General features: G+C 60.0%; 51 protein-coding genes and 2 pseudogenes (1 of these 53 running past the window's edge). 25 read left to right on the plus strand and 28 right to left on the minus strand.

Features of this window, described 5'->3' with window-relative positions; genetic code table 11:
- Nucleotides 1-113: 113 nt before the first annotated feature.
- Both E3W21_RS29685 and E3W21_RS32095 read left to right on the plus strand, forming a co-directional pair.
- Nucleotides 114-542: pseudogene (locus E3W21_RS29685) on the plus strand (restriction endonuclease); the annotation flags it as partial.
- Between the two features lie 35 nt (nt 543-577).
- Nucleotides 578-808, plus strand: a pseudogene (locus tag E3W21_RS32095) (hypothetical protein); the annotation flags it as partial.
- A gap of 1 nt (nt 809) precedes the next feature.
- Here the strand turns inward: E3W21_RS32095 and E3W21_RS29695 are convergent.
- From E3W21_RS29695 to E3W21_RS29705, 3 genes are read right to left on the minus strand one after another with little or no spacing between them, the layout of a single operon-like run.
- Nucleotides 810-2,186: a class I SAM-dependent DNA methyltransferase gene (locus E3W21_RS29695; protein WP_134423274.1), complete on the minus strand. Its 1,377-nt coding sequence runs from the start codon at nt 2,184-2,186 to the stop codon at nt 810-812.
- A gap of 1 nt (nt 2,187) precedes the next feature.
- Nucleotides 2,188-2,778: a restriction endonuclease subunit S gene (locus E3W21_RS29700; RefSeq protein WP_129440844.1), complete on the minus strand. Its 591-nt coding sequence runs from the start codon at nt 2,776-2,778 to the stop codon at nt 2,188-2,190.
- Entirely contained in the window at nt 2,775-2,966 is a 192-nt protein-coding gene (locus E3W21_RS29705) for a hypothetical protein (RefSeq protein WP_129440842.1), read from the minus strand. The genes E3W21_RS29700 and E3W21_RS29705 overlap by 4 nt, the downstream gene beginning before the upstream one ends.
- 450 nt (nt 2,967-3,416) lie before the next feature.
- On the opposite strand from E3W21_RS29705, the gene E3W21_RS29710 reads away from it, so the two are divergent.
- Complete coding sequence (locus E3W21_RS29710; protein ID WP_134423276.1) at nt 3,417-4,484, plus strand: YhcG family protein; 1,068 nt, start codon at nt 3,417-3,419, stop codon at nt 4,482-4,484.
- A 63-nt stretch (nt 4,485-4,547) separates the two neighbouring features.
- On the opposite strand, the gene E3W21_RS29715 is transcribed toward E3W21_RS29710, so the two are convergent.
- From E3W21_RS29715 to E3W21_RS29740, 6 genes are read right to left on the minus strand one after another with little or no spacing between them, the layout of a single operon-like run.
- A complete protein-coding gene (locus E3W21_RS29715) occupies nt 4,548-5,363 on the minus strand; it encodes a YfaP family protein (RefSeq protein ID WP_134423278.1) in 816 nt (271 codons plus the stop codon).
- 3 nt (nt 5,364-5,366) lie between these two features.
- Nucleotides 5,367-6,986 (minus strand): DUF2300 domain-containing protein, encoded by a 1,620-nt coding sequence (locus E3W21_RS29720; RefSeq protein ID WP_134423280.1) that lies wholly within the window; start codon nt 6,984-6,986, stop codon nt 5,367-5,369.
- A gap of 1 nt (nt 6,987) precedes the next feature.
- The gene (locus tag E3W21_RS29725; RefSeq protein ID WP_134423361.1) at nt 6,988-11,553 is read right to left on the minus strand and encodes an alpha-2-macroglobulin; all 4,566 of its coding nucleotides are present in this window, start codon (nt 11,551-11,553) and stop codon (nt 6,988-6,990) included.
- Nucleotides 11,550-12,200, minus strand: a complete 651-nt coding sequence (locus E3W21_RS29730) for a DUF1175 domain-containing protein (RefSeq protein WP_134423359.1) — start codon at nt 12,198-12,200, stop codon at nt 11,550-11,552. Before E3W21_RS29730 ends, E3W21_RS29725 begins: the two co-directional genes overlap by 4 nt.
- Nucleotides 12,185-13,897 (minus strand): DUF2138 domain-containing protein, encoded by a 1,713-nt coding sequence (locus E3W21_RS29735; RefSeq protein ID WP_134423282.1) that lies wholly within the window; start codon nt 13,895-13,897, stop codon nt 12,185-12,187. Before E3W21_RS29735 ends, E3W21_RS29730 begins: the two co-directional genes overlap by 16 nt.
- A 37-nt stretch (nt 13,898-13,934) precedes the next feature.
- Nucleotides 13,935-14,726, minus strand: a complete 792-nt coding sequence (locus tag E3W21_RS29740; RefSeq protein ID WP_046047362.1) for a YfaP family protein — start codon at nt 14,724-14,726, stop codon at nt 13,935-13,937.
- Between the two features lie 278 nt (nt 14,727-15,004).
- Between E3W21_RS29740 and E3W21_RS29745 the strand changes: the two genes are divergently transcribed.
- The 5 genes from E3W21_RS29745 (at nt 15,005) to E3W21_RS29770 (ending at nt 21,414) form a co-directional block, all read left to right on the plus strand.
- Nucleotides 15,005-16,150 carry a Fic family protein gene (locus E3W21_RS29745; RefSeq protein WP_134423284.1) on the plus strand — a complete coding sequence of 382 codons (1,146 nt, stop codon included), beginning with the start codon at nt 15,005-15,007 and terminating at the stop codon, nt 16,148-16,150.
- 109 nt (nt 16,151-16,259) lie between these two features.
- Nucleotides 16,260-16,502, plus strand: a complete 243-nt coding sequence (locus E3W21_RS29750) for an exodeoxyribonuclease VII small subunit (protein ID WP_056743654.1) — start codon at nt 16,260-16,262, stop codon at nt 16,500-16,502.
- Nucleotides 16,499-17,386: a (2E,6E)-farnesyl diphosphate synthase gene (gene ispA, locus E3W21_RS29755; protein WP_129440828.1), complete on the plus strand. Its 888-nt coding sequence runs from the start codon at nt 16,499-16,501 to the stop codon at nt 17,384-17,386. Before E3W21_RS29750 ends, ispA begins: the two co-directional genes overlap by 4 nt.
- A 91-nt stretch (nt 17,387-17,477) precedes the next feature.
- Nucleotides 17,478-19,376 carry a 1-deoxy-D-xylulose-5-phosphate synthase gene (gene dxs / locus E3W21_RS29760; protein WP_134423286.1) on the plus strand — a complete coding sequence of 633 codons (1,899 nt, stop codon included), beginning with the start codon at nt 17,478-17,480 and terminating at the stop codon, nt 19,374-19,376.
- Nucleotides 19,377-19,530: 154 nt separating this feature from the next.
- Nucleotides 19,531-21,414 (plus strand): TonB-dependent receptor domain-containing protein, encoded by a 1,884-nt coding sequence (locus E3W21_RS29770; RefSeq protein ID WP_134423288.1) that lies wholly within the window; start codon nt 19,531-19,533, stop codon nt 21,412-21,414.
- 120 nt (nt 21,415-21,534) lie between these two features.
- Here the strand turns inward: E3W21_RS29770 and E3W21_RS29775 are convergent, their stop codons facing one another.
- The 12 genes from E3W21_RS29775 to nrdR all read right to left on the minus strand — a co-directional run bounded on the left by E3W21_RS29775 (nt 21,535) and on the right by nrdR (nt 30,485).
- On the minus strand, nt 21,535-22,335 hold the full coding sequence (locus E3W21_RS29775) for a cobalamin-binding protein (RefSeq protein ID WP_134423290.1): 801 nt from the start codon (nt 22,333-22,335) through the stop codon (nt 21,535-21,537).
- Nucleotides 22,335-22,754: a hypothetical protein gene (locus E3W21_RS29780; protein ID WP_033059418.1), complete on the minus strand. Its 420-nt coding sequence runs from the start codon at nt 22,752-22,754 to the stop codon at nt 22,335-22,337. Before E3W21_RS29780 ends, E3W21_RS29775 begins: the two co-directional genes overlap by 1 nt.
- Nucleotides 22,751-23,368: a GTP cyclohydrolase II gene (gene ribA / locus E3W21_RS29785; RefSeq protein ID WP_033059420.1), complete on the minus strand. Its 618-nt coding sequence runs from the start codon at nt 23,366-23,368 to the stop codon at nt 22,751-22,753. The genes E3W21_RS29780 and ribA overlap by 4 nt, the downstream gene beginning before the upstream one ends.
- 239 nt (nt 23,369-23,607) lie before the next feature.
- Entirely contained in the window at nt 23,608-24,345 is a 738-nt protein-coding gene (locus E3W21_RS29790; protein WP_134423292.1) for an ABC transporter substrate-binding protein, read from the minus strand.
- Nucleotides 24,346-24,367: 22 nt separating this feature from the next.
- Nucleotides 24,368-24,871, minus strand: coding sequence for a phosphatidylglycerophosphatase A (locus E3W21_RS29795; protein WP_003228639.1), 504 nt, complete (start codon nt 24,869-24,871; stop codon nt 24,368-24,370).
- Nucleotides 24,868-25,833, minus strand: a complete 966-nt coding sequence (gene thiL, locus E3W21_RS29800) for a thiamine-phosphate kinase (RefSeq protein WP_134423294.1) — start codon at nt 25,831-25,833, stop codon at nt 24,868-24,870. Before thiL ends, E3W21_RS29795 begins: the two co-directional genes overlap by 4 nt.
- 175 nt (nt 25,834-26,008) lie before the next feature.
- The gene (gene nusB / locus E3W21_RS29805; protein WP_008153530.1) at nt 26,009-26,509 is read right to left on the minus strand and encodes a transcription antitermination factor NusB; all 501 of its coding nucleotides are present in this window, start codon (nt 26,507-26,509) and stop codon (nt 26,009-26,011) included.
- A complete protein-coding gene (ribE, locus tag E3W21_RS29810) occupies nt 26,506-26,982 on the minus strand; it encodes a 6,7-dimethyl-8-ribityllumazine synthase (RefSeq protein WP_003185938.1) in 477 nt (158 codons plus the stop codon). The genes nusB and ribE overlap by 4 nt, the downstream gene beginning before the upstream one ends.
- Nucleotides 26,983-27,073: 91 nt before the next feature.
- The gene (ribBA, locus tag E3W21_RS29815) at nt 27,074-28,165 is read right to left on the minus strand and encodes a bifunctional 3,4-dihydroxy-2-butanone-4-phosphate synthase/GTP cyclohydrolase II (RefSeq protein ID WP_033059428.1); all 1,092 of its coding nucleotides are present in this window, start codon (nt 28,163-28,165) and stop codon (nt 27,074-27,076) included.
- A gap of 16 nt (nt 28,166-28,181) precedes the next feature.
- Nucleotides 28,182-28,844, minus strand: coding sequence for a riboflavin synthase (locus E3W21_RS29820; RefSeq protein ID WP_134423297.1), 663 nt, complete (start codon nt 28,842-28,844; stop codon nt 28,182-28,184).
- Between the two features lie 46 nt (nt 28,845-28,890).
- Entirely contained in the window at nt 28,891-30,024 is a 1,134-nt protein-coding gene (gene ribD, locus E3W21_RS29825; RefSeq protein ID WP_134423299.1) for a bifunctional diaminohydroxyphosphoribosylaminopyrimidine deaminase/5-amino-6-(5-phosphoribosylamino)uracil reductase RibD, read from the minus strand.
- Nucleotides 30,021-30,485 carry a transcriptional regulator NrdR gene (gene nrdR / locus E3W21_RS29830; protein WP_003228656.1) on the minus strand — a complete coding sequence of 155 codons (465 nt, stop codon included), beginning with the start codon at nt 30,483-30,485 and terminating at the stop codon, nt 30,021-30,023. The genes ribD and nrdR overlap by 4 nt, the downstream gene beginning before the upstream one ends.
- A 128-nt stretch (nt 30,486-30,613) precedes the next feature.
- Here nrdR and E3W21_RS29835 point away from each other — a divergent pair, with 128 nt between their 5' ends.
- From E3W21_RS29835 to trxA, 3 genes are all read left to right on the plus strand, one after another.
- Nucleotides 30,614-31,078: a YbaY family lipoprotein gene (locus E3W21_RS29835; protein ID WP_134423301.1), complete on the plus strand. Its 465-nt coding sequence runs from the start codon at nt 30,614-30,616 to the stop codon at nt 31,076-31,078.
- Entirely contained in the window at nt 31,075-31,731 is a 657-nt protein-coding gene (locus E3W21_RS29840) for a methyltransferase (protein WP_134423303.1), read from the plus strand. The genes E3W21_RS29835 and E3W21_RS29840 overlap by 4 nt, the downstream gene beginning before the upstream one ends.
- Nucleotides 31,732-31,897: 166 nt before the next feature.
- On the plus strand, nt 31,898-32,770 hold the full coding sequence (trxA, locus tag E3W21_RS29845; RefSeq protein ID WP_129440809.1) for a thioredoxin: 873 nt from the start codon (nt 31,898-31,900) through the stop codon (nt 32,768-32,770).
- Between the two features lie 102 nt (nt 32,771-32,872).
- Here the strand turns inward: trxA and E3W21_RS29850 are convergent, their stop codons facing one another.
- Entirely contained in the window at nt 32,873-33,214 is a 342-nt protein-coding gene (locus tag E3W21_RS29850; RefSeq protein ID WP_134423305.1) for a hypothetical protein, read from the minus strand.
- 135 nt (nt 33,215-33,349) lie between these two features.
- On the opposite strand from E3W21_RS29850, the gene E3W21_RS29855 reads away from it, so the two are divergent.
- The 5 genes from E3W21_RS29855 to E3W21_RS29875 all read left to right on the plus strand — a co-directional run bounded on the left by E3W21_RS29855 (nt 33,350) and on the right by E3W21_RS29875 (nt 37,481).
- Entirely contained in the window at nt 33,350-33,928 is a 579-nt protein-coding gene (locus E3W21_RS29855) for a DUF2796 domain-containing protein (protein ID WP_134423307.1), read from the plus strand.
- Between the two features lie 136 nt (nt 33,929-34,064).
- Nucleotides 34,065-34,775 (plus strand): ABC transporter ATP-binding protein, encoded by a 711-nt coding sequence (locus E3W21_RS29860; protein WP_134423309.1) that lies wholly within the window; start codon nt 34,065-34,067, stop codon nt 34,773-34,775.
- A gap of 1 nt (nt 34,776) precedes the next feature.
- On the plus strand, nt 34,777-36,042 hold the full coding sequence (locus tag E3W21_RS29865) for an ABC transporter permease (protein ID WP_134423311.1): 1,266 nt from the start codon (nt 34,777-34,779) through the stop codon (nt 36,040-36,042).
- An 11-nt stretch (nt 36,043-36,053) separates the two neighbouring features.
- On the plus strand, nt 36,054-36,572 hold the full coding sequence (locus E3W21_RS29870) for a DUF3299 domain-containing protein (RefSeq protein WP_129440799.1): 519 nt from the start codon (nt 36,054-36,056) through the stop codon (nt 36,570-36,572).
- Between the two features lie 210 nt (nt 36,573-36,782).
- Entirely contained in the window at nt 36,783-37,481 is a 699-nt protein-coding gene (locus E3W21_RS29875; protein ID WP_129440797.1) for an OmpW family protein, read from the plus strand.
- A gap of 262 nt (nt 37,482-37,743) precedes the next feature.
- Here the strand turns inward: E3W21_RS29875 and E3W21_RS29880 are convergent, their stop codons facing one another.
- Nucleotides 37,744-38,673, minus strand: coding sequence for an NAD-dependent epimerase/dehydratase family protein (locus E3W21_RS29880; RefSeq protein WP_134423313.1), 930 nt, complete (start codon nt 38,671-38,673; stop codon nt 37,744-37,746).
- The gene (locus tag E3W21_RS29885) at nt 38,666-39,550 is read right to left on the minus strand and encodes a sugar nucleotide-binding protein (RefSeq protein ID WP_046053235.1); all 885 of its coding nucleotides are present in this window, start codon (nt 39,548-39,550) and stop codon (nt 38,666-38,668) included. Before E3W21_RS29885 ends, E3W21_RS29880 begins: the two co-directional genes overlap by 8 nt.
- 324 nt (nt 39,551-39,874) lie before the next feature.
- Here E3W21_RS29885 and E3W21_RS29895 point away from each other — a divergent pair, with 324 nt between their 5' ends.
- Nucleotides 39,875-44,191: a DNA glycosylase AlkZ-like family protein gene (locus E3W21_RS29895; protein WP_134423317.1), complete on the plus strand. Its 4,317-nt coding sequence runs from the start codon at nt 39,875-39,877 to the stop codon at nt 44,189-44,191.
- A 106-nt stretch (nt 44,192-44,297) separates the two neighbouring features.
- Here E3W21_RS29895 and E3W21_RS29900 read toward each other — a convergent pair whose 3' ends face one another.
- Nucleotides 44,298-46,427: a mechanosensitive ion channel family protein gene (locus E3W21_RS29900; protein ID WP_134423319.1), complete on the minus strand. Its 2,130-nt coding sequence runs from the start codon at nt 46,425-46,427 to the stop codon at nt 44,298-44,300.
- A 380-nt stretch (nt 46,428-46,807) separates the two neighbouring features.
- On the opposite strand from E3W21_RS29900, the gene E3W21_RS29905 reads away from it, so the two are divergent.
- The 5 genes from E3W21_RS29905 (at nt 46,808) to E3W21_RS29925 (ending at nt 52,203) form a co-directional block, all read left to right on the plus strand.
- Nucleotides 46,808-48,010: an MFS transporter gene (locus E3W21_RS29905; RefSeq protein WP_134423321.1), complete on the plus strand. Its 1,203-nt coding sequence runs from the start codon at nt 46,808-46,810 to the stop codon at nt 48,008-48,010.
- Between the two features lie 206 nt (nt 48,011-48,216).
- The gene (locus E3W21_RS29910) at nt 48,217-49,143 is read left to right on the plus strand and encodes a DUF72 domain-containing protein (protein WP_134423323.1); all 927 of its coding nucleotides are present in this window, start codon (nt 48,217-48,219) and stop codon (nt 49,141-49,143) included.
- Entirely contained in the window at nt 49,140-49,937 is a 798-nt protein-coding gene (locus E3W21_RS29915) for an endonuclease/exonuclease/phosphatase family protein (protein WP_129440786.1), read from the plus strand. Before E3W21_RS29910 ends, E3W21_RS29915 begins: the two co-directional genes overlap by 4 nt.
- Nucleotides 49,934-51,217 (plus strand): cardiolipin synthase ClsB, encoded by a 1,284-nt coding sequence (gene clsB, locus E3W21_RS29920; protein ID WP_134423325.1) that lies wholly within the window; start codon nt 49,934-49,936, stop codon nt 51,215-51,217. The genes E3W21_RS29915 and clsB overlap by 4 nt, the downstream gene beginning before the upstream one ends.
- The gene (locus E3W21_RS29925) at nt 51,217-52,203 is read left to right on the plus strand and encodes a lysylphosphatidylglycerol synthase domain-containing protein (RefSeq protein WP_134423327.1); all 987 of its coding nucleotides are present in this window, start codon (nt 51,217-51,219) and stop codon (nt 52,201-52,203) included. Before clsB ends, E3W21_RS29925 begins: the two co-directional genes overlap by 1 nt.
- 112 nt (nt 52,204-52,315) lie before the next feature.
- Here E3W21_RS29925 and E3W21_RS29930 read toward each other — a convergent pair whose 3' ends face one another.
- The 3 genes from E3W21_RS29930 to E3W21_RS29940 all read right to left on the minus strand — a co-directional run bounded on the left by E3W21_RS29930 (nt 52,316) and on the right by E3W21_RS29940 (nt 55,469).
- Nucleotides 52,316-53,074 carry a S9 family peptidase gene (locus E3W21_RS29930; RefSeq protein ID WP_129440780.1) on the minus strand — a complete coding sequence of 253 codons (759 nt, stop codon included), beginning with the start codon at nt 53,072-53,074 and terminating at the stop codon, nt 52,316-52,318.
- Complete coding sequence (locus tag E3W21_RS29935) at nt 53,064-54,173, minus strand: DUF3182 family protein (RefSeq protein WP_134423329.1); 1,110 nt, start codon at nt 54,171-54,173, stop codon at nt 53,064-53,066. The genes E3W21_RS29930 and E3W21_RS29935 overlap by 11 nt, the downstream gene beginning before the upstream one ends.
- Before the next feature lie 303 nt (nt 54,174-54,476).
- Entirely contained in the window at nt 54,477-55,469 is a 993-nt protein-coding gene (locus E3W21_RS29940; RefSeq protein WP_134423331.1) for a GlxA family transcriptional regulator, read from the minus strand.
- A gap of 102 nt (nt 55,470-55,571) precedes the next feature.
- On the opposite strand from E3W21_RS29940, the gene E3W21_RS29945 reads away from it, so the two are divergent.
- The 3 genes from E3W21_RS29945 to E3W21_RS29955 all read left to right on the plus strand — a co-directional run.
- A complete protein-coding gene (locus E3W21_RS29945) occupies nt 55,572-56,126 on the plus strand; it encodes a cysteine hydrolase family protein (RefSeq protein ID WP_134423333.1) in 555 nt (184 codons plus the stop codon).
- A gap of 282 nt (nt 56,127-56,408) precedes the next feature.
- A complete protein-coding gene (locus E3W21_RS29950; RefSeq protein WP_123365596.1) occupies nt 56,409-56,990 on the plus strand; it encodes a YjfI family protein in 582 nt (193 codons plus the stop codon).
- A gap of 24 nt (nt 56,991-57,014) precedes the next feature.
- Nucleotides 57,015-57,671 carry the 5' portion of a PspA/IM30 family protein gene (locus E3W21_RS29955; RefSeq protein WP_134423337.1) on the plus strand. It continues 42 nt past the right edge of the window, so 657 of the gene's 699 nt are visible here — the first part of the coding sequence; the start codon lies at nt 57,015-57,017; its stop codon lies off the right edge, out of view.

A 57,671-nucleotide genomic window follows, 5' to 3' on the forward strand; every position in this document is an offset into this window, starting at 1 on the left:
CTACCGCAGGCACAATCGGTTGGGGACTACGAAGCCTTGCTGCCATGGAACTGCTCGCCAGAGATGCCACGGTAAACGACTGCCTCATCTTGAGGTAGGTGTAGTTCGTGGATCGGTTACGCCCCAACCGTTTCGAAGTGATCGTACTGGATGTGCTTCATCGCCTGGGATACGGCGCCAGTCGCAACGATCTGCAGCGTGTCGGTGGGTCTGGGGATGCCGGCATTGATGGCATCATTTCGCTCGATAAGCTGGGGCTAGAGAAGGTTTACGTTCAAGCCAAGCGCTGGCAGAACACCGTCGGCCGCCCTGAGCTGCAGGCATTCTACGGTGCACTCGCCGGGCAAAAGGCTAAGCGTGGGGTGTTCATCACAACCTCTGGTTTCACGGCACACGCTGTCGACTTCGCCAAATCGGTGGACGGTATTGTGTTGGTGGATGGCACGCGACTGGTACATCTGATGATGGATCATGAAGTGGGTGTTACATCGCGATTGCTGCGGTTGCCGGCGCTGGATCGTGATTATTTTGATGAGGAGTGAATACCGTGGATGTAATGGGTAAAGGTATTGCGCTGATGTTGGCGACGGTCGGTTGGTTGCTGAGTCAGGAGGGGTATCTGCGACTGTCCCTGCTTTGCGCGAAGCGTTGAAGCATTGGAGTGGCGGAGCCGATGCTGCCGCCCGCAAGAGCTGACTGTTAACAATTGGCGCTTGAAATTGCTCTCAAACGCCTGATTTCTAGCGGTTTCAGGTCTGAAATTGCGGCCCCAACCGATCAGACCATTGGCTTTTTATCTTACTTATAAATCAAGATTTCTTTTTCAAGCCAGATATGAGCCCAAACATTTCTTTCTGTAGATCTGCCAACTGTCCCTCAAGACCAATTTGACGTTCAACCAATGTTTCCAAAGGTTCAACATCTTCGAGCACTTCACGAAGAAGGTATTTGGAAACGGTCAAATTCCAATCATTATTTTCTATATCGACCAACGGCACCAATTTAGAAAAGACCCCATCATCTGCTCTTGCATCGCACAGAGCAACGACCTTACTCACTGCCTCGCCGACAATAACATTCCGATTACGGTCTTTCGAAAAAAAGCTAGAAGCGTCAACAAAAAGAACATCACTTTCATTTCGAGTCCGACGGAGAACTAAAATATTCGCGGGGACAGCAGTACCGTAAAAAGTATTTGACGGTAACGCTACAACCGTTTCAATATGATGATTATTTAAAAAATTTACTCTAATAGCCTTCTCTATACCCTGCCGAGAGAGAACGCCAGTAGGAACAACAATGGCAGCACGACCATTCTCCTTCAAGCTAAACAATGCTCTTTGAAGAAACGCATAATCCGCATTAGATTTTGGCGGAATACCGTATTCAAAAAAAACGTCAGTTGCATAGTCGTCCCAGCGAAGGGAAAAAGGAGGGTTCGCGGTAACCACATCAAATCGCCCAAATTTACCCTCCCCTCCAAGAGCGCTGAATATACTATTGGAAAGCTCAACACTTTCTTCATCTAACCCATGCAGGAGCATATTTGACTTAGCAATAAAAAGTGAGGCTGACGAAATCTCTTGTCCGTATAGCTTTAACTGAGCACCACTTGAGTTCTCATTTACATGTTTAGCCGCCGCTATCAAAAACCCAGCAGACCCGCACGCAGGATCATACATACTCTCCGACTCTTGAGCCTTTAGCATTTTCGTCACTAGATTCACCACACCGCGCGGGGTGTAAGAATAGCCAGCACCATCGATACTATTTTCTGCAAACATGAAGAGGAGTAACTCAAAACACTCTCCAAGCGCTGTTCGACCACCGACACCCTCGAATGGCAACTGGCTCAACCCTTGCCACAACTCATACAGGTCCATTTTTAGACCTGCGTCTGTCCTCATAGAAGCAACGGACTTTTGACACACCGAAACAAAGTACTCTCTAAAATCACTTGAGACGTCCCCACTGCTTTCAACGACAATTTTCAACCATCGATCAAAATTCTCCCGTCCATCTAACAAAGGTGCGCTCTTAAAATAATCAGAATCTAAAAAGTAAAACCTCAGAACCATAAACAGTACTATTTGCTCAACCAACTCTGAGCCACTCAAGCGTGAGCGCAGCCGCTCAATCGAGGGAGCGACAACATTAACAAAGCCCTGCCGCAAGCTATTTATCACTTTACTTACCCCCCAACACTTGCACACAAGCACTGGCCATCAGGTTTTCACCATTTACCAAAAGGGCCTGCAATGCTGATTTCTGCTTGCACCAATTATCATAGATTTTCAGAATCATTGCCTGATCCTCAGGACTCGGAATCGGAATCTCTATTTCAGATAAATTTTTAATACTTATGTTTGGAATCGTAGCACCACCACGAATTGAGTCTAGAGCTCTACGACCAAAAGGTGAATTCAAATACCAATGAAAATATGCAGAACTAACACCCTGATCTTCCGACTTTATAACTGCCACTTGATTCGTCGTAGTGACTAAAACATCAGAATTATCCACGCTATAAATCATAGCTTCACTCCTATTCCCTCTCAAAGGCAATAGGACATCACCAAAAGCCAAGGGTGTTTTAGCCTTGGCGGGATCAATTTCCGCAAATGGCAATTCGTCAGCATCAAAAAAAGCACCCTCACGAATATCTTTTATTTGAATTAAACGTATGCCACTCTCATCGTTCGTTGCTTCTGCTTTTTCTCTGAAAGTCTGCCCGAGTGAAATCTTTGCAATCGATGAAAGTTTCTTTTTCTGAATCATTTTTTGAAGAGTCCGCTTTGGTCGACAGCGTCTTTTTTTAGGGCGACCTCAATGCTGTTGATGTGTGAGCCGTCGATCGCGGTTGACAAGGATTGTCTGAAGTCGAAACTGATGTTCGGGCTTAGAACAAGAAAAATCGCCACCGTCAGGGCGTGAGTAGAAAATTTCTTAGATCGTTTCTTTTTCATTTTTTGCTCCACCCATCGATTGAGAGAATCAGTGGCAACCAGAACGTGAGTACTGACCATACTGTCACTGTGTGTGCGGCAAGAATAGGCATTACTCCTCCGCCTGTCAATTCAGTATTGCCAGTACCACATAAAATTCTTTTGTCGATCATTCACTATGGATGGTTAAACGCCCCCTCTTGTAACCTATTTTTCAGACAGGGCCCGTGAAAATGCAGCAACGCCCTCTCACGATAAAAAGGGACAGATTTATTTTCCGTGCATTGAGCAACAACGGCCTAAAAGTAAGCATCTTCGCTGTCTTTTGAAGGAAAGTTCCTAGAAAGCCCAACCTGCTTGCGCCTGACAAATGGGCTTACTAATCTTCGACCGTCGCCACTGACCTCTAAACCGAGATAGCGGCACACGCGGCGAAGGCCGCGCCGAAAAAAAGCCATCAGGGAAAAATGCATGAGCGACACCCCCGCTAGCCTGAGCACGCCACCCGAAGGCTATGGTGATTGGCTGGCCGACCTGAAATCCCGAATCCATTACGCTCAGCAGCGCGCCACTCTGGCGGCGAACCGCGAACTGGTGCTGCTCTACTGGCAGATCGGTCAGGATATTTTGGTCCGTCAAGCGCAACAGGGCTGGGGTACCAAGGTAATCGACCGCTTGGCTCAGGACTTGCGCGTAGCCTTTCCTGATATGAAGGGCTTTTCTCCACGTAACCTCAAATACATGCGCGCCTTCGCCGAAGCGTGGCCGGACGCGGAATTTGTGCAACAAGCTGCTGCACAATTGCCCTGGGGTCACAATCTGGTGCTGCTAGACAAGCTTCATGGCCCTGAAACCCGCCGTTGGTATGCCGCCCAGGCCATCGAGCACAACTGGTCGCGCAACATTTTGGTGATGCAGATCGAGACCCGTCTGCTGGAGCGTAGTGGCAAGGCAGTCAGCAACTTCGATAGCCAGTTGCCCAAACCGCAATCCGACCTTGCCCGCGAATCACTGAAAGACCCTTACCGTTTCGACTTCCTCGGCCTGACTCTTGATGCCCAGGAGCGCGAGATCGAAAACGCTCTGGTTAAACACGTTACTGATTTCTTGCTGGAACTGGGTGCGGGTTTCGCCTTCGTCGGCAAGCAAGTGCTGCTAGACGTAGGCGGTGACGAGTTCTTCATCGATCTGCTGTTTTATCACCTCAAGCTACGCTGCTACGTGGTGATCGAACTCAAGGCTGGCAAGTTCAAACCTGAGCATTTGGGGCAACTGAGTTTTTACCTCACTGCAGTGGATGCGCAACTCAAACATCCGCAGGACGGCCCGACCATTGGCCTTCTACTATGCAAGAGCAAGAACAAGAACAAGGTAGTGGCCGAATATGCGCTGCGAGATAACGCCCGCCCTATCGGCGTGGCCGAGTACCAGTTGGTGGAGTCCTTGCCGGCAGAGCTTCAAACCAGCCTGCCCAGCATCGAACAGATTGAGCGCGAGCTGGCCAGTGATGACGCTTTCATGGAGGACGAATCGCAATAATCGGACAACCAAGGATCGGGGACTGCAGCTACGTAAAAACGCTGCGGTCGCTTTATTTCACCCTCACGGATAACTAAACCCCTTAACCAACGTCAACTCCCCCACCGCCCGCATCGGCACCAGGAACGTTTCCATCTTCTCGTTCGGCGTCCCTTCCTCGGTGATCACTGTCACCTGCGCCGTCGTCAGCGGTTGTACCGCATCTTCCTGCCCGTCTTCATCGCTGCGATACCCACCGCCAAAATAGTTCACGTAAACCAAATATTGCCCCTTGATCGGCGCCGGCATGGCGAAGATTTCCGGGCCGTAACCCGTGGTCACGTCAACATCCAGCGCTGCGCCATTGGGTGCAACCCGGTCGCCGTACCAGATGTGCGCGCCATCCGGGGTGATGAGGTGCAAATCCAGATCGGTGTTGTCGCTGTCCCACGACAGCAACACTCGCAGTTTGGCCGGAGCAGCGCCGCCACTGGCATTGAGAAACTGCGTGCGATGCCGTTGCTGGCCATCGGGACTGCGGACTTCGACGCTGTTGCTGCCATTGGGGAATGAGAACGGACGATCAAAGCGACCAGCGGGGTCAATCTTCAGTGGCATGCTGACGCCGTTGACGATCAACCGGCCCGGCTCACCGGGCTTGGGCATGGCTTTGATCTGCCCAGTGATGCGAGCGGTATTGGCTTGGCCCACCGGTGTATTCACCGAGGAGGCCGGGTAGTTAACGGTCTGACGGAAGCTTTCGCCTTCACCCTCAGGTGCGCCGGTGCGCCAGCCGCCAACGGGCGTATCGAATTTCACGGTGCTCTCAGCCGCAAGAACTGTCGGCAGTACGCAAACAGAACAAAGGAACAGGAAGACCTGTGGATAACGGAGTTTCATGGCCTATTCCAGCAAGAGGTGGCGGGCGAGCCCTTCGATGTAGGTTTCATCCTGACCGTTGGGGTGTGCTTCGAAGGCCAGGTGCAGGTATTCGTGGGTCAGGTCGAGGCGGTCTTGCAGCGACAACACGCCGCGCACATAGAGGCGCTGGCGTTCGCGGTCGACGTAGGGGCGGCCGAAGGCCAGGCGGCAGACGGCGAAGGTGCTGACTTCGTTGTAGCCAACCTCGCTTTCCAACCGCGAACGCCAGCCGCGGCGTTGGTTCTGCAGCCAGTCTTGCGCGGCGGGGAGTGCTTCGCAGGAAGCGACTGGATTGTCCCAACGGCTGAGGCTGGCGCGGGGATAGGCGTGGAGCAGGATGGCGTCGTAGCGTTGGCCGGCGTTGGCTTGTTCGACGGCTTGCTGCCAGGAGAGCTTGTTCGGACCGGGCTCGTCGGAGTGGTAGGTGACGGTGCTGCCGGCGAGGACCAGGTCGCTGGTCCAGGCGGCGATGTTGCGTGATTCGGTGGTGGCTGGACGTGGGGCGACGCGTTGCCGGCTGCTGCTGTCGTCGATGCTCAGGCAGTCGCCGTTGCGGGTGGCGTTTTGCAGCAGGTACGTGCGGATCGCGATGGCCAAAGCTTTGGCGGCTTCGGCGGGCTCGGGTCTGGCCTCGCGCTGGAGGACGCGGGCGACGTATTCTTCGCGGTCCAGACGGGCGATCAGGTTGTCTTTCACCAAAAACAGTTCGCCGTCGCTGTGGATATCGAGTTGGTTGCCGTTGGTGAATTCGACGCGGTAATCGCCCAGCAAGGGCCCGGACTCAACAACACGATCCCCCGCCAGAACGCGCCCGACGGGATAGCGTGAAAACAGCCCCACCTCGACACAACGTCCCGCATCCAAAGGCCAATCCACCGGCAACACCGAAGCCAACGCCCCACCGTAGTTACGCAAGACCATTTGACTGGTCCCACGCCCGCCAGCCCAAACCGGCGTGCCATCCGCCAACCAACCGGCAAACCCACCCTGACGCGACGAAGGATCCTGATCCCCCAACCAGCTCCAGGTTTTCACCCGCAACCGGCCACCGAGTTCGCCCACAACATTGCCGTCAGCCGCATTCAACACCACATCCAGCAACGCCCGCCGCGCCTGATCCTGCGCCGGCATCACGGCCAGCATTCGCAGCAACTCAGTCACTGAAACTCGTGTGGAAGGCTGCAACGAAGCCAAATCCAGCAACCACTCCGGTGCCTGCCGCGCCTGCCAATACGTGCGCCAGTCAGCGCCAGCAATGCCCAACCGCTGCGGCTCAAAGTACAACCCGCACGACTTCACCAACGCCTGATCGCGCTCAATCTTGCCGCCCGCCGTGCAGCAGTAAACTTCATCTTTCGACTGACCGCGACACTCGTAAGGCGATTCATGTGCACCGGTATCCGCCAGCCAGCCGTAGACAAACAACTTCCACACACTGCCCAGCGGAGTCTGCAAATCAGCCGGCAACGGCTCGCGAGACATCACCTGAGTCCGGCTCAACGACAGCAACTCACCTTTAAAAGCCAGTCGTAGCGGCTCCTCCTGCGCTGTCGCCAGCGCAGGGATCAAGCACAGCAGCAACCAGACCAGAGGTCGGGTCATGTCAGTTGACCGTGACCTGGCCGAGGGCCGGTTTCTGTTCCTGAGCCTGATGCTGCGGCGCGTAAACCTGAGTGAAACGCACCGGCGGCAGGTTGAACTGGCCTTTCTGCGAGAAACGCACCAAATGACGCAGACGCAATTCACCACTCAAGGCATCGACCGGAATGGCATAGGCCATCTGCCCCGGCTCGAAACGCGCCTTCTCCAACGCGGACGGTTCGGTGCCGGCCTTGCCCATGAGCTTGATGCCCCACGTGGTGCGTTCGACATCGGCACCCGGTGGCAGCGGCACTTCGAGCATGCCGTAGCGCAGCGGTTTGGCCGCTTTGCTGGTGATGATCACTTCGTCCAGATACAGGCTGTCGCTGGACAACGGTTGGGTGCCGACCGCTTCCAGTTTGAAGGTGAAGGCTTCGTCGCCCGGAACCAGACGCGACAGGCGACGAGTGATGGTCACGGCCATCGGATCTACCAGCGGTTGTTTGGTCTGGAAGCTCAACGCCGCTCGCAACGGACGCTCTTGCGCACCGGTCAGCGACAGCACTGCAGGCACTGGCGCAGCACCCTGCCACGTCCAATAAGTCTCACCGGTATCACCGTATTTTTTCTTCCAGCCTTCACCCGGTGCCAGTGCAATGGTGGGCGAAGCCTGCTCGATGCTGCGCTGCAACCAGGTCAGCGCCAACGCACGTTCCAGGGTCGATTGCTGTGGCAGCAGACGTTGCAACAACGCTTGCGCGTGAGCCTGATCGAAGGCTTGCAGTGACAGGTTCAAGGCTTCGGCAAACGGCTGCGAGCTGACGGCCAAACGCTGTTGCGCATCCGCCAGTTGACGATTGAATGCGTCCGGCAGAATCACTTTCGATTGCTTCGCCAAAGAGGCCGTCAGCGCACGAGCGGCCGCCAGACCCAGCGCCGAATCCGGATCGCTCATGACGATGCTGTCCTCGCCATCGTCCATCAGGTTCGCCGCATTACCCTCGCCCGCTTTCGACAGATCATCCATCAAACCGCTGAGCAAGGTGTTCACCGGCAATTGCATTTGCTTGGCGAACGACAGGATCAGCGCGCGCTGCAACAGCGGCGTGTTTTTGGCCTGCTTCGAATAGACCTCCAGCACCCGCTGCCAATGCTCCGGCGGCAGGCTCAGCTCCAACACTTTGCTGGCGTGCCAGTCGGCGTAGTAGGCGTAAGCGGTGAGGAACGCATCCGGCTCACCGTCCATGCCCCACCAGGTGAAGCTCGCCGAAGGCCCGGCCATTTGCACCAGGCGCAGACGGCTGTTCTGCATGATCAGGCGCAAGCGATCGCGAATCTGCGGATTCGACGACAACGTCGGATACGCAATGCTCAGCGGCAGCAAACGACTGGCCGTTTGTTCGACGCCGCCGTATGGATAACTCAACAGATCGTCGAGTGCCGAGCGGAACAGCGCTTGCGGACTGTCGTCCAGACGCAGGCGAATATCCGTCGCGTCCACCGGCAAGGTCAGCGGCGTATCACCGCTGGCCACGTCCAGGCTTTGACTTTGGGTCACCTGCCAGCCTTCGCCGGTCGCGGTCAGTCGCACAGCCAACGCATCAGCCGTTTTACCGTCCTGCACCAACTCAGCTGTCCACTCGCCACTGGCCAACGCGAACGCTGGCAGCGCGATGTAGTTGATGCCGTTATTCAGCGTCACGGGGACGCGTTGTTCGGTACCGCCGAAATGAATCACCAACTCAGCCTTGGCCGGTTTTTCCGCTTGGCTGAAAGCAAACACACCCAGATCCGGTTTGTCGCCAGCGCGGAACTTGGTGGGTCCGCTCCACTTCAGGTACAGCGGTTTTTCCGAGCGTACGAATTGCTTTTTCTGCCCGACCTGACCGTCATCGGCGATGGCCCGGGCGGTGATGCGCCAGCGGGTCAGCGAGTCCGGCATCTTGAAGGTGAAACGGGTTTTGCCGTTGGCGTCGGTGATCAATTCCGGCTGCCACGCGGCGGTGTCGACGTCTTCACGACGCGGCCGCTCCAGCACTTTCACGCCTCGCTCGCTGCGATTGGCTTTGCCTGGCGCGCCAGGGCTCCCCGGCAATGCCACGTCGTAGCTGATGAACGACAGACTGGCGCTGGTGCGCACGTTGTTGCGGCGCGGATGGTAGAAAAACTGGTCGATGGTCGGCGCGACTTCCGGTTGCAACGCGTAGACCATTTCGTCCACCACGCTGACCGTCAGGTGCGCTGGAATAGGCTTGCCAGCGAACTGCGTGGTCAAGTCCACCGACACGGTATCGCCCGGCTGATACGCCTCTTTATCGGTGACGAGGGCCACGTCAATCTGCGGCGCGATCACCTTGATGCCGGCGTTCTGGAAGCTGTACTGACCGCCCTTGGTGTAGAGCACGGAGAACGTCAGGTTCGGTGCGAAATTGTCCTTCACCGGGATCCGCGCGCGGTACTGGGTCTCGCTGAGTTTTTCCATCTTCAGCCAGTCGCCGCCCTTGGACAGCAGCGCTGTGGCCTCGACCTTGTCGCGCTCGAGCGACAGCAGCGCATCGCTGATCGGCTCAGGGAACGTGATCAATGCGAGGGCTTCGTCGCCGGCCTTGTACTCGGGTTTATCGAGGACGATTTCCACGGTGCCCGGCACCGCTTTAACGCCTTCGCCCGTGACCGAATGACCGGTGGCGCCGACGACGCGGCCATGGTCATCCTTCAACGTCAGGTTGTAAGTACCCGGACGGTCGAAGGCCAAAGTGAAGCCTTTGTCTTTCGCGGCGAGTTTGCCCTCGCCGGTGGTCTGGTCTTCCAGGCGCACCCAGCTATAAATGCTCGGTGTGACCGTTTTGCTTTGCTCGCTGCCGCCTTCATTCAAATAACTGAACGCAACCTTGTCGCCCACCGCGCTAAAACGCTGAGGCGCGCGCAGGCTGAAACTCGCCGCGCCGCGGTCGATGAGGATTTCCTTGGTGGTCTTGACCCGATACGCCGCGCCATCGCTGGCGAACACGGTGAGCATGTAGCGGCTCGGTTTGTCGGCGGCCGGCAGGTCGAGGGTCGCGTTGCCCTTGGCGTCGGTGGTCAGTTCGGTGCTGGTCAGTTCAACCGGGAATTGTCCGAGGTATTGCAATTCGTTGTCGACCATCGACAGTTGTTGGGCGCGCAGGCTCAGGGTCAACTTGGCGTCGGCCACCGGTTTACCGTCCGGGTACAGCAGGACGAGGCTGCCCTTCACCGGTTCGCCGGTGCGGTAATCCTGTTTGGCCAGGTTCAGCGAGATCTCAAAGTGCGGCTTGATGTATTCGGCGACACGGAAAGCGCTGCTGTAGGCCTGATCCTTGTAGCTGAAACGCAGTTCATAACCACCCGCCACCGCGTTGTCCGGTAACTGGAAACGACCTTGGGTGCCCGACTTGGAATCGAGTTTCAGCGCCAACGATTGCAGCGCCGTGCCGGTGGCATCGAGCACGGTCACGTTGACGTCGGCAGCGGTCGGCAGCACAGAGTCGCGGGCGTTCTTGAACTCGCGCCCGACGATCTTCAGCGACACCCAATCCCCCGGCCGGTACAGCGGCCGGTCGGTGAAGGCATAGAGTTTGGTGTCGTAGATTTCGCTGTCGTAATAGAAGTTCTCGGAGACAAACACCCCGCCCTCTTCGTCCTCGCCAATCACGAACGAACGCTCCGGGCTGACGTGTTTCAGACGCAGCAAACCATCGGCATCGGTGGCGCCGCTGCTCATCACGCCCAGGCCATCAGTCCACAGCACGTTGACCTTCGGCACCGAACTGCCTTCGTGTTTGCGCGCCGCCCATACCAGTAATTCATCACCGGCAATCTTGCTCACGGCCACGGTGTTGGAAACGAAGACCATGGTGGTCGCACGGTATTTCCCAATCAGTGCTTCGACCAGGTACAGACCCGGCTTCAGGTTGCCCAACGGGATGTAAACGTTACCCGGCGCAACGCTGACGAATTCGCTGGAAGAACCGGCGAGGTTCACGCCCTCGGGCGGCTGGATCGGTTTGGCTTGCCACAGCGGATAGCGGAATTGGCTGACCACCGGCAAGCCCGGAATCAGCGCGAATTGAGGTTGAGCGTCATAGGGCGTTGGCGCGGCCATCGCGGTGCCCATCTTCAGCTCTGGCACTTCCTCGGTGACTTGTTTACGCGATTCGTAGGAGAACGCCCGCTGCATCACCCGACGGGATTTGCGGTACCAGTTGTCCCACAGGTACGCGAGGGTGTTCGACAGGCCTTCACCCTTGAACTGGCCGTCGCTGACCACGCGGTGCAGGTTCTTCTGGCGCTTGAGGAAATCCAGCGGCTTGTCGATGCGGTACACACGAATGTCAGCGCCGCCGTAAGGCTCCATGCGAAACCGACGATAATCACGGCCGGGCGCTTCGAGGCGAACCATCGCCTGTTCGTCGCTGGCAAAACTGCTGTCGGCCAGCAGGAAAAAGCTTTCACCGGCCACCGGCGTGTAGCCACTCGGCTCGACGGTGTCTTCGGCATTGACCGCCGAAAAAGGCAGCACAAAGACCAACAGCAGAGGCAGAAAACGCAACATGCGGGCACCGATCATTGGGAGAGAAAGTTCAGTCGATAGACGCCGATGAAGTTGGGGTTGGCTGCGTCGGGTATCCATCGGGTGTCCTTCCATGTCATGAGTTGCTGCAGGCTTGCGGAGCGCATGCCGTTGTCAGTCGGGGTGGTGGTGCCGGTGTGATAGGCGATGTAGCGGCCCATCCAGATCATCAGGTGCTGGTCGTCGCCCTGATCGAAAAACATCAGGTCGCCGGGCCGGGCTTGCGCCAGATCGCGGCCGACCAGATGGCTGTTGAACTGAATCAGTTTGATCGCGTTGACGTACGGCCCGACCTTGCCACCGCCCTGCTGCCATTGCTGGGCGAGGCCGCGTTGGGCCTCGCTCAGTTGCAGCTCTGGCGGCAGATAACGGTTGGACAGGCCATTGCTGCGCAGCCAATTGTCGTCATGAACTTTCAGCGCTTCGTTGGCGGCGAAACGTACCAGGCCCGCGCAGTCCTGCTGATACCAGCGCGGGCTCGGACCTTGGGTCAGTTGTTCCTGGGCGATGCGCACGAACCAGGCACGGAATACCTGGGATTGCTGCACGTCCAGCGGCGACGCCTCAGTGGCAAATGCCCGGGTGCCCAGCAGCAACGCCAGCAGGCCGAGGCCTCGGATGAGCGCTGTCACAGGGCTTTCCATTCCAGCGGCAGCCATTGCCAGTGGCCGTCGGGTTCGCTGCCTTCCGGCAAGGTCAGGGCGTACTTGCCGTAACCGCCGAGTTTGCGCAGTTTCGGGATCAGGTAGGTTTGCGCGGCGTTGTAGAACACCGGCTCCATGTCTTGCGGCAGGCTGTCGAGGGTTTCCTGCTGCATCAGTTGCGCCATGGAATCCGGGCCGAAGTAGACCGGCATCAGCAAGTCTTTTGGTACCACGTCGGCCATCGGCGGGAAGCGTTTGTCGAGAGTACCGAGGGCCTTGTCCACCAGCTTGTCGTCGAGGGAGAACAGCAGCGTCGAACCGTGGCGCGCCAGGCTGACTTTCATGAACGCCTTGCCGGTGATCGCGTCCGGGTTCTCGGCATCCTTGGCTTTGTAAGGACCAAAGTTGGAGCTGACCTGACGCTGCCATTGGTGGGTTGGGCCTTCCTGTTTCTCGACCACCGGGAACGCGTGTTCTTCGACGTTGCCTTCGTAGGCACCGACCATCGAGCCGAACAGGTTGCCCAGGTCGCCGTCGAGTTTGGCGCTGTCGTCATCGTTCAGGCTGGCCACTAACAGCGGCGTGTACAACCGCGAATCGGCGTACCAGCAGAGGCCGGCGGCACCGGCCATGTGATCGGTCAGGGCCTGGGCCACAGACTCTTCGGCGCCGAGTTTCACCAGCAGCGGTTTCTGTTGTTCGGCAGCGAGCGGCAAGGCGACACAGGCACTGGCGCCCATCGGCATGGCTTGCCAGATCGGCTTGAAATCGAAGTCCGGCTGGTTGTCCAGTTCATCCATGGCGAGGAAGCTGTGCCAGCCCTTGTCGTCCATGTCGAAACGCAGCCCGGCGAAGTTCGGGATGAAACGCTGATAACCCATGGCCAGGACGCTGGAATTGACCGACAGGCGTTGTTTCACTTCAGGCGTGCGCGGTGGCAGGCCGAAGGCTTCGGGGAACAGTTTGTCGCCGTTAAGCAACGCGGCGATGGATTTGGTAGAGACGCTGCCCGGTTCTTCCGAAGGGCCACTTTCCGCGTCATAGAGTTTGGTCGGGTTGGACAGCACCACCAGTTTGTCGCCATGGGAGGCGAACACCAGCGCCTTGCTGTTGTTATAGGTCAGTTGATAGAGCGCCACCTCATCGGCGCCGACTTTCACTGTGGCGACGGTGGTCAGCTGCGAATCATCCAGCGCCACTTTCGCCAGCGGCTCCAGCACCTTGGCCAGACCACCGCGATCCATCACCAACAAAAAGTCTTTCAGGCGACCATCCGCTCCACGCCACAGCGCCACGTCCGCCGGTTGATCGAAGAGCTGCTCGATCAGGCTGTCCTGCAATTTCAGGTCATGTTCGTAAATGATCCGCCGCAGACTGCCGATCAAGCCGAGGCGATCGGCGTGCGCTTCGTAATAGAAGACGAAATCTTCAGTCAGGGTTTCCTTGAGGAACGGCACCGCCAGTAAATCCTTGGGCAACTGGCTCAAGGAGTGGGTTTCGAGCAGACCGTCCGGCCGGCTCATGCCCAGTTTGTCGCTGGCCAACGCCGCTGGCGGCGCCTTGGGTTTGTGCATGAACCAGCCCAAACCGCCCGCCACGCCAGCCACCAGAAGCAGCCCGACCAGCAGCACCGGCCAGCGGCGAGGAGTTTTGGCTGCTGGCGTTTCGGCGGCCGGAGAAACAGTGTTATCGCTCATGTTCACAAAACCCGATGTCATCCGTGGAGCGGGATGCTTAATAGTTGAAAGTCTTGACCAGCAGCAGGTCACCGATGGCCCGCAGGGGCACGATGAAGGTCTCGCGTTTTTCGTCGACGGTGTTTTCGTTGAGCACCAGGTTGATCTGCGAGGTGATCACCTCGTTCTGGTTGCTGGTCTCATCGAAGTTATAGCCGCCACTGCCGAAGTTGCCCCAATAGTTCACGTAAACCAGATAGGTGCCATGCATCGGCGCGGTCATGGTGAACATTTCCGGGCCGGGGCCATCGACGCCGTCCGGGTCCAGACCGCCGCCGTTGCTCATCGCCGGGCGAGCCCAGAACGCATGCTGGCCGTCGGGGGTAATGATGTGCAGATCGAGTTCGGCTTTCGGATCATCCCAACCCAACACCACGCGAATCCGCGCCGGAGTGCGCAGGTTGTTGGCTTCATAGAATTGAACGCGCTTGAGCGATTGGCCTTCGGAGCTGCGCACTTCGACGCTGTTGGAGCCGGCGCCGAACGCATACGGCCGGGCGAAACGCCCTTGGTCGTCGGTGTACAGATTCAGAGGATTGCCGTTGACGGCCAGGGTGTGCGGCCCTCGCTGAGTGCCGATGGCCTTGAGCTGGCCCTGGATCATGGTGCGATTGCGCTGCACACCGCGATCGATAGGTGGCGTGGGGTAGGCGACTTGAGGATTTTCGCTGCGGTCCAGCAGGCCGGAATAACGCCAGCCACCCACCGGTTCCGACACCTCGGCCGAAGGCTCGGCCAACGCTGCGGTCGCGCAGACGAGCCCCATCAGCAATAGAAGAAATGAACGCATGTGACGCCTCCTGCCATGCATAACGAAACCTTGCGCCCGATCCTCGGCGCGTTACAGATCCAAAAACTGCGTTTCGTCAAAAAGACCCATGACTATCGGGTCGTAGAAGGCGCGAAGATTAGCCATTCGGCGGTTTTTTAACAATCGGATACCTCTATATTTGCGGGGGGATTCACGCTGGCAGGTGGACGGTGAGCCGAATAGGCGTCATATTCGGCTCACCATATGAGCCGAATAACGTTTTTATTCGGCTCACCCTCTCCAAGAGCACTGAGTTCATGGCACCTGACTGGATCTGGCAGCAGCCCGATTGGCCCAATTTCAACTGGCAAGCAGAGCGCCTGACTCCGCTATTGCGCGAGTGCGTGCAGGCCCAAGGTCGGTTGATGGGCATGGCCAGCTCAGTGGGCAGTTCGCTGAGTGCTCAGAGCGAACTGGATGCACTGTTGCAGAACATCGTGACCTCATCCGCCATTGAGGGTGAGCAGCTGAATGTCGGCTCGGTTCGCTCGTCATTGGCGCGGCGGTTGGGGATGGAGCTGGTCGATGGCAACAATGTCAGCCAGCGCAGTGAAGGGCTGGCGCAATTGATGCTCGACGCCACTCAGCATTTCGCTGAACCGCTGACGCTGGAGCGATTACTGGATTGGCACGAATGGCTGTTTCCCGAGCAAGAGACCGATCTCGCTGCCCGGCCGATCCGCGTCGGTGCGCTACGCGGCGATGATCCGATGCAAGTGGTGTCCGGCCGCCTCGACAGGCCAACCGTTCACTTCGAAGCCCCGCCTCGTCAGGGCCTTGAGCGACAGCTCGACACTTTCCTCACCTGGTTTACCGCCAGCCGAAATCAGGCGGGACTCGATCCATTGCTGCGGGCCGGCATCGCGCACTTCTGGTTCGTCACCCTGCACCCTTTCGACGATGGCAACGGGCGCCTGACGCGCACGATCACCGATCTGGCATTGGCTCAGGGTGAAGATCAAGCCATCCGTTTCTATGCCATGTCGGCGAGCATTCTCGAAGACCGGTCCGGCTATTATCGAGTGCTCGAAACCTGCCAGAAAGCCACACTGGATATCACCGAGTGGCTGGAGTGGTTTCTGCAAACCCTGCTGCGCAGCTTGCAGCAAGCCATGGCCCGGATCGAAAGCGTGCTGGGCAAGGCGCGTTTCTGGCAGGCGCACAGGATGTCATCGCTGTCGGTTGACCAGGTAAAGGTCCTCAATCGCTTGCTTGATGGTGGGGAACGAGGTTTCGAGGCGGGCATCAGCGCGGCTCAATACCAGGCAGTCGCCAAGGTTTCGAAAGCCACCGCGACCCGTCATCTGGCCGAACTGCTGGAGAAGGGCTGCCTGGAACGCCTGCCCGGCGGAGGGCGCAGTACTCGGTACCGGATCAGTTATCCCGATGACGCAGCATCCTGAGTCCGGTTTTTCCGACGTCGCAGCAGGGCTTTTACGGGCTGCTCATTTGCCCATACCCCCCATGTCTGCTAGTGTCGCGCCGGTTTAACGTCAACCGGAAATAGCCGCCATGGCCCGCAAAAAAGCTGCACTGGATTTCGAACAATCTCTCGCTGACCTGCAAACGCTGGTGGAGCGTCTGGAGAACGGCGAATTGTCGCTGGAAGACTCGCTGACGGCTTTCGAGCAGGGCATCGGTCTGACCCGCGATTGCCAGGCGGCGCTGGCCCAGGCCGAGCAAAAGGTTCAGGTGCTGCTCGAGCGTGATGGCGAGCTGGCCGAGGAACCCTTCGAAGCGGATCAACCAGAATGATTGCAGCGTATTCGGCGACCAGCCAGGCCCGCGTCAACGCTGCACTGGAAACCCTGTTCAACGCACCGAGCCCTGAGCTCGCGCGTCTGTACGAAGCCATGCGCTACAGCGTGATGAATGGCGGCAAACGGGTTCGCCCGCTGCTGGCCTACGCCGCGTGCGAAGCGCTGGGCGGCAAGGCTGAGCAGGCCAACGGCGCAGCGTGCGCGGTGGAGCTGATTCACGCTTATTCCCTGGTGCATGACGATTTGCCGGCGATGGACGACGACGATCTGCGTCGCGGCCAGCCGACCACTCACAAAAAATTCGATGAAGCCTGCGCGATTCTGGCCGGTGACGGTTTGCAGAGTCTGGCCTTCAGCGCCCTGCTCGACCCTCGCCTGAGCACCTCGGACGCTGAAATCCGCCTGCAAATGGTCAGTGCTCTCGCATTGGCCGCAGGCCCGGCCGGCATGGTCGGAGGTCAGGCCATCGACCTTGGTTCGGTCGGTCTGAAACTCGATCAAAAAGCCCTGGAATACATGCACCGGCACAAGACCGGCGCGCTGATCGAGGTCAGCGTCAAACTCGGCGCCCTGGCCAGTGGCCGTGCCGAGAAAGACGAACTCAAGTCCTTGCAGACTTATGCACAGGCCATCGGCCTGGCGTTCCAGGTGCAGGACGACATTCTCGACGTCGAAAGCGATACCGAAACCCTCGGTAAACGCCAAGGGGCCGACATCGCACGCGACAAGCCGACCTATCCGGCCCTGCTCGGACTCGATGCAGCCAAGGCCTACGCCCTGGAGCTGCGCGATCAGGCCCTGCATGCGCTGCGACCGTTTGACGCGGCAGCCGAGCCGTTGCGCGATCTGGCCCGTTATATCGTCGATCGGCGCAGCTGACGGCGTATCCGCCAAAAAAGACCTACGCGTGGGCAGGGGGCGATGCATCAGGTAAACTGCCGCATCTTTTATACCTATAACGATTCGCCTGATGCCCACGACGTTTCATGAGATTCCCCGCAAGCGCCCGACCACGCCCCTGCTCGACCGTGCCAACACGCCGGACGGCCTGCGCCGGTTAGGCGAAGCCGAGCTGGAAACCCTGGCCGATGAGTTGCGCCTGGAATTGCTCTACACGGTCGGTCAGACCGGCGGGCATTTCGGTGCCGGCCTGGGCGTCATCGAGCTGACCATCGCGCTGCATTACGTCTTCGACACCCCGGACGACCGGCTGGTGTGGGACGTGGGTCATCAGGCCTATCCGCACAAAATCCTCACCGGCCGTCGCGAGCGCATGGGCACCCTGCGCCAAAAGGACGGCGTCGCGGCTTTCCCGCGTCGTTCCGAGAGCGAGTACGACACCTTTGGCGTCGGCCACTCCAGTACGTCGATCAGCGCAGCGCTGGGCATGGCCATTGCCGCCCGCCTGCAGAACAGTGATCGCAAGGCCATTGCCGTGATCGGCGACGGCGCATTGACTGCCGGCATGGCCTTCGAGGCGCTGAACCATGCGCCGGAAGTGAACGCCAACATGCTGGTGATCCTCAACGACAACGACATGTCGATCTCGCGCAACGTCGGCGGGCTATCGAACTATCTGGCGAAGATCCTTTCCAGCCGCACTTACGCGAGCATGCGTGAAGGCAGCAAAAAGGTCCTGTCGCGCCTGCCCGGTGCCTGGGAAATCGCCCGTCGCACCGAAGAATACGCCAAAGGCATGCTGGTCCCCGGCACGCTGTTTGAAGAACTGGGCTGGAACTACATCGGCCCGATCGATGGCCACGACCTGCCGACCCTGATCGCCACCCTGCGCAACATGCGCGATCTGAAAGGCCCGCAGTTCCTGCACGTCGTCACCAAGAAAGGCAAAGGCTTCGCCCCGGCGGAAGTCGACCCGATCGGTTACCACGCGATCACCAAACTCGACCCGCTGGACGCTCCGGCCGCCGCGCCGAAGAAAGCTGGCGGACCGAAGTATTCCGGCGTGTTCGGTGAATGGCTGTGTGACATGGCCGCGTCCGATCCGCGTCTCGTCGGGATCACTCCGGCGATGAAAGAAGGCTCCGATCTGGTGGCCTTCAGCGAGCGTTTCCCGCTGCGCTATTTCGATGTGGCGATTGCCGAACAACACGCAGTGACCCTTGCTGCCGGCATGGCCTGCGAAGGCGCGAAACCGGTGGTGGCGATTTATTCGACGTTCCTTCAACGTGGCTACGACCAATTGATTCATGACGTCGCGGTGCAAAACCTCGACGTGCTGTTCGCCATCGACCGTGCCGGTCTGGTGGGCGAGGACGGCCCGACTCACGCGGGTAGCTTCGACCTGTCGTTCCTGCGCTGCATCCCCGGCATGCTGGTGATGACCCCGAGCGACGAAAACGAACTGCGCAAAATGCTCACCACCGGCCACCTGTTTAACGGCCCGGCGGCGGTGCGTTATCCGCGCGGCACTGGCCCGAACGCGACGATCGAGAAAAACCTCGAGCCGATCGAAATCGGCAAGGGTGTGGTTCGTCGTCAGGGCAGCAACGTCGCCCTGCTGGTGTTCGGCGTGCAACTGGCCGAGGCGCTGAAAGTCGCCGAGACGCTGGATGCAACCGTGGTCGACATGCGCTTCGTCAAGCCACTCGATGAAGCACTGGTTCGCGACATCGCCGGCAGCCACGAGCTGCTGGTGACCATCGAAGAGAACGCGATCATGGGCGGTGCCGGTGGCGCAGTCAGCGAATTTCTCGCCCGCGAAAACATCCTCAAGTCGATGCTGCACCTGGGCTTGCCGGACAGTTACGTCGAGCACGCCAAGCCTGCGCAAATGCTGGCCGAATGCGGGCTGGATGAGGCAGGGATCGAAGCTTCGGTTCGTGAGCGCTTACAACTCCTGAATATTTAAACGCAAAACTTTGTGGGAGCGGGCTTGCTCGCGAATGCGGACTGTCAGTCGACTGAAATGTTGACTGATCCACCGCTTTCGCGAGCAAGCCCGCTCCCACATTGGTTTTCATGCCTTTCAAAACTGCATTCGCTCCAAAGCCAATGGACTGCCGATGAAACTCTCCCGCCTCGCCCTGACGCTGACCCTGCTGCCGGCCGGTCAACTGCTGGCCGACACCTTCGAACGCGATCAGGCCCTGAAGCTTCCCGACGTGCTGATCAGCGCCAACCGTCAGGTCGAAGCTCGCAATGACAGCAGCGCCGCCAACACCGTGTTCACCCGCGAAGATATTGATCGCCTGCAACCGAGCAGCGTGACTGACTTGCTGCGTCGTGTGCCGGGTGTGCAGGTCGGACAAACCGGCGGGCGCGGGAGTCTGCCGGGGATTTACATTCGCGGCACCAAGTCAGCCCAAAGCCTGGTGCTGGTCGACGGCCAGCGCATCGGCAACGCCACCTCCGGCGACAGCAACCTGCAACACATCAACATCGAACAGGTCGAGCGCGTGGAAGTGCTGCGCGGTTCCCGCTCGGTGATTTATGGCAGCGATGCGATTGGCGGGGTGATCCAGATTTTCACTCGTCGCGGCGACGAGCAAGGCTTGCAACCGCGAATGCACGTGGGCTTTGGCAGCAACCAGACTTGGGAACGCAGCCTCGGGCTGTCCGGCGGCGACGAGCAGACCCGATTCAATCTCGGCGCCAGCCTCGATGAAACCGCCGGAATCAATCGCACCCGCGAGTCGTATCCCAGCGACGGCGATCATGACGAATACCGCAACAAATCGATGAGTTTGAGCCTGAGTCACGCTCTCACCGATGACATCGAAATCGGCGCCAACCTGCTGGATAACCGTGGCAAAAGTGAGTTCGACAATCCGTTCGGCCGCTTCGACATGGACACGTTCGGCTCAGTCCAGCAGCAGCCCTACAGCGACTTCGCGGTGAGCAGCGTCAGCAATTATGTCGATGCGCGTATCAGTGACCTGTGGAAAACCCGCGTCGAGTTCGGCCACAGCGAAAACCGCGAAAAGACTTTGGACAAGCTCGGTGACGAACGCAGTGTGTTCAACACGTATCGCGACTCGGTGAACTGGCAGAACGACCTGACCCTCGACGAGCGCAACAGCCTGATCCTCGGCGGCGACTGGTACGAGGACCGGATCAACAGCAGCACGCCATTCGACGAGGACAGCCGCTGGAACCGTGCGGCGTTCATTCAGCATCATTACCAGGCAGAAAGCTTCTCCACCGAGCTGGGCCTGCGCCGCGATCAGAACCAACAGTTCGGCGGCCAGAACAGCTGGAGCGGCACCTTCACCCTGCCGCTGAATCCGGATAACGATGTGCTGCTGACCTACAGTGAAGGGTTCCGCGCGCCGACGTTCAATGATCTGTATTACCCCGACTTCAGTAATCCGGATCTGAAACCCGAGACCTCGAAAAGCTATGAGCTGCAATGGCGCAGTCAGCTGACCGACACCGCTCGCCTGGAAGCTTCTCTGTACCGTACGGACCTGGAAGACGCGATTATTTTCGGTAGCAACTCACGGCCGCAGAACGTGGCCTCGGCACGAATCAACGGGTTCGAGGCGGCATTGAAACAGGAACTGTTCGGCTGGCAGAGCAACCTCGGCGTGGCGATCATCGACCCGCGGGATCGTGACAGTGGGCACACCCTGGCTCGTCGCGCGCGGCGGACTTTGAGCCTGGATCTGGATCGGCAGTTCGACCGGCTAGGGCTCGGCGCCAGCTGGCAGGCGGTGAGCAGCAGCTATGACGATGAGAACAATCAGCAGCCGTTGGGCGGGTATGCGTTGCTGGGGTTGCGCAGTAGCTGGGAATTGAATCGTGAGATCAAGCTTGAGTTGAAGGTCGATAACCTGTTGGACAAGGGTTATAGCCGGGCGCTGTACAGCCATGATGGCAGTCAGTATGGGTATCGCGAGGAGGGTCGGGTGTGGATGTTTGGGGTGACCTGGATGCCGGAGCTCTGATCTGAAAACTGTGGTATTTGAACTGGCCTCTTCGCGAGCAAGCCCGCTCCCACAGGGGGGGTGTGTCGCACAGAGATCCAATGTGGGAGCGGGCTTGCTCGCGAAGCAGGCACCTCGGTCTCAGCTGTCCGGCGCGATCACATGGCACAACTTCGCCGTCGCCTCGATCATCTGCCCACTCGGCCGCTCCAGCCCTTTATCCGTCACCAACAGCAATTTCCCCTGCGCCACTGCGGCAACCTGCGGCCAGGCTTTCCACGCATCGAGTTGCGCCTGATCGCTGGCCAGAATCACGTCTGGATTACGCTGCAATACCGCTTCAATACTGACCTGCGGCGCCGGCAGTGTCAGGTCGGCAAACACATTGCGCGCCCCACACACCTCAAGCGCATCGCTGATGATCTGCCCGCCGCCAACGGTGTACAGCGGTCGATCCCAGACCTGATAAAACACCCGCAATGGCACATCCCGACGATAACGCTGGCGCAGAGAACCCAGCCGTTGACGCAAATTTTCAGCCAATGAAGCGCCACGCTCCGGACGGCCGAGCTGTGAGGCAATCGCTTCAATCTGCGAAGTGAGTTGTTCGAGGTTGTGGGGTTCAGCAATGTAGGTCGGGAGGTTCAACCGCTTGAGCTGTTCACGCTGGGCCGGGCCAACGCTGCCGGGCCAGAGCAACAACAGATCGGGTTTGAGACTGAGCAACTGTTCCATGTCCAGCTGACCGTAGCGTCCAACCGAAGGCAGATCTTTGAGCTCGGCAGGACGCTCACCGGCATCCAGCACACCCACCAGCAGGTCGGCTGAACCCAGCTCAACAACGATTTCAGAGAGCGATGGCGCGAGGCTGACAACGCGTTCGACCGCAGCCGCCTGGCCACTGACGGCCAGCAGCAAAACCGCCAGCCAGAAGGGTCGCATCAGCCGAGTTGACGCGGGATACGGTAGAGGTAAAACAGCACCAGGGTCGACAGCGCCAGCAGCATCAACGGCACGGCTTCGAGGCCGACGAATACCGCCAGCGCGCCAATCCAGGCCGGTAGGCCGGCAGCCAGGAACGCCGTGCGACGCTTGGCAGCCAGGGCGATCCAGGCAGCAGGTTCTTCAGGGGTGTCGAGGGCTTTTTGAGTGGCGATCAACGCGTGTTTGTAGCCGCCAAAGAATTTCAGGCTGACAAACATCGACGCCACGCCCGCGATGAACAACGGCATCGCCAGCACCGGCAGGATCGCCTCGCTCTGGCCAAACACGCCGTTGATCACGAACAGCGGCACCAAGGCCAGCGCCAGGTATTGCCACCAATTGACGGACAGTCGCCGCCGAACCTGACCGCGGGTCACGCCCGGTCAGCCTCACCCTGATGCTCGTTGCCCATCATGTGGTCGAGCTTGCTGGCCTTGGTGGCCAGGTAGAGTTTGTTGTGCGGATTGTGGCCGGTGTGCAGCGGCACGCGCTCGGCGACCACGATGCCCATGTCGGTCAAGGCTTTGACCTTGCGTGGGTTATTGGTCATCAGACGCAGGGATTTCACGCCCAGGTGCTCCAGCATCGGCAGGCACATGGCGTAGTCACGTTGATCGGCGGCAAAGCCCAGACGCTCGTTGGCTTCAACGGTATCGGCGCCGCCATCCTGCAATTCATAGGCGCGGATCTTGTTCAGCAGGCCAATGCCACGGCCCTCTTGACGCAAGTACAGCAACACGCCACGACCTTCACGGGCGATGGCTTGCAAAGCGGCCTCGAGTTGCGAGCCGCAGTCGCAACGCTGGCTGAACAAAGCATCGCCGGTCAGGCATTCGGAATGCAACCGGCCGAGTACCGGGGCACCGTCGACGAACTCACCCAGGCTCAGCACAACGTGCTCGCGCCCGTTTTCTTCATCGAGAAAGCCGTGCATGGTGAATTGCGCAAAAGGCGTTGGCAGCTTGGAAGCGGCGACAAAAACGACAGGCACCGGTGTGCTCCTGATCAATAAGTACTGGAGATTCGCAGACGCGGCATTGTAACAGCACGTTCCGACAGACGCTTAGGCTGAATTATGGGGCATAACAATCAAAAAGTTAGATATCAGGTCCCCTGCGATCAATGTAGGAGCTGCCGAAGGCTGCGATCTTTTGATCTTGATGTGCGGTGCCTTTGAAGGCACAAAGATCAAAAGATCGCAGCCTTCGGCAGCTCCTACATTGACCGTGTTCAGTTTGAATCGAACGGATAGGGTTGTTTCCAGCGCTCGAAGATCGGTTTCAGCTGGCCGCTTTTCACCAGTTGTTCCATGCGTTGATCAAACAGCGCCATCAGTGTCCGGGCCTTGGGAGTCTTGGCAAAGCACAGATACAGCGGCAATTCTGCAATGTGGGTGCGACGGAACTGCGACGGATCCTTGGCCCGCCTGATGACGTAGTCAACCTCGGTCAGCGCGTCGATGTAAAAGTCGGCGCGGTTGTGGGTCAACATCGACAAAATCCCGGTGCGCCGCATGACTTCGTTATAGCGGCGTACGTTGGGCAGGTAATCCTGATAGTCGTAACCGCGGACCCAGGCCAGTCGATAGTTTCCCAGGGTTTCCGGGGTCGGTGCGGGGTTGCTGGCCAGTCCCAGGGCATAGATGTGATCGGTATCGAAGTTCCAGCGCGGATAGAGCAGATCGCTGGACTCATCAAGATAGGAGCCGACACAGGCATCCACTTCGCCGCGCTGGGCCAGGCCCATGGAGCGGACGTAGGGTTCGCTACGGATGTCCAGCTTGACCCCCGCCGGCTCGAAGACTTCCCGCAACACGTCCCAGCCCAGACCGTGGCCATCGGCGGCGGTGTAGTCTTCCCAGTCTTCGCTGGCCAGATGAATCACCGACGGCGTCGTCGCCCCGTCACCCGCCTGGGCGAGCGAGCAAAACATCGCGAAAATCATCACAGCCAACCAGCGTCGAGCCATCCCTAGTCCCCTGTTTTGCCCGTCAGGCAAAAATCCATACCAGCCCCTGCATCGCCAACCACGCAAACACCCCGGCCAATACGTCATCGAGCATGATCCCGACTCCGCCATGCACATGCCGGTCGATCCAGCGAATCGGCCACGGCTTGAGGATGTCGAAGAAGCGGAACATCAAAAACCCCGCCAGCAGCCAGTACCAACCTTCCGGCACCAGCCACAAGGTGATCCACATCCCGACCATTTCATCCCAGACGATGCCTTCGTGGTCGTGCACCCGCAAATCGTCGGCAACCTTGCCGCACAGCCAGAAGCCGAACAGCATGGTGATGCCGAGCATCAGCCAGTAACCCCAATCGGGCAGCATCTGCCACAACGGGATAAAGGGTAGCGCAACTAACGAACCCCAGGTGCCCGGTGCTTTTGGCAAGGTGCCCGAGCCGAAGCCGAACGCCAGGAAATGCCACGGATTGCGCCAGACCGAGGGCGGTACGAATTCCGCCGGGACCTGTTTGGGATGATCTGTCACGGTGTCTCCCGAAAATGTTGATAGCCCCGGGCTTGCGGGGTGATGTCTTGTCCGTCGGCGTCCAGAAGCACCACGCCCTGCCCCGTCACAACACGGCCGACCACATGGATCGGCCAGCCGTCGCTCAACAATTGCGGCAACTCGACGGACGGCAAGGTAAAGGCCAGCACGTAATCATCACCGCCGCTCAGGGCCGCTTTTTCGGCACCCGATTGACCGAGGAAGGCCACTAAAGCTTTCGACAATGGCAGCGTGTCCCGTTCAACCTGAATGCCGACCTGTGACGCGAGGGCAATATGCCCGCAGTCCGCGAGCAGGCCGTCGGAGATGTCCAGCGCCGAGGTGGCTTTGCCGCGCAGCGCCTGGCCCAACGCGAGTTGCGGCTGCGGCGACCAGTAATGTGCCAGCAGCGGATCGGCGATGGCGGCTTCAGCCGTCCGCTGACCGAGTACTAGCGGCAATGCCCCCGCCGCGTTACCAAGTTCACCGCCAACGCACAGCAAATCGCCTGGCTGCGCACCGCTTCGGGTCAACGCCAAACCTGCCGGCACACGACCGAATACGGTCATCGTCAGGCTCAATGGTCCACGGGTGGTATCACCGCCCACCAGCGCCACACCACAGTTCTGCGCCATGAGGTTCAAACCACGGGCGTAGGCGTCCAGCCAATCGGCGGTCACCGTCGGCAAAGTCAGGGCAAGGGTAAAGGCAACGGGAGTGGCGCCCATGGCAGCCAAATCGCTGACGGCCACGGCCAGCGAGCGCTGACCGAGCAGAAACGGGTCGCAAGGATCTGCGAAATGCACACCGGCAACCAGTGTGTCGGTGGAAATGGCCAACTGCTCCCCGGGAGGAACAGCCAGCAAGGCGCAGTCATCGCCGATCCCAAGGGCAACGCCTTCGCCGCCCTGCGCACAAGGCGCGGTGGCGAAGAAATTGCGGATCAGCTCAAACTCACCCATAGGGGTGTCCTCTCTCACCAATACTGTTCATTTTTAAGCGGCGTCTGGTGTCGCCATACTGCGTTGCCGCTCCTCGCCATAGCACGCTATGACTCGTCGCGGCGCCTTGTCTGGCAACACCAGCCACTCGCTAAAAAACGAACGTATCGGCGAGACAGGACACTGCAAGCGCCGATTAGCGCTTGAACGCCTTCACTTCAGCTTCACGCAGACGCGGGGCCAGCTTGTCGAGTACACCGTTGACGAACTTGTGGCCGTCGGTGGAACCGAAGACTTTCGCCAGCTCGATACCTTCGTTGATCACAACGCGGTACGGCACGTCGACGCGCTTGAGCAGTTCCCAGGTAGACAGGCGCAGAACGGCCAGTTCAACCGGGTCCAGCTCTTCGATGGTGATGTCCAGGCACGGCGTCAGTGCAGCGTCGATCTCAGGCTTGTGAGCCGGAACGCCGTGCAGGATGTCGTGAAAGTAAGCGGCATCGACATCGCTGAAATCGTTATCGACCCGGAACTGCGCTTCGATCTCGTTCAGCGACTGCTTGGCCATGTGCCATTGGTACAGCGCCTGAGTCGCAAGCTGACGGGCTTCGCGACGCTTGACGCTTTTCGATGGCTTGCCGGCATCCGCAGGCTTTGGATCGCGCGGGTTGAAACGATCGCTTTCGTCGCTAATCACTTGGCCTCCAACTGCGCCAGCAGGCTGACCATTTCCAGAGCGGACAGGGCAGCTTCAGCACCTTTGTTACCGGCCTTGGTGCCGGAACGTTCGATGGCTTGCTCGATGGAATCAACGGTCAGCACGCCAAATGCGACTGGAACGCCGAACTCCATGGACACCTGGGCCAGGCCCTTGGTGCATTCGCCAGCCACGTATTCGAAGTGCGGAGTACCGCCACGAATGACCGCGCCCAGGGCGATGATTGCCGCGTATTCGCCCTTCTGAGCGACTTTCTGCGCAACCAGCGGGATTTCGAAGGCGCCAGGTGCGCGGATGATGGTGATGTCGCTTTCGCTCACGCCGTGGCGAACCAGGGCATCAACTGCACCGCTGACCAGGCTTTCAACGACGAAGCTGTTGAAACGGCCTACTACCAAAGCGTAGCGGCCTTTAGGGGCGATGAAGGTACCTTCGATGGTCTTCAGGGTCATTCGTTAGATCTCTTAAAGAGCCGGGACGCGTTTTCTACGCGTCCCTCAGTGATGTGTTAACCGCGAATCAAGGACTGGAAACAACCGGTCATTATTCGGAGGGCACGTATTCTACAACTTCCAGATCGAAACCGGATATCGCATTAAATTTCATTGGCGCACTCATCAGGCGCATTTTGCGTACGCCCAGGTCCCGAAGGATCTGCGAACCGGCACCAACGATGCTGTAGGTGGTCGGTTTTTTCGCCGGAACGTGCTCCGCGGTTTCGCGGATATGCGCCAGCAACACGTCGCCATCGAGCGGGTGGCCGAGCAACAGCACCACGCCACTGCCAGCCTCGGCAACCGCAGCCATCGCGGCGCGCAGGCTCCAGCGGCCAGGCTGTTTGACCATCAACAGGTCGCGCAGCGGGTCCATGTTGTGCACCCGAACCAGGGTCGGCTCTTCGGCGCACACGGTGCCCAGAGTCAGGGCCATGTGCACGTCGCCTTCCACGGAATCACGATAGGTCACCAGGTTGAATTGGCCCAGTTCGCTGTCCAGCGGCTGCTCGGCAATCCGCTGAACGGTACGTTCGTGGATCATCCGGTAGTGAATAAGGTCGGCGATGGTGCCGATCTTGATGTTGTGTTCGGCAGCAAACGCTTCCAGTTCCGCCCGGCGGGACATGGTGCCGTCGTCGTTCATCACTTCGCAGATCACGCCGCTCGGTTCGAAACCGGCCATGCGCGCCAGGTCGCACGCTGCTTCGGTGTGGCCGGCTCGAGCGAGGGTGCCGCCAGCCTGGGCCATCAACGGGAAGATGTGGCCGGGGCTAACGATGTCTTCAGCCTTGGCGTCTTTTGCGGCAGCGGCCTGCACGGTACGCGCACGGTCGGCGGCAGAAATGCCGGTGGTCACGCCAGTGGCCGCTTCGATGGACACGGTGAACTTGGTGCCGAAGCCGGAACCGTTGCGCGGCGCCATCAAGGGCAGCTTCAGCAGTTCGCAGCGCTCGCGGCTCATCGGCATGCAGATCAGGCCACGGGCGTGCTTGGCCATGAAGTTGATGTGTTCAGGCTGGCAGCACTCGGCGGCCATGATCAGGTCGCCTTCGTTCTCGCGATCTTCGTCATCCATGAGGATGACCATCTTGCCTTGGCGGATGTCTTCAACCAGTTCTTCGATGCTATTGAGCGCCACAAGGCACCCCCTTGGGTCAGGATTTGAGGTAGCCGTTGGCGGCCAGAAAGCTTTCGGTGATGTTTCCAGAAGTCGGCTCTGCGGCTTTATCGCCCAACAACAGGCGCTCCAGATAACGTGCCAGCAAATCAACTTCAAGATTCACCCGGCGACCTGGCTGGTAAGACGCCATGATGGTTTCGCTCAGGGTGTGCGGAATGATCGTCAGCAGGAACTCGGCGCCATCGACCGCGTTCACGGTCAGGCTGGTGCCGTCGACGGTGATCGAGCCTTTATGGGCGATGTACTTGGCCAGCTCTTTTGGAGCGCGGATGCGAAACTCCACAGCGCGAGCATTCTCGGTACGGGCAACCACTTCGCCCACGCCATCGACGTGCCCGCTGACCAGATGCCCGCCGAGGCGAGTGGTCGGGGTCAGGGCTTTTTCCAGGTTCACCGGGCTGCCGCTTTTCAGATCATTCATGGCAGTGCAGTCGAGGGTTTCGCGGCTGACGTCCGCCGCAAAGCCGTTGCCTGGCAACTCAACCGCTGTCAGGCACACGCCGTTGACCGCGATGCTGTCGCCCAGTTTGACGTCGCTCAGATCGAGCTTGCCGGTTTCTACGTGTACCCGCACATCTCCGCCTTTTGGGGTCAATGCACGAATACTGCCGATGGATTCAATGATGCCGGTAAACATGGAGTCCTCCTCGAGAACAGGGCCGTCGCGTGGCGCAGGCCCGGAATTATACGCTCGCCGCTGGCGAAGGAATGGCGATGACTCGCCAGTCATCGCCAACCGCGCGAATTTCGGTGATTTTGAGTTCAGGCGCATCCTTCATTTGCGCGAGCGGCCAATCCAGCAACGGGCGCGCAGACGAACCTAAAAACTTGCCAGCGATGAAAATCTGAAACTCGTCCACCAGCCCTTGCTGAGCGAAAGCCCCGGCCAGACGCGGCCCCGCTTCGACCAACACTTCGTTGACCCCGCGATTGGCCAGTTCGACCAGCAGTTTGCGCAGGTCGACCAAGCCATCCTCGCCCGCCACGATCAAGCACTCCGGGCCATGGGCGTATTGCTCTTCGATCGCCATACACGTGGCGACCAATGCAGGCCCGGCCTTGAAGAACGGTGCATCCAGCGGCACGCGCAGGCGGCCGTCGATCAGCACGCGAAGCGGCGGACGGCTCATGGCCAGGGCCGTTTGCTCAGGATCCAGGCCTAGTTCATCAGCACGCACAGTGAGACGGGCGTTGTCTGCCAGCACCGTGTCGGCACCGGTCAGCACCACGCTGGCCTGAGCGCGCAGGCGTTGTACCGCCGAACGCGCCGCCGGACCGGTGATCCATTGGCTTTCGCCGCTTTCCATCGCCGTACGACCGTCGAGGCTCATGGCCAACTTGACCCGCACGAACGGCAAGCCGTGCTCCATGCGCTTGAGGAAACCTTCATTGAGCTTGCGCGCTTCGCCTTCCAGCACACCGCTTTCGGTAGCGATGCCGGCCTGGGCCAGGCGCTGCATGCCACGACCGGCAACCGCCGGATTCGGGTCTTGCATCGCCGCGACGACCCGAGCCACACCCGCATGTACCAGCGCATCCGCACAAGGCGGCGTCCGTCCGTGGTGGCTGCAAGGTTCGAGGGTCACGTAAGCGGTGGCGCCTCTGGCCTTATCGCCGGCGGCGCGCAGGGCGTGGACTTCCGCGTGGGGTTCGCCGGTGCGCACATGCCAGCCTTCGCCGACAATCTGCCCGTCACGCACGATCACGCAGCCAACCCGAGGGTTGGGGTGTGTCGTGTAATGACCTTTGCGCGCCAGTTCCAGGGCACGGGCCATGTAATGGGCGTCGAGGATGGCAAGTTCTACAGAGGTGGTCATTCTTTCACCGGCTCTCTGGCCAGGCGATCGATCTCTTCGCGGAACTCGTTGAGGTCCTGGAAGCGCCGATACACGGAGGCGAAACGAATGTAGGCGACTTCGTCGAGCTTTTGCAGCTCGGCCATCACCAGTTCACCGACGACAAGGGATTTGACCTCTCGCTCACCGGTGGCGCGCAGTTTGTGTTTGATGTGCACCAGCGACGATTCCAGGCGCTCGACACTCACCGGGCGCTTCTCCAGCGCACGCTGCATGCCGGCGCGGAGTTTTTCTTCGTCGAACGGCTGGCGACTGCCGTCGGTTTTGATCAGGCGCGGCAACACCAGCTCGGCCGTCTCGAACGTCGTGAAACGCTCGCCGCAGGCCAGGCATTCACGCCGGCGGCGCACCTGTTCGCCCTCGGCGACCAGACGCGAGTCGATGACCTTGGTGTCGTTGGCACCGCAGAAGGGACAGTGCATGGTGGCAGGCAACAAAAAAAGGGAGGGCCATGGTAGCGCATCCCCGTGGCAAGACAAGCCATAGGGTTTGCGGTATACAGACGGGCTATAGAGCTAGATCCATGGATTTCACCTTGCTGGAGCCGAAAATGTCCCTAAGACCGCTCGTTTTGCTCAGTCTTTTCAGCCTGCTGGTGGCCTGCAGCAGCGATGCGCCCAAGCCCCAGCCGCCGACGCCAGGCCCCGCGCCACAACAGGCTCAGAAGAAAGCCAAGGAATCGGCCAACCTCGGCCCGCTGCCCGCGTATCAGCGTGAATTGAGCGGCACCCTGCAAGGCGTGCCGGCCGGCGCCGAAGTCGAACTGGCGCTGCTGGTGATCGACGACAAGGGCCGCCCGCAACAATTGCTGGCCAGTTCCAGCCTGATCGGCACCAATCAGATTCTGCCGTTTCACCTGCGTTTCAACCCGGAATCCTTCCCGGTCGGTGCCCGCGTTGAACTGCGGGGCCGCGTCAGCCAGTCCGGCCAGCTGATTTTGCATCTGCCGTCGCAAGTCATCAGCCAGCCAACGACGCAAGTGCTGGGTCAGCTGCAATTCGTCAAAGCGCCATGACTGCACCGCTCGACCTGCAACAGGCGCTAGGTAAACTGCTCGGTGACGCACAGCTGATTGCCTGTGAGTTGCCGGACACCGACCTGAAGCTTTGGCTGATCGACGGCGACAACATGGACCGCGCGTTCAGCCCGGAAGAAACCCGGCGGATTCTCCATGAGCCGCCTTATTGGAGTTTTTGCTGGGCCAGTGGGCTGGCGGTCGCCCGTTATCTCGCCCAGAACCCACACTGGGTCGAGGGCAAACGGGTGCTGGATTTCGGCGCCGGTTCCGGGGTGGCGGGGATTGCGGCGGTGAAGGCCGGAGCGCTGGAAGTGGTGGCCTGTGACCTCGACCCGCTGGCGATTGCGGCGTGCCGGGCGAATGCCGAACTCAATGACGTACACCTCAACTACTCGACGGATTTTTTTGCCGAAGCGGATTGGTTTGATCTGATTCTGGTGGCCGACGTTCTGTACGACCGGGCGAATCTGCCGTTGCTCGATGAATTCTTGAGTCGCGGCCAGGAAGCCCTGGTGGCCGATTCGCGCGTGAGGGATTTTCGCCACCCGTTGTATAGACGCATCGAGATGCTGGAAGCGATGACCTTGCCCGATCTGGCCGAGCCCGAAGAGTTTCGGCATGTGAGCCTCTACCACGCGCGGCGCGGCTAAAAGCATCGCGAGCAAGCTCGCTCACAGTTGACTGCATTCCCCTGTGGGAGCGGGCTTGCTCGCGAAGGCGCCCTGTCAGCCAACACATCTCCAACGACCACACCGCTTCCGGCCAGCCCCCACCAAGCCTTATAGTTGCCCCATTCACGCTTTTACGAGATCCCCCATGAGTCAGGAAACGCCGTACATCTTCGACGCCACGACTGCCGATTTCGAGCAGTCGGTGATCGAGAACTCTTTCCACAAACCGGTGCTGGTGGATTTCTGGGCCGAATGGTGTGCGCCCTGCAAGGCGTTGATGCCGATGCTGCAAACCATCGCCGAAAGCTATCAGGGCGAGTTGCTGCTGGCCAAGGTCAACTGCGACGTCGAGCCGGACATCGTTTCGCGCTTTGGCATTCGCAGCCTGCCGACGGTGGTGCTGTTCAAGGACGGTCAGCCGGTGGATGGTTTTGCCGGTGCACAGCCGGAATCCGCCGTGCGCGCGATGCTCGAACCTCACGTGCAAATGCCGCCACCGGCGGCTGCCGACCCGTTCGAACAGGCTCAGGCGCTGTTTGATGACAACCGCTTCGCCGACGCCGAAGCCACACTGAAAGTGCTGCTGGGCGAAGACAACACCAATGCCAAGGCGCTGATTCTCTACGCCCGCTGCCTCACCGAACGTGGAGAGCTGGGTGAAGCGCAAACCGTGCTCGACGCGGTCAAGAGCGATGAGCACAAGGCCGCCCTCGCCGGCGCCAAGGCGCAGATCCAGTTTCTCGGCCAGGCCAAGGATTTGCCGGATGCGGCAGACCTGAAAGCGCGCCTGGCAAAAAATCCGCAGGACGATGAAGCGGTTTATCAGCTGGCGATCCAGCAACTGGCCCGTCAGCAGTACGATGCGGCGCTGGATGCGTTGCTCAAGCTGTTCGTGCGCAATCGCAGCTACAGCGAAGGCTTGCCGCACAAGACCTTGCTGCAGGTGTTCGAACTGCTGGGCAACGATCACCCGCTGGTGACCACGTACCGCCGCAAGTTGTTTGCTGCTCTTTATTGAAAGATCAAAAGATCGCAGCCTCGTTTCACTCGGCAGCTCCTACTTGGGATGTTGTTTCCCTGTAGGAGCTGTCGAGCGAAGCGAGGCTGCGATCTTTGCGTTTTACTCGATCCATCTGTAGAGCGGCGTATCTCCGCCGCTCGTCACCTTCACATCCGAGCAATGGCGCAAACGCACCAGCAACCGCTTGGCCGACGCCGCACTGCCGGTCAATCCTTCCAACTGATCCAGCAAATCCGGCCCGCTCAATTGCCCGGCCTTGCGCAGCAAATCCTTGGCGATCTGCCACAGCGCATCATCCTGATTGATCGGTTTTGCCGGCGCTGCACTGGCCTCCGGTTTCACCACTTGCAACTGCGCACCGAGCCGCGCCCAGTCGCCGTCATCCATCTCCAGCGTCAAATCCACCGGCCAGTCGCCGATACTTCCGCGTATACGCAACATAAGTCTGCTCCTGCACATTTCTGACTTGCATGCTCCCATGGGACTTGTGCAACGCCAAGCAGGCGGTCAAACTCTCGCCACTTACGTTATAAGATCACATAACAAACTCTTCATTTTACTTTTCGGAGACCCGCCATGCGCCGTCTGCTTCTCGCTCTGCCGTTTGCCCTGTTGCCGCTCGCTGTCGCCCACGCTGCCGATGAACATCATCATGAGCACGGCAGCCTCGGCGCCCACGAACATGGTGTCGGTCGCCTGAACGCAGCACTGGACGGTCAGACCCTGGAGCTGGAACTGGAAAGCCCGGCGATGAACCTGGTGGGTTTCGAACACGCCGCCACCACCGACGCCGACAAGGCCAAAGTCGCCGCCGTTCGTGCGCAGCTTGAGAAACCGCTGGTATTGTTCAACCTGCCGAAAGCCGCTGGTTGCGTGGTTGCGACTCAGGAACTGGAGAGCCCGTTGTTCGGCGACAAGCCGGATGCCGATGATGATCACGACGAAGAGGCCAAGGGCGAGCATCACCACGACCACAGCGAAATCCACGCCCATTACCAGTTCAGTTGCTCGGCACCGGGCGCACTGAAAACCCTGGACCTGGCGAACATCTTCAACACCTTCCCGGCGACCCAGAAGATTCAGGTACAACTGATCAGCCCGAGCGGCCAGCAAGGGGTTGAAGTGACGGCCAAGGCTGCCGCCCTGAAATTCTGACCCACCGCAAAACCAATGTGGGAGCGGGCTTGCTCGCGAATGCGGTGTGTCAGGCAACATCAATGTCGACTGACACGTCCTCTTCGCGAGCAAGCCCGCTCCCACAGGGGGCCACCACTCACCTGACCGGTTTCACATGACCCAAGCACTCATCGAACTGTCCGACCTGGGCTTCAGCTGGCCCGGTCATCCGCCGCTGCTGGATATCCCGGCGTTTCGCCTGGAACCTGGCGAAACCCTGTTCCTCAAAGGCCCCAGCGGCAGTGGCAAGACCACCCTGCTCGGCTTGCTCGGCGGTGTGCAGAAGCCCAATCGCGGCAGCATCCGATTGCTGGGCCAGGAGCTGACCGAACTCTCGGCCGGTGCTCGCGACCGCTTTCGGGTCGATCACACCGGCTACATCTTCCAGCAGTTCAACTTGCTGCCGTTTCTCTCGGTGCGCGAGAACGTTGAGTTGCCCTGCCACTTTTCCAAGCTGCGCGCTCAACGGGCGATCCTGCGCCATGGCAGCGTCGATCAGGCGGCGGCCACCCTCCTCGCCCACCTGGGTCTGAAGGATGAAAGCATCCTCAGCCGCCGCGCCGATTCGCTGTCCATCGGCCAGCAGCAACGGGTTGCCGCTGCGCGCGCGTTGATCGGTCAGCCTGAATTGGTGATCGCCGACGAACCGACTTCGGCCCTGGATTACGACGCCCGCGAGAATTTCATTCGCTTGCTGTTCGCCGAATGCCGCGAAGCCGGGTCGAGCCTGCTGTTCGTCAGCCATGACCAGAGCCTGGCACCGCTGTTCGATCGCCACCTGTCGCTGGCCGATCTCAATCGCGCCGCCACCCCGTCCGAGGTCTGAGATGTATTTGTTTCGTCTAGCCATGGCCAGCCTGGCTAACCGCCGCTTCACCGCGATCCTCACCGCGTTCGCCATTGCCCTGTCGGTCTGCCTGCTGCTAGCCGTGGAGCGCGTGCGCACCGAAGCCAAGGCCAGTTTCGCCAGCACCATCAGCGGCACCGACCTGATCGTCGGCGCACGTTCCGGTTCGGTGAACCTGTTGCTGTACTCGGTGTTCCGCATCGGCAACGCCACCAACAACATCCGTTGGGACAGCTTCGAGCACTTCGCCAACAACCCGAAAGTGAAGTGGGCAATCCCGATGTCCCTCGGCGACTCCCATCGCGGTTATCGGGTGATGGGCACCACCGAGGCGTACTTCGAGCACTATCAATACGGCCATCAACAGCACCTGGAACTGGCCGACGGCCGGGCCTTCGCCACCGACCCGTTTGAAGTGGTACTCGGTGCCGAAGTGGCCGATGCGCTGCACTACAAACTCGGTGACAAACTGGTGCTGGCCCACGGCGTGGCGGTGATCAGCCTGGTCAAGCACGACGACAAGCCGTTCACCGTGGCCGGCATTCTCAAACGCACCGGCACCCCGGTGGACCGCACGTTGCATATCAGCCTGGGCGGTATGGAAGCGATTCACATCGACTGGCACAACGGCGTGCCGGCGCGCGGCAACGGACGGATCAGTGCCGATCAGGCGCGTAACATGGACCTGACGCCGCAAGCGATCACGGCGTTCATGCTCGGCCTCAACAGTAAGATTTCGACCTTCGCGCTACAGCGTGAGATCAATGAATTTCGGGGTGAACCGATGCTGGCGATCCTGCCGGGCGTGGCGCTGCAAGAACTGTGGAGTTTGATGAGCACGGCGGAAAAAGCCTTGTTCGTGGTCTCACTGTTCGTGGTGCTGACCGGGTTGATCGGCATGCTCACGGCGATCCTCACCAGCCTCAACGAACGCCGCCGGGAGATGGCGATTCTGCGTTCGGTGGGTGCCCGACCGTGGCACATCGCGACGTTGTTGGTGCTGGAGGCGTTTGCCCTGGCACTGTCGGGCGTGATTGCCGGTGTGGCGCTGCTGTATGTGGGCATCGCGGCGGCTCAGGGTTATGTGCAAGCGAATTACGGCTTGTACCTGCCACTGGCCTGGCCGAGCGAATATGAATGGACGCTGCTCGGTGGCATCCTGATCGCCGCGTTGCTGATGGGCAGCGTGCCGGCCTGGCGCGCGTATCGCCAATCCCTGGCCGATGGCCTGTCGATCCGTTTATGAGGACATTAAACATGCCCCGCGCTGTGCTTGCGCTGTTGATGCTGGTCGCCTTGCCCCTGTGGGCGGCCGAGCCGAAAGACCTGACCTGGTCGGAAATGATCCCGCCGGACGCCGCACCGGAAGTGCCGAACATGACGCCGCTGCACGACCTGTCACAGATGGGCAGCGCGTTGGCCGCCGAATCGGCGCCAGCGGCCAAGCAAGACATGCCTAATGCACCGGTGGTGAAAAGCCTCGACGGTCAGAACATTCGTTTACCGGGTTACATCGTGCCGCTGGAAGTGAGTGAAGAAGGTCGCACCACCGAGTTTCTGCTGGTGCCTTATTTCGGCGCCTGCATCCACGTGCCGCCACCGCCGTCGAACCAGATCGTGCACGTCAAAAGCGAGGTGGGCGTGAAGCTCGACGAGTTGTATCAGCCGTACTGGATCGAAGGGGCATTGCAGGTTAAAGCGTCGACCAGCGAGTTGGCGGATGCCGGGTATCAGATGGAGGCGGACAAGATTTATGTGTATGAATTGCCAGAGTGAACCCGGTCATTTTTCTTACCGTTGATATCGCCAAGATCGCAGCCTTCGGCAGCTCCTACAGGATCGGGTTTGCACGCGGTCAATGTAGGAGCTGCCGAAGGTTGCGATCTTTTGGGGCCATCACTGTTTCATTGAGCTGAGTCAAAAGACCGTATCAGACGCCTCCGTACCATTGGACATCGAAATTTTTAACGTCCTTTGGAGCTCTCCATGCACAAGTCATTGCTCAGCGCTTCGCTGTTTGCCCTCGCGCTTGCAGCACCGCTAGCCTACGCCCACGAAGCCGGCGATATCATCGTTCGTGCCGGTGCAATCACCGTCAACCCGAAAGCCGACAGCTCTAGCGTCAAGGTTGATCAAGGTCCCCTGAAGGGTGCCGATCTGGGTGGCAAGGCCACCATGAGCAGCGACACGCAACTGGGTCTGAACTTCGCTTACATGCTCAACAGCCACTGGGGGATCGAGCTGCTGGCGGCCTCGCCGTTCGAGCATGACGTGAAGATCAAAGGCACCGCCCTGGGCGCAGCCAACGGCAAACTCGGTACGCTGAAACACCTGCCACCGACACTGAGCGTTGTGTACTACCCACTGGACGCGAAGTCCGCGTTCCAGCCGTATGTCGGCGCCGGTATCAACTACACCTGGATCTACGACGAGCACGTTGGCAGCGAAGCCAGCGCCAACGGCTTCAGCAACTTCAAGGCGGATAACTCCTGGGGCATGGCGTTCCAGGTCGGCGCCGACTACATGCTGACCGACAACATCATGATCAACGCCCAAGTGCGCTACATCGACATCGACACCACCGCGACCGTGCAAAATAACGCAGTGGCGCAGGGCACTCGCGCCAAGGTCGATGTGGACGTAGACCCGTTCATCTACATGGTTGGCCTGGGTTACAAGTTCTAAAATTGCCACACAAAAAAAGGCGCCTCGAAAGGCTAATGCCGGTCAGTTAAGCCAAAACGCGATCCGTAGCAGCTGGCGAAGCCTGCGTTCGGCTGCAAAGCAGTCGTGATCAGACGATGCGGTGTTTCAGGAAGACCGCAAACTCAGGTTTTACGACTGCTGCGCAGCCGAACGCAGGCTTCGCCAGCTGCTACGGATTGTGTCGTTCCTTAACTGACCGGCATTACCTCGAAAGGTGCCTTTTTCATGGTCGAGGAAAACCTCAGCGTCCCAACAACCGCGCCAGGCCGACACGCATCGGTGTCTGCTCTGGGTAGGTAAAGCGCTCCAGCAAACGCTGATTGTTCGCTCGCGAGTGACGAATGTCACCGGAGCGCGCCGGGCCATAGCTCACCGGCGGCAATTGACCGACTACCGCTTCAAGGGCTTCAAGCATTTGCTTGAGGGTCGTGGCCTGGTTCCAGCCGACGTTAACCGCGCCGACTTCGACCTGCGGTTTCTCGATCGCTTGCACCAACAAGTCGACCAGGTCTTCGACGTAGACGAAGTCGCGAGTCTGCTCACCGTCACCGAACACCGTGATCGGCAGGCCCTTCTGCGCGCGCTCGCTGAAAATGCTGATCACCCCGGAATACGGCGAGGACGGATCCTGGCGTGGGCCGAAGATGTTGAAGAAGCGGAAAATCACCGGCTCCAGACCATGCTGGCGACGGTAAAAATCGAAGTAATGTTCGCTCGCCAATTTGTCCGAAGCATAGGGCGTCAACGGTGCCTTGGGCGTGTCTTCGTCGATCGACTCGCCTTCGCCATTGTTGCCGTAGACCGCTGCGCTGGACGCGTACAGCACCCGCTGGACGCCGGTCTGGCGCATGGCTTCGCAGACATTCAGCGAGCCAATGAAATTGCTCTGGTGAGTCTTCACCGGATCATCCACCGACGCCTGCACCGACGCCACTGCGGCCAGGTGCGCCACAGCGCTGCAACCGACCATCGCCTGCGCGACCAGCGCGGCATCGGCGACATCACCCACGATCAGTTCGACGCCAGGATTGTCCAGCGGCAAGTTGCTGCGTTTGCCGGTGGAGAGGTCATCGAGAATGCGCACCGAATGGCCCTTGGCGAGTAAGGCATCGGTGAGGTGCGAGCCGATGAAACCGGCGCCGCCGGTGATTAAAACAGGGCCGTCAGCCATGGCGATAAAACCTATCCAGTAAGCCTGGGAGTGCCGCACGCCAGGCGCGGGGCTTGATCCCGAAAGTGTGTAGAATTTTCTTGCAGGCCAGCACCGCGTGTTGCGGCTCTTCGGCGGCGTCGGGCCGGGCGGCGTGAGCCTGGGCGGTCGGCGCTTCGATGGCCAGCGGGTGCAGAGCACGTGCTTCGGTGAGGATCGCCTGCCCAAGCGCCAGCGGCGTGGTCGCCTCATGCCCGGCGTAATGGTAGGTGCCCCACAGAGGCGCCGAGCAATCGAGTTGCTTGAGGACCGAGATAATCACCCGCGCGGCGTCATCCACCGGCGTCGGATTGCCCCGACGGTCATCAGCCATCAGCAATTCTTCAGGCAGTTCGGCGCGACCGAGGAAACGCCCGAGGGTGCCGTCAGGGCTGTCATCCAGCAGCCAGCCAAAGCGCAGCAACACGTGTTGCGGGCAGGTGGCGCGAACGCTTTGTTCGATCCGCCACAAAGCCTGACCGCGCAGGCCCAAGGGCACCGGTTCGTCTTTTTCGCTGTAGGCCGTCGCCCGGGAGCCATCGAACACCCGATAGCTCGACGGTTGCAGCAGCACGATGTTGTGATGCTGGCACAGTTCGGCCAGACGCTCGATTGCCCGCTCCTGTCCGGCCAGACGCTGTTCGCTGACCGTCTCCGCCTGAAACCAGTCGAAGTAATAGGCGAGGTTGATCAACGCGTCCGGACGGGTGTCGTCGAGCAGTTGCGTCAGGGTCGCGGCGTCCCAGCCGTCTTGCGGTGGGCGGGGGGCGAGGAAGCCGATGTCTTCCTCCGCACCGAGGCGAATCAGCGCCTGCCCAAGGGCATTTCCGCCGCCCAGTAACATAAGGCGCATTCGCATAGAGTCAGCAGGCCCAGTCTGATTGAAACAATGGCTTTATCGACACCGCTCGCGGGCGATGCCGTCGATAGTTGCCGGAATCGTTGCATTTTGCGGGTTTAGTGCGCAACCGTCATCCGTAAAGTGTAGATACCTTGGATCTGTGCTGCCTGTTCCGGCCCCTTCGCGAGCAAGTCGAATCGTCGCACCGCCGCTCCCACAAGGGATCTGCGGCGTACACAAATCCAATGTGGGAGCGGGCTTGCCCGCGAAGGGGCCATAAGGATCAATAGAGATCTCCAGCGGTACTTGCATCTTCCTCACCCCGCCCGCATAAATTGTTCCATGAATCTGCCAATCCCGACGGACAGCGCCCTGGCAGGCTTCCACCCCGCCGTCAGCGCCTGGTTCAGCAGCACCTTCCCGACGGTCACCGCCGCCCAGGCCCGGGCGTGGCCGTTGATCCGCCAGCACCGTTCGACCCTGGTCGCCGCACCCACGGGCTCCGGCAAGACCCTCACCGCGTTCCTCGCGGTCATCGACGACCTGGTCCACCGCGCAATGGCCAACGGCGGCCATCTGCCGGATGAAACCCTGGTGGTCTACGTTTCGCCGCTAAAAGCCCTGTCCAACGACATCCAGATCAACCTGCAAGACCCGCTGGCCGGCATAACCGAGCAGTTACGCGCGATGGGCTTGCCGCAATTGCAGATCAACACCGCCGTGCGCACCGGCGACACACCGCAAAAAGACCGCTCGGCGATGCGCAAGACCGCCCCACACATTCTGGTGACCACCCCGGAATCCCTTTACGTATTGCTCGGTTCCGACTCCGGCCGACAAATGCTCAGCACTGCCCGCACGGTGATCGTCGACGAAATTCACGCGATCGCCGCCAGCAAACGCGGCAGTCACCTGGCCCTGAGCCTTGAGCGACTGCAAGCGTTGTGCGCGCAACCGCTGATGCGAATCGGCCTGTCTGCCACGCAAAAACCCATCGAAGCCGTCTCGCAATTTCTGGTGGGCCGTGATCGCGCGTGCGAAATCATCGACATCGGCCACGCCCGCCCGCGGGATCTGGACATCGAAGTGCCGCCCGTGCCGTTGTCGGCGGTGATGGCCAACGACATCTGGGAACTGGTCTACGACCGCCTCGCCGCCCTCGCCCGCGAACACCGCACCACGCTGATTTTCGTCAACACCCGACGCCTCGCCGAACGCCTGAGCCGTCACTTGAGCGAGCGTCTCGGCAAGGAGGCGGTGGCCGCCCACCACGGTAGCCTGGCCAAGGAGTTTCGTCTTGACGCCGAACAGCGGCTCAAGCGCGGCGACCTGCAAGTGCTGATCGCCACGGCGTCCCTGGAACTGGGGATCGATATCGGCGATGTCGACCTGGTCTGCCAGATCGCCTCGCCACGCTCGATCGCCGGGTTTCTGCAACGGGTCGGCCGCTCCGGGCACCAGGTCGGCGGCATACCCAAGGGCCGTTTGTTCGCCACCACCCGCGACGACCTGATCGAATGCGCCGCCCTGCTCGACTGCGTGCGGCGCGGCGAACTCGACACGTTGCTGATCCCCAAGGCACCGCTGGACGTGCTGGCCCAGCAGATCATCGCCGAGGTCAGTTGCCAGGAATGGCAGGAGCAGGCGCTGCTGGAGGTGTTCCGCAACGCCTCGCCCTACAGCGAACTCGACGAAAAACACTATCAAGCGCTGCTGCAGATGCTCGCCGAAGGCTACAACGGTCGCCTGGGCATCCGCAGCGCTTACTTGCACCGCGACGCGGTGACCCGCACCCTGCGCGGTCGCCGGGGCGCCAAACTGACCGCCGTGACCAGCGGCGGGACGATCCCGGACAACGCCGATTACAGCGTTTTACTCGAACCCCAAGGGCTGAACCTCGGCAGCGTCAACGAAGACTTTGCGGTGGAAAGCATCGCCGGGGATGTCTTCCAATTGGGCAACACCTCCTACCGAATTCTGCGGGTCGAAACCGGCAAGGTCCGGGTCGAAGATGCTCAGGGCCAACCGCCGACCATTCCCTTCTGGCTCGGCGAAGCGCCAGGGCGCAGCGCTGAACTGTCGTTTGCCGTGGCCCGCCTGCAAGCGCAACTCGATGAGCTACTCGGCGCCACCCCCGGTCACTTGCAGCCCGCAATCGACTGGCTGACCGACACCCTCGGTCTGAACCTGGCCAGTGCCGAACAATTGGTCGATTACCTGGCCCGTGCGCGCCTGACATTGGGCGCCCTGCCGTCACAAGACACACTGCTGATGGAGCGATTTTTCGACGAGTCCGGCGGCACGCAATTGATCATTCACACGCCGTTCGGCAGCCGCATCAACCGTGCCTGGGGCCTGGCCCTGCGCAAGCGTTTCTGCCGCACCTTCAACTTCGAATTGCAGGCTGCCGCCAGCGAAGACGCCATCGTCCTGTCGCTGTCGGCCAGCCACAGTTTTGAACTCGATGATGTCTGGCGCTATTTGCACAGCAACAGCGCCGAGCACACCCTGATTCAAGCCGTGCTCGATGCGCCGCTGTTCGGTGTGCGCTGGCGCTGGAATGCAGGGGTCGCTCTGGCGCTGCCGCGCTACAGTGGCGGACGCAAAGTCCCGCCGCAGATCCAGCGGATGAAAAGCGAAGACCTGATCGCCAGCGTATTTCCCGACCAGATGGCCTGCGTGGAAAACCTCGCCGGCGAACGGGAAATTCCCGACCATCCACTGGTGGAACAAACCCTCGACGACTGCCTGCACGAAGCCATGGACAGCGAAGGCTGGCTGGCGTTGTTGCGGCGCATGGAACGTGGCGACATCCGCTTGATCAGCCGCGACCTGCCGGCCCCCTCACCGCTGGCCGCGGAAATTCTCAGTGCCCGACCCTACACCTTTCTCGACGATGCGCCGCTGGAAGAACGCCGCACTCAAGCAGTGCTCAATCGCCGCTGGAGCGATCCGCAATCCACCGACGACCTCGGCGCGCTGGATGCGGACGCGATTCAAGCCGTGCGCGAGGAAGCCTGGCCAACGCCGACTGGCGTCGATGAAATGCATGAGGCGTTGATGAGCCTCGCGTGCATCAGCGACGTCGAGGCCAAGGCCCATCCAGACTGGCTCGATTGGCTGAACGCCCTGGCCGACAGCGGTCGCGCCAGCCGCTTGCAAGTCAATGCTGGGCAAGCGCTATGGTTGGCACTGGAGCGGTTGACTTGCTTGCAGGCGATTTATCCACAAGCGATTTTGCAGCCACCGTTGGAGGCGTTGCCCGGGTTCGATGAAGTCTGGGCGCCCGACGAAGCGGTGCTGGAAGTGATTCGTGCGCGGCTCAGCGCGTTCGGTCCGCTGCCGCTGAGCGCGATTGCCGAACCGCTCGGATTGACGGCGACTCAAGTCACCCAGGCGTTGGCGCAACTGGAACGCGAAGGCTATGTGCTGCGTGGCCAATTCACGCCCGGCACGGCGGAGGAAGAATGGTGCGAGCGGCATCTGCTGGCGCGGATTCACCGCTACACCGTCAAGCGTCTACGGCGGGAAATCGAACCCGTGGCGTTGCAGGATTTCATGCGTTTCCTGTTCGACTGGCAGCATCTGTCCGCCACGACCCAAGGCCAGGGCAGCGCAGTATTGCCCGCGATAGTCGGTCAGTTCGAAGGCTACCCCGCCGCCGCTTCAGCCTGGGACAGCGATATTTTGCCGGCGCGAATAAAAGACTATTCAGCGAATTGGCTGGATGACCTGTGTCGCAGCGGCAAACTGGTCTGGACTCGCCTGACCGCGCGCAACAAGAGCGCCAGCACGGCATTGCGCAGCACACCGATTCTGCTATTGCCGCGCAGTCAGGTCGGGTTGTGGAGCGGGTTGACCGAGCAAACGCCGGTCAGCGAACTCTCGCCCAAGACGCAAAAAGTCTACGAAGCCCTGAGCCAACACGGCGCGCTGTTTTTTGATGAGCTGACTCACGAGGCCCACCTGCTGCGCTCGGAACTGGAAATCGCCTTGCAGGAATTGGTAGGCGCCGGGCTGGTGAATGCCGACAGCTTCGCCGGCCTGCGAGCGCTGATTACTCCGGCCAGCAAACGCCAGAATCGCAGCAGCCGACGCGGGCGCGGAGCGTTTGTCGGCGGGATGGACGATGCCGGGCGCTGGGCCTTGCTGCGACGCGGCGTGCAAGCTCCGGTTGTGGATAACAAACGTCCGGCACCGACGCCGACCGACACCCTGGAACATATCGCCATGACCTTGCTCCGGCGCTACGGCGTGGTGTTCTGGCGCTTGCTGGAGCGTGAAGCGGATTGGTTGCCGAGCTGGCGGGAATTGCTGCGCACTTTCCATCGGCTGGAAGCTCGAGGCGAGATTCGCGGTGGGCGGTTTGTCAGTGGTTTGGCCGGTGAACAATTTGCGTTGCCCGAAGCCATTCCATTACTGCGCGAGGTGCGACGACGGCCGCATGACGGGAGTTTGATTGCCGTGTGCGGGGTTGATCCGCTGAACCTCGCGGGGACGCTTCTGCCGGGAGCAAAAGTGCCGGCATTGGCGAGTAATCGATTGGTGTATCGCGATGGATTGCCCGCCGCTGCCGAGATCGCCGGCAAGCAGACTTTCTGGCTGGAGTTGGATCAGCAGACCAGTGCTGAGGTCCGTAGCAAACTGATCCAACATTGACGTTGCCTGGCCTGGCCCCTTCGCGAGCAAGCCCGCTCCCACATTTGATCGCATTCCCCCTGTGGGAGCGGGCTTGCTCGCGAAGGGGCCGTCACTGCCAACAAAATCATTGAGTACGCGGCTGATCCGGCAGGAACACTGATGAATGCTCCGATGCAAGCCCATCGCTTTGCGGCGACTCAACAGCCTGTCTAGGCATCAACACCTGCTGTGGATAAGTCTGCGCGAAATGCACCCACGGGCTGTTATCCACAAGCTTTTTCAAACGCTGGTTGAACGCCCGACTCACTGCGTATTGCCCACCCGACACGGTGCGGAACTGTGCTGTCAGCACCACGCCGTTAAGGTCCATCTTGTCGACACCAAACACATCCAGCGGCCCTTGCAGGTTGTACTTGAGGAATGCGTCGTCGCGGATGGAATCCCCGGCCTCGCGGATCAACTCGATAGCCTTGTCGACATCGGTGTCGTAAGTGAATTGCACTGAAAAGAACGCATAGGCGAATTGCCGCGATTGATTGGTCACGGCCTTGATCTGACCGAACGGCACCGAGTGTACGAACCCCTTGCCGTCGCGCAGGCGCAAGGTGCGGATGGTCAGGCCTTCGACAGTGCCGGCGTGGCCGGAGTCGAGCACCACCCAATCGCCAATCGACAACGTGTCTTCGATGATGATGAACAACCCGGTGATCACGTCCTGCACCAGTTGCTGGGAACCGAAACCGATGGCCAGCCCCACGACACCGGCACCGGCCAGAAATGGCGCAACGTTGATCCCAAGGTTAGCCATCGTGGTGATAGCGCAGATCACCACCAGGATGATTTTGATCGCATTGCGCAGCAGCGGCAGGATGGTTTTGGTTCGGGTACTGGGTTGGCGCGCCGAGCGTTTGTTAACGGGTGGTTTCAGGGCTTCCTGAATCGCCGTGTCCAACACCACCCAGCCCATCCAGGTCACCAGGAAAATCAAACCGATACGGCTCAGGGAATCGCTGATCGCCCGGCCGACCGAATTGCTCACCGCAAACTCGAACAGCGACACACCCCAGATGCGCCCCAGGACATCGATAAAAACAATCGCCAGGGCGATCCGCAGCAACGCGTGTGAAAGGCTGAGAAAGCGTTCTTTGTAGGCACTGCTGCGGCGTACGGCAAACTCACTGCGCGACTTGAACAGGTGATGAAGCGACGTGCTAAGAAACACCATCGCAATCAGTAGCACCGTAGTAAACAACGCACAGCGCAGTACTTTCTGGTTGTCATCGCCAATGCCGATCAGGTTGATCACCGACACCAGCACCATCAACAGAATCGGCCAGTACCAGAGCCCGGAAAAGATCCGCAGCATTTCACGCAAGGCCGGCTGACTGAGGCGCTGGGCCAACGGCAAAATGCGGATCAGATGGGCGACCGGACGGCGCATCTTGATCACCAAAATGCCAAAGGTGACCGAGGCTGCCACCCCGGTGAACACCGCGACACTGCTGGTGAGATTGCCGCCGAGCAGGCGGGCGATCTGCGGACTGGTCAAGGCGTCGCTCAGGGCCACGAGGAAGCCCATCAAAAACAGCGGTCGTGGGCTGTACTGACGAATAATCTGCACCGCCCGGCGCTTGTGGCCGGCGTTGAACAGCACCACCAGCGACAACAGCAACGACGCGGCGAAAATGCCGCTGCTGGTGGCATAGGCGAAACACAATGCCAGCGCCCGGCCGGCGGACACTTGCAAGAAGTGGCTGACATACAGCGTCAGGGGCAGGCTGATCAGCGCCGGAACCGTGTAGGGCAACACATAACCCAGTAAAGCCTGACCGCGCTCGCGAGTGAGCAGCAGGCGGTTCTGGCACAGACGTTTGGAGAGCAGTCCTCCCAGCAGCCAGAGCAGCACAAAGACGCCCATCCACACACCGGACAACAGCAGGAAGTCCCCCGCCACGCTCCAGCTCGAACGGGCCGAAGGACGATTGACCAGTTGATCCACCTCAACCGCCGCCCGGTCTGCACGCAGACGCCAGGCGTCCAGCAGGTCCTCGTTGAGATCGAGTTTGCCCTGGACTTCCTCAATGCTCGAACTGATGGCACCCAGCAAACCACCCTGTACCAGCGGTTCGGGGTGGGCCAGTGGTGTCGTGGCGGTGGTCGCCGCCGGCACACCCGGTAGTGCGGCAGCCTCCAGCTCGTTGCTGCCCAGAATCAGCAACGCCCCCAGTAGTATCGCGGTCTTGAACTTGAACAAACGCGGCGCTCCTGCGAAAGGGTCTGTAAGGAACTGATCGGGGAATTGTAGGCAAGTTCGGTTTTGGCCGGGAGATAACCAGCTGATGCGGCCATAACGCAATCCGTGTAGCAGCTGGCGAAGCCTGCGTTCGGCTGCGAAGCAGTCGTGAACCCTGAGTGCACGGTGAATCTGGCACACCGCAGTGTCTGACTTTACGACTGCTGCGCAGCCGGACGCAGGCTTCGCCAGCGGCTACAGGGTCTGCGTTGCAGCTGAAAAACCTTTAACCCTTTCGATATTTGATCTACACGCAAATATCAAATGCCCATCCCCCTATTTTTCCGCATAACCCAAACCCCGACACTGCGCTCCATCAATCAATCCCCGGAGTTGCAGCCATGCCCATTGCCTTGCTCGCGCTGACCCTCAGCGCCTTCGCCATCGGGACGACCGAGTTCGTCATCGTTGGCCTGTTACCCACCATTGGCGCCGACCTCGGCGTCAGCCTGCCGTCCGCCGGCCTGCTGGTCAGCCTCTACGCATTGGGCGTTGCCATTGGCGCCCCGGTGCTGACCGCCCTCACCGGCAAAGTCCCGCGCAAAATGCTGCTGTTGTCGCTGATGGTGCTGTTCACCCTCGGCAACCTGCTGGCCTGGAAAGCACCAAGCTACGAGTCGCTGATCATTGCGCGGATCATCACCGGCCTGGCCCACGGGGTGTTTTTCTCGATTGGCTCGACCATCGCCACCAGCCTCGTGCCGAAGGAAAAAGCCGCCAGCGCGATCGCCATCATGTTCACCGGCCTGACCGTGGCACTGGTCACCGGCGTGCCACTGGGGACGTTCATTGGTCAGCATTTCGGCTGGCGTGAAACCTTCCTCGCGGTGTCTGCACTGGGTGTGATCGCGTTCATCGGCAGCCTGCTTTACGTGCCGAAAGACATTGCCCACAGCAAACCGGCTTCACTGTTGCAGCAATTGCAGGTGCTCAAGCAACCCCGTCTGCTGCTGGTGTACGCCATGACCGCGGTCGGTTACGGCGGCTCGTTCATCGCGTTCACCTTCCTGGCACCGATTCTTCAGGATATTTCCGGCTTCAGCGCCAGCACCGTCAGCCTGGTGTTGCTGGTCTATGGCATCTCGGTAGCCGTCGGCAATATCTGGGGCGGCAAACTGGCAGACAAACGCGGCCCGATCAGCGCCCTGAAAACCATCTTCGCCCTGCTCGCGGCGGTGTTATTCGTACTGACCTTTACCGCCGGCAACCCATGGATGGCCCTGGCCACCGTGCTGGTCTGGGGCGCGGTTGCCTTCGGCAACGTGCCGGGCTTGCAGGTTTACGTGGTGCGGCAGGCCGAACACCACACGCCGCATGCGGTGGACGTGGCGTCGGGCCTGAACATTGCCGCGTTCAACCTCGGCATCGCCGGTGGCGCATGGGGCGGTGGCTTGATCGTTGCTCACATGGGCCTGATCCACACCGCTTGGATTGGCGGTCTGGTGGTGTTGGTCGCGTTGGCCCTGACCGCGTGGAGCGGTCGTCTTGATCGATTGGGCCCGGTGTATGCAGAGAGCTCGACCCAGGTTGTTGCCGGTCACTAAACCCTGTGGGAGCGGGCTTGCTCGCGAAAGCGGTCTGTCAGTCACATCCATGTTGAATGTGCCGCCGTCTTCGCGAGCAAGCCCGCTCCCACATTTGGTCTGTGGTGTTTGGTCGATGCCGTCCGTAGTCCCGTCGAAACTTTCTCGCACGCCTCGCAGTCATCAAAAGACAGGGGCAGTCCGAGAACCATTAGACGGGAGGCGACATGGCGGCGATCCACATCGGTATTTCAGGCTGGCGCTACACGCCCTGGCGGGGGGATTTCTACCCGAAGGGGCTGACCCACAAGCGCGAATTGCAATTCGCCTCACGGGCGGTCAACAGCATCGAAATCAATGGATCGTTTTACGCCCTGCAACGGCCCGAACGTTATGCCCAGTGGTACGCCGAAACCCCGAGGGGCTTCGTTTTCAGCGTCAAAGCCCCGCGTTTCATCACCCACATCAGGCGACTGCGGGACGTCCATAAACCCTTGGCGAATTTCTTTGCGTCCGGGGTGCTGGAACTCAAAGAAAAACTCGGCCCGATCCTCTGGCAATTTCCGCCCAACTTCAAATTCGATGCCGAGCTGTTCGAAACCTTTCTGGAGCAGTTGCCTCACAACACCGAAGAGGCCGCCGCCCTCGCCCGCCAGCATGATTCGCACGTGAACGGTCACGCCAGCCTGAAGGCCTACGGGAAAAAGCCTTTGCGCCATGCCGTAGAAATCAGAAACGAGAGCTTCGTCGACCCGGCCTTCATCCGCCTGCTCAAACGCTATAACGCGGCCCTCGTCATCGCCGACACCGCCGGTAAATGGCCGTACCGCGAAGACCTCACCAGCGACTTCGTCTACCTGCGCCTGCACGGTGCCGAAGAACTCTATGCCAGCGGTTACACCCCCGAGGCGCTGAAACGCTGGGGTGACCGGATCGAAGCCTGGTACCACGGCCAGCAACCGAGCGACCCGCAATTGATCGCGCCCCGGCAGAAGCCCAAGGCGCGCAAATCCCGTGAGGTGTTTTGCTACTTCGACAACGACATCAAAGTCCGCGCGCCCTTCGATGCCCGCCGCTTGCTGGAGCGCTTTCATCTGGATAAAGACCTCGCCACCCGTCCCGGTGAACTGGCCGCCGAGGGGGTGCTGTCATGAGCATTTCCGAACCGGTCGGCACCACCGACGAACAGCAAACTATCATCACCGCCGTGCGCCGCTTCACCGTGCTGACGGTCAACACGCACAAGGGTTTCACCGCGCTCAACCGGCGCTTCATCCTGCCCGAATTGCGCGAAGCGGTGCGCAGCGTGTCCGCCGACGTGGTGTTTTTGCAGGAAGTCCACGGCACCCACGAGCATCATCCCCAGCGCTACAGCAATTGGCCGGCGATACCGCAATACGAATTCCTCGCCGACACCCTGTGGCCGCAGTTCGCCTATGGACGCAATGCGGTCTATCCAGCGGGCGATCACGGCAATGCGCTGCTGTCGAAATTCCAGATCATTCGCCACGACAACCTCGACGTTTCCATCAGCGGTCACGAGAGCCGCGGCATCCTGCATTGCGTGCTGCGCCTGCCCGGTGACGGCCAGGAAGTGCATGCCATTTGTGTGCATCTGGGTCTTCGCGAAACCCACCGGACCGAACAACTCAAGTTGTTGGCCCAGTGCCTCGAAGAACTGCCCAGCGATGCCCCGGTGATCGTTGCCGGTGACTTCAACGACTGGCGCCAGCGCGCCGACGCACTGCTCAAACCCTGCGGTCTGCGGGAGGTTTTCGCCGAACTCCACGGCAAACCAGCGCGCAGTTTTCCAGCGCGCTTGCCAGCGCTGCGCCTCGACCGCATCTACGTGCGCAACCTCAAGGCCAGTCAGCCGCAAGTGCTGGCCGCGCGACCCTGGTCACACCTTTCCGACCATGCACCACTATCGGTGGAGATCGAGCTATGAGCAGCCCATCGATGGATAAAACCCATGTGGAGCACTTATCCACGACCCCGGCGATTCGTGAGCCGGGGGTGGTCGACGTCGAATATGGCTGGCAAGGCAACAACCGCGTAGAGCTGCTGGAAAACGGCGAAGCGTATTTCCCTCGGGTGTTCGAGGCCATACGTCAGGCGAAGACTGAAATCCTGCTGGAAACCTTCATTGTGTTTGAGGATAAGGTCGGTGAAGAGCTGCAGGAAGTACTGATCGCCGCCGCTCAACGCGGCGTGCGAATCACCGCCAGTCTCGATGGCTTTGGCTGCGGTGAACTGAGCACGGGATACCTCACCGCCCTGAGTGAGGCCGGCGTGCGCATCCAGATTTTCGACCCCGCGCCCAAACATCTCGGCATCCGCACCAACTGGTTCCGCCGCCTGCACCGCAAGATCGTGGTGGTCGACGGCACGATTGCGTTCATCGGCGGCATCAACTTTTCTGCCGACCATCTGGCTGACTTCGGCCCTGAGGCCAAGCAGGATTATTCCGTTGAAGTGCAAGGCCCGGCGGTGGCCGACATCCATCACTTCGCCTTGCTGCAATGCGGTCGCCCGGCTCGCGCCAAATACTGGTGGCAACGACGCAGGCAACGGCGCTCGGAACTGGTGTTCACCGATCATGACGGCCAGGTTCGCCTGGTGTACCGCGACAACGGCGAGCATCCGACTGACATCGAAGAGGTTTACCGACAGGTGCTGCGCAGTGCCCAGCGCCGAGTGGTGATCGCTAATGCCTACTTCTTTCCGGGCTATCGCCTGCTGCGCGAGATCCGCAACGCGGCGCACCGTGGCGTCGATGTGCGACTGATCCTGCAAGGTCAACCCGATATGCTGGCGGCCAAACTCGCCGCACGCATGACCTATGACTACCTGCTCAAATCCGGCGTGCAGATTTACGAATACTGCGACCGTCCGCTGCACGGCAAAGTCGCGCTGGTGGATGAGGATTGGAGCACGGTCGGTTCGAGCAACCTCGACCCGTTGAGCCTGTCCTTGAACCTGGAAGCCAATGTGTTGATCCGCGATCGCGCCTTCAACCGCGACCTGTTCGAGCGCCTCGAAGACCTGAGTAACAACCATTGCAAGGTCATGTCCGTCGACAAAACCCCGCGTGGACGGGTCTGGCACATGACCGTCGGCTTTCTGGTGTTTCACTTCTTGGCGCAATTCCCGGCCTGGGCCGGTTGGCTGCCGGCGCATAAACCGCGCCTGAAACCTTTTTCCCATTCCGCCGGGAGTGACACCTGATGAGCCACTCTGATACACAACCGGCGACCCTCGCCGACAACCCGACCAAATCCCGCTGGAGCCGCTGGAAACGGCCGCTGACAATGCTGTTTTTCCTGGCGCTGATCGTGCTGTTCACGATGCTTGCCCAGCGCATCGAATGGGATGAAGTATTCGACAACCTCGCAGATTTCAAGGTGCGCACGCTGATCATCGCGTCCGGTCTGACCTTGGTGAGTTTTCTGGTTTACGCCTGCTTCGACCTGATCGGCCGTACCTACATTCGCCAGGACCTGACGTGGAAGCAGATCCTGCCGGTGGGGATTATCAGCTATGCCTTCAACCTCAATCTGAGCGCTTGGGTCGGCGGTATTGCCATGCGTTATCGGCTGTATTCGCGACTCGGGGTGAGCAAGGGCAACATCGCGAAAATTCTCGGGTTGAGTCTCGCGACAAACTGGTTTGGTTACATGGTGATTGCCGGTGCAGTGTTCAGCAGCGGATTGGTGCGAATGCCGCCAGGCTGGAAGCTGAGCAGCGGCGCCTTGCAAGGTGTGGGTGTGTTGTTGCTGCTGGTGAGCGCAGGGTATCTGGCAGCGTGTCAGTTTTCCAAGCGGCGGGAGTGGGCGATACGCGGGGTGGAAATCGACCTGCCTTCCCTGCGCATGGCGGTGCTGCAACTGGCCCTCGGGGCGCTGAATTGGTCGCTGATGGCGGCGGTGATTTTCACCTTGCTGCCGAGCAAGCTGGATTACCCGCTGGTGCTCGGGGTGTTGCTGATCAGCGCGATTGCCGGGGTCATCACGCACATTCCTGCCGGGCTTGGCGTGCTGGAAGCGGTGTTCGTGGCGCTGCTGCAACATGAAGTGTCCCGAGGGAGCCTGGTGGCCGGATTGCTGGCCTATCGGGCGATCTATTTCATCTTGCCGCTACTGATTACCCTGGTGATGTACCTGATCGTGGAAGCCAAGGCCAAGTCGTTGCGGATCGCGAAAAAGCCCAAGTGATCTGGTGTTTGTGAGGCCGTCATCGCGAGCAAGCTCGCTCCCACATTAGTCCTGCGAACACAGGTCGAGTGTGCGAGCTTGCTCGCAATTGATCGCAAGAACACCACAGGTCTCAGGTTGATTGGATAATGCTCAACCGCTCGCCCACTACCATTTCGGTGATCCAGCCCACCAGGATCGAGGTGTATGCCTGTTGCGAAACAGGTTCGCTCAAGGCGTGATCGGCGCCGTCGATAATCCGGTGGGTCAGCGAGTGGGTCTGCTGACACGCAGCGCGGTAACTCATGATGGTTGAGTGGGGCACATGGTCGTCGGTCTCGGACTCCACCAGCAGCACATCCCCGGTAAATTGCGAACAGGCATGCAGCGCACGATTGCTCTCGGCGCGGACTAACGTGCTGCGGTAATCACGTAAATCGAGCTTGTCCAGGTCACGTTTTGGCGTGTGCCATTGATCATCGCGATACAGCGCCGGCACCCGCAGCGCCAGCCAGCGCACCGGACGCAATGACGTCAGGATCGAGGCCAGGTAACCGCCATAACTGGTGCCGACCACGGCAATCGCCGACGTATCGAGCGCCGGGTGCGCGAGCAAGCGGTCATACGCCGCCAGCAAGTCGCGCAGGTTGTCTTCGCGCGTGACTCGATTCAGCGCAATTCCGGCCCCGCCGGTGTGCCCGCGCAAGTCGAACGTCAGGCACACGCAACCCAAACCGGCTATGCCTTTGGCCCGCTCCAGGTCTCGCTCCTGACTGCCGCCCCAACCGTGCACAAAGAGCACGCCGGGTACTTTCGATTTGGGACTGAGAAAAGTCCCGACCATCTGCTCATCGTCGATGTCGATCTGAATGGTTTCGCTTCTAGCCGTCATAGGATTTAACCGTTACGTACTTGAGAAGAAAGTCACTGTTTTGCGCCGGCCCGCGATACACCTCGATGGCGTCCGCCGGCAGCGGCTGGTCGATGTAGGTCTCGACCGACGACACGCGAATCGCGCGCATCCCGGAGTCGTTGACGAAGCTTTGCAAGGCGGCAACTTCGGCGCTGCTGGCACCGCCCATCCGCCAGGACTGCTCGAGCACACCGCTGCGCTGCTTGCCATTACTGTCGACACCTTGGGCGATGTCGTAGTTGCGCCGCGAGGCGTAGAAACCGGGATAAGCCTCATCCGCGGCGCGGTCGAACACTTGCGCCTGCCGGATCGCCAGCCGCACATCGTCCGGTAGTTCCAGTTCGAGCAGATCATCGTAGTGACCCCGCACCACCAGCAGGTTGGACCCTCCATAAACCTGCTCGCCCTGACCGTCTTCGGTCAAGTATTGATCACCGCAATAACTCAGCACCGTGTCGCCGATAAAGCTCTGACCGACGCTGTGGGTGATCACGTGGTCCAGGTCCTGCTCCAGCACCACACCTTCGGTGAACAGCGCATTGGCCTCGGGTCTGGCGAGGATGGCATCGAATTGGTCGAGGCTTTTGATCACTTCCTGACCGCGTCCGGCGCAGGCATGAATCGGCTTGATGCGGATCGGGCCGCTGTAGAGCAGATGCTCCGCCGCAGGACGCGCATCGGCCATGGAAAAAACACTGAGGCCGTCGAGCACCACGCTGCGCACCCGTTCGGAAAACAACGGTGACCAGCCTTCCGGTGCGTGAGCATCTTTGTTGCGCAGCCCGTGACTGATGGCTTTGGTACAGATGAAATCATGGTCGACGTAACCGCCCCATAAATCCTCCGGCCCCTTGACGCCCAATTGCCGGGCGGCAGCGACGCCAACAAGCGTCTGGGTCGGCAACAGATAAAGGTCTCGACCGTTGTGCAGTTCGGGGTCGTAACTGCCGCCGTATTTAAGCCCCAGGATCTGTGCCAGCCAACGGGCCAGCGCACGATTGGTTTCCACTTCGTGCAACGGAGCCTCGGGGCGCACGGAGTGGGCGACCACCAGTTTCTTGCGGCTTGCTGGGGTCATGCGTCCCCCTTCAGTCTGCGCTTGATGAATGTAGTTGAAGGGGTGCAGAGATCAGGCCAAGGGGGGCCAAAGACAAACGTTTTTCAAATCAGCCAGTTACGAAAAACATGATGGCACCGTGCCTGTTTGATTCTGCACGACAGCCTTCAAGATTCCGGCATTTTGCACGACCGAAGGCTTACACAGATCCAATGTGGGAGCGGGCTTGCTCGCGAAAGCGGTTTTACATTCAACATTGATGGTGGCTGACAGTCAGCCTTCGCGAGCAAGCCCGCTCCCACATTTTGATCTGTTGTGATCTGGCTACCGAGCCACGGCTGAGGGCGTCACCCCAAACCGTGTCCGGTAATCACTCGGCGCCAACCCGGTAATCTTCTTGAACGTCGCCCGAAAGGCACTCGGATCCTGATAACCCACCGTCCAGGCAATGTGATCGATGGTGCCGTTGGTAAACTCGAGCATTTCCCGGGCCTTGCCGACCCGCAGGTGCTGGCAGTACTCAGTGGGTTTGAGTCCGGTTGCCGCACGAAATCGACGCAGGAACGTGCGCTCTTCCAGCCCTGCCCGCTCGGCCATCGCCGCCAGCGACACATCGGTCGCTCCAGTGCTTTGCAACCAATGCTGGACCTTGAGAATCGAGGCGTCGCCATGGCTGAGAATGGGTGAAAAATTGCTGCCGCACTCGCTCGCGCTGTCGCTGTGCTCCACCACCAGAAACCGCGCGGTGCTGGTGGCAATGCTTGGCCCCAGCAGGCGGTTGACCAGACGCAAGCCCAGTTCGGACCAGGCCATCAGCCCAGCGGTGGTGATCAGGTCTCCGTCGTCAACGATGGGGGTTTCGGCCTTGAGCTTGATCGCCGGGTAACGCTCGGCGAAGGTTTTGGCCGAGGTCCAGTGGGTGGTGGCGCTACGACCGTCAAGCAGGCCGCTTTCGGCCAACAGAATCGACCCCACACAAACCCCGCCGAGTGTCGCGCCATTGGCGTGTTGCTGACGCAGCCAGCGAGTCAGCCCCTGCGGTGCCTGGCCTTCGGAAAAACCGGCAATCGACGGCGGGATCAACACCGCCACCAACGCGCCGTCCGCAGCAGGATGACTGTCGTAGACCCGCTCGGGCGCCTGATCGCCATCAACCTGCCAATGGCTGACCCGCAGCAACGGCAACCGCGCCGCCTGATGCTCGGCGGCAATCCGGTTCGCCACCCCGAACAAGTCCGTCAATCCATGCACCGCCGCCATCTGCGCACCGGGATAGATCAGCACGCCCAACTCGGCGATTGGCCTTTCTGCGTCCATTGTCAGTTTTCCCCCTTCTATTGTCGGTGCGGCCAATCCTCGGACGGCCTGCCAGACCCAATACTTCCTTCCACACCCAACAAGCACTTCGAGGAAACAGTCATGGCCAAGCAAGCACTCATCGTAGTTGATATCCAAAACGACTACTTCCCCCAAGGCAAGTGGCCGCTGGTCGGCGCCGATGCCGCGGCGGACAATACCGTTCGTCTGCTCAAAGCCTTCCGCGATGCGGGTGATTCGGTGGTGCACATCCGCCACGAATTCACCTCCGACGAAGCGCCCTTTTTCACGCCGGGCTCCGAAGGCGCGAAGCTGCACCCTAAAGTCCTCAACCGCGCCGACGAACCGGTCGTGCTCAAACACTTCGTCAACTCGTTCCGCGAAACCGAACTACAGTCAATCCTCGACGAGCAAGGCATCAAGGAACTGGTCGTCGTCGGCAGCATGAGCCACATGTGTGTCGACGGCATCACCCGCGCGGCTGCCGATATGGGCTATACCGTCACGGTGATTCACGACGCCTGCGCTACCCGTGATCTGGAGTTCAACGGTGTCACGGTCCCGGCAGCCCAAGTGCACGCCGCCTTCATGTCGGCCCTGGGTTTCGCCTATGCGAGCGTGATTTCCACTGACGAATTCCTGGCGACCACCCATTAACCACTTAACGTATTGATCAAATTCCAAAAAGGGCCCGCCGCGCTTGAGCGCTGCGGGCCTTTTTCGTGGGGCGAAAAATGTATGACAAAAAATCTCACGCGTGAGCTATTGAGCGTGGCAAAAATTGCCTGTAGTGTTTCTCACGCGTGAGTTTTTCACAACGAGGTCAGCCCCATGAAAAGCAGCTCTCCACCGAGTCCTCCCACGGGGCCCGATAACGAATCGGCAAGCCACAAGGGAGAGCGCTCAAAACCGTCCGCGAAAAAACCATCGAGCTTTTACATGAAGCAGATGCGCGCGGGCCTGGGTGCCGCCGGTTATGTGAAACACGAGACTTGGGTGCTTCCCGAAAACCGAAGCCTGCTCAAGCAGATGGAGAAACAGCTTCGCCAACCGATTCTGGCTGGCTCATTCATGTCGGAGAATTACATGAGCGCAGGTACTAACTGGAACATCGATCGCCTCTACAGCGCCCTCCAGGCCCTGGACGAAGTGGTTTCGAACGACATTACACTTTCTCTCGTTCAAGGCTCTGAATCCAGCATCAAGCTGGAAATGAACGATTTCGGTGGCTTGCCAATTTACATCGCGGTGGTGGGCGAACAAATCATCGTCGATACCGTTCTGGTCGACGTCGAGTCCATCAATGACATTCCGGCTTTCAACGACGCCGTGCTGCGCAGCCGGGAGATGTTCCCGTTGTCCTCGATCGGTATCGAGTCCATGCCGAACGGGCAGATTGTCTACAACATGTTCGGCGCCTTGAGCTCCGACTCCAGCCTGACGAACATCGTGACCGAGGTCAAAACCCTCGTCGACAACGTCCAGCGCGCCAGCGAAGCCTTCGAACGTTTCTTCAATTAATTACTCGAGAACAGGAAATATCCAATGACTCAGTCCATCTGGAGCAAATTGTTCACCGCGCTGCGTGGCGGTGCCAATGAAGTCGGCGAATCGATCGTCGACCAACAGGCCCTGCGCATCCTCGACCAGGAAATTCGCGATGCTGACAGCGCCCTGGCCAACGCCAAGCGTGAGCTGGTCACCATCATGGCCAAGCACAAACTCTCGGCTGACCGCGTCAGCGAGTACAACGCCAAGATCAAGGACCTCGAATCCAAGGCCCTGGCCGCAATCCAGGCCAACCGCGAAGACCTGGCCATGGAAGTGGCCGAAGCCATTTCGACCCTGACCAATGAGCTGGACGTCGAGCAAAAGCAGGCCACCGAGTTTGGCGGTTATGCGGACAATATGCGCAAAGACATCACCAAGGCCGAAAACCGTATCAAAAGCCTGCGCCAGCAAGTGGACATGGCCAAGGCGCGCGAAAGCGTACAGAAAGCCCAGGTCAGCGCGTCCATCGCCAGTGGCGGCGCCAATGGCAAGCTGGAAACCGCCGTCGGTACGCTGAACCGCCTGCAGGCCAAGCAGCAGCAACGCGCGGCTGAACTGGAAGCTCAGGACCAATTGGCCGATGCGTCGACGGGCTCTGACCTGGAACGCAAACTGCGCGAAGCCGGCATCACACCGGACTCGGGAAGCGCC

Origin of the sequence: Pseudomonas sp. F01002 (genome assembly GCF_004402115.1) — a bacterium.
Taxonomy (GTDB): Bacteria; Pseudomonadota; Gammaproteobacteria; order Pseudomonadales; family Pseudomonadaceae; genus Aquipseudomonas; species Aquipseudomonas frigoris.

Bases quoted from the DNA above. Each gene is read 5' to 3' on its own strand.
- E3W21_RS29725 (WP_134423361.1), bottom strand. From the start codon at position 11,553: ATGATCGGTGCCCGCATGTTGCGTTTTCTGCCTCTGCTGTTGGTCTTT.
- E3W21_RS29865 (WP_134423311.1), top strand. From the start codon at position 34,777: ATGTATTTGTTTCGTCTAGCCATGGCCAGCCTGGCTAACCGCCGCTTC.
- E3W21_RS29935 (WP_134423329.1), bottom strand. From the start codon at position 54,173: ATGACCCCAGCAAGCCGCAAGAAACTGGTGGTCGCCCACTCCGTGCGC.
- E3W21_RS29875 (WP_129440797.1), top strand. From the start codon at position 36,783: ATGCACAAGTCATTGCTCAGCGCTTCGCTGTTTGCCCTCGCGCTTGCA.
- E3W21_RS29715 (WP_134423278.1), bottom strand. From the start codon at position 5,363: ATGAAACTCCGTTATCCACAGGTCTTCCTGTTCCTTTGTTCTGTTTGC.
- E3W21_RS29770 (WP_134423288.1), top strand. From the start codon at position 19,531: ATGAAACTCTCCCGCCTCGCCCTGACGCTGACCCTGCTGCCGGCCGGT.
- E3W21_RS29775 (WP_134423290.1), bottom strand. From the start codon at position 22,335: ATGCGACCCTTCTGGCTGGCGGTTTTGCTGCTGGCCGTCAGTGGCCAG.
- E3W21_RS29910 (WP_134423323.1), top strand. From the start codon at position 48,217: ATGGCGGCGATCCACATCGGTATTTCAGGCTGGCGCTACACGCCCTGG.
- E3W21_RS29905 (WP_134423321.1), top strand. From the start codon at position 46,808: ATGCCCATTGCCTTGCTCGCGCTGACCCTCAGCGCCTTCGCCATCGGG.
- E3W21_RS29940 (WP_134423331.1), bottom strand. From the start codon at position 55,469: ATGGACGCAGAAAGGCCAATCGCCGAGTTGGGCGTGCTGATCTATCCC.
- E3W21_RS29745 (WP_134423284.1), top strand. From the start codon at position 15,005: ATGGCACCTGACTGGATCTGGCAGCAGCCCGATTGGCCCAATTTCAAC.
- E3W21_RS29750 (WP_056743654.1), top strand. From the start codon at position 16,260: ATGGCCCGCAAAAAAGCTGCACTGGATTTCGAACAATCTCTCGCTGAC.
- E3W21_RS29925 (WP_134423327.1), top strand. From the start codon at position 51,217: ATGAGCCACTCTGATACACAACCGGCGACCCTCGCCGACAACCCGACC.
- E3W21_RS29740 (WP_046047362.1), bottom strand. From the start codon at position 14,726: ATGCGTTCATTTCTTCTATTGCTGATGGGGCTCGTCTGCGCGACCGCA.
- E3W21_RS29730 (WP_134423359.1), bottom strand. From the start codon at position 12,200: ATGGAAAGCCCTGTGACAGCGCTCATCCGAGGCCTCGGCCTGCTGGCG.
- E3W21_RS29820 (WP_134423297.1), bottom strand. From the start codon at position 28,844: ATGTTTACCGGCATCATTGAATCCATCGGCAGTATTCGTGCATTGACC.
- E3W21_RS29895 (WP_134423317.1), top strand. From the start codon at position 39,875: ATGAATCTGCCAATCCCGACGGACAGCGCCCTGGCAGGCTTCCACCCC.
- E3W21_RS29855 (WP_134423307.1), top strand. From the start codon at position 33,350: ATGCGCCGTCTGCTTCTCGCTCTGCCGTTTGCCCTGTTGCCGCTCGCT.
- E3W21_RS29735 (WP_134423282.1), bottom strand. From the start codon at position 13,897: ATGAGCGATAACACTGTTTCTCCGGCCGCCGAAACGCCAGCAGCCAAA.
- ispA (WP_129440828.1), top strand. From the start codon at position 16,499: ATGATTGCAGCGTATTCGGCGACCAGCCAGGCCCGCGTCAACGCTGCA.
- E3W21_RS29710 (WP_134423276.1), top strand. From the start codon at position 3,417: ATGAGCGACACCCCCGCTAGCCTGAGCACGCCACCCGAAGGCTATGGT.
- E3W21_RS29720 (WP_134423280.1), bottom strand. From the start codon at position 6,986: ATGACCCGACCTCTGGTCTGGTTGCTGCTGTGCTTGATCCCTGCGCTG.
- clsB (WP_134423325.1), top strand. From the start codon at position 49,934: ATGAGCAGCCCATCGATGGATAAAACCCATGTGGAGCACTTATCCACG.
- E3W21_RS29950 (WP_123365596.1), top strand. From the start codon at position 56,409: ATGAAGCAGATGCGCGCGGGCCTGGGTGCCGCCGGTTATGTGAAACAC.
- nrdR (WP_003228656.1), bottom strand. From the start codon at position 30,485: ATGCACTGTCCCTTCTGCGGTGCCAACGACACCAAGGTCATCGACTCG.
- E3W21_RS29860 (WP_134423309.1), top strand. From the start codon at position 34,065: ATGACCCAAGCACTCATCGAACTGTCCGACCTGGGCTTCAGCTGGCCC.
- E3W21_RS29930 (WP_129440780.1), bottom strand. From the start codon at position 53,074: ATGACGGCTAGAAGCGAAACCATTCAGATCGACATCGACGATGAGCAG.
- E3W21_RS29850 (WP_134423305.1), bottom strand. From the start codon at position 33,214: ATGTTGCGTATACGCGGAAGTATCGGCGACTGGCCGGTGGATTTGACG.
- E3W21_RS29915 (WP_129440786.1), top strand. From the start codon at position 49,140: ATGAGCATTTCCGAACCGGTCGGCACCACCGACGAACAGCAAACTATC.
- E3W21_RS29880 (WP_134423313.1), bottom strand. From the start codon at position 38,673: ATGGCTGACGGCCCTGTTTTAATCACCGGCGGCGCCGGTTTCATCGGC.
- ribD (WP_134423299.1), bottom strand. From the start codon at position 30,024: ATGACCACCTCTGTAGAACTTGCCATCCTCGACGCCCATTACATGGCC.
- ribE (WP_003185938.1), bottom strand. From the start codon at position 26,982: ATGACCCTGAAGACCATCGAAGGTACCTTCATCGCCCCTAAAGGCCGC.
- E3W21_RS29885 (WP_046053235.1), bottom strand. From the start codon at position 39,550: ATGCGAATGCGCCTTATGTTACTGGGCGGCGGAAATGCCCTTGGGCAG.
- E3W21_RS29945 (WP_134423333.1), top strand. From the start codon at position 55,572: ATGGCCAAGCAAGCACTCATCGTAGTTGATATCCAAAACGACTACTTC.
- E3W21_RS29700 (WP_129440844.1), bottom strand. From the start codon at position 2,778: ATGATTCAGAAAAAGAAACTTTCATCGATTGCAAAGATTTCACTCGGG.
- E3W21_RS29870 (WP_129440799.1), top strand. From the start codon at position 36,054: ATGCCCCGCGCTGTGCTTGCGCTGTTGATGCTGGTCGCCTTGCCCCTG.
- E3W21_RS29835 (WP_134423301.1), top strand. From the start codon at position 30,614: ATGTCCCTAAGACCGCTCGTTTTGCTCAGTCTTTTCAGCCTGCTGGTG.
- E3W21_RS29705 (WP_129440842.1), bottom strand. From the start codon at position 2,966: ATGAAAAAGAAACGATCTAAGAAATTTTCTACTCACGCCCTGACGGTG.
- trxA (WP_129440809.1), top strand. From the start codon at position 31,898: ATGAGTCAGGAAACGCCGTACATCTTCGACGCCACGACTGCCGATTTC.
- dxs (WP_134423286.1), top strand. From the start codon at position 17,478: ATGCCCACGACGTTTCATGAGATTCCCCGCAAGCGCCCGACCACGCCC.
- thiL (WP_134423294.1), bottom strand. From the start codon at position 25,833: ATGGGTGAGTTTGAGCTGATCCGCAATTTCTTCGCCACCGCGCCTTGT.
- E3W21_RS29840 (WP_134423303.1), top strand. From the start codon at position 31,075: ATGACTGCACCGCTCGACCTGCAACAGGCGCTAGGTAAACTGCTCGGT.
- E3W21_RS29790 (WP_134423292.1), bottom strand. From the start codon at position 24,345: ATGGCTCGACGCTGGTTGGCTGTGATGATTTTCGCGATGTTTTGCTCG.